The sequence below is a fragment of the Candidatus Eisenbacteria bacterium genome, from assembly GCA_013140805.1.
Taxonomy (GTDB): domain Bacteria; phylum Eisenbacteria; class RBG-16-71-46; order RBG-16-71-46; family RBG-16-71-46; genus JABFRW01.
Genome location: JABFRW010000029.1, coordinates 1 through 54,479, shown reverse-complemented (window position 1 = coordinate 54,479; position 54,479 = coordinate 1). Strand labels below are relative to the sequence as shown.

44 protein-coding genes and 1 pseudogene are annotated in these 54,479 nt (G+C 65.4%); 26 read left to right on the top strand and 19 right to left on the bottom strand.

Going from position 1 to position 54,479, the window contains the following annotated elements; all coding sequences use genetic code 11:
- Together HOP12_03075 and HOP12_03070 are read right to left on the bottom strand one after the other, a co-directional pair.
- Positions 1–1,654 (bottom strand): PKD domain-containing protein (locus tag HOP12_03075; GenBank protein ID NOT33132.1); only part of this gene is annotated, 1,654 nt, incomplete at its 3' end.
- Positions 1,655–1,852: 198 nt separating this feature from the next.
- On the bottom strand, positions 1,853–2,464 hold the full coding sequence (locus tag HOP12_03070) for a T9SS type A sorting domain-containing protein (protein ID NOT33131.1): 612 nt from the start codon (positions 2,462–2,464) through the stop codon (positions 1,853–1,855).
- Positions 2,465–2,689: 225 nt separating this feature from the next.
- Between HOP12_03070 and HOP12_03065 the strand changes: the two genes are divergently transcribed.
- Positions 2,690–5,131 carry a PQQ-binding-like beta-propeller repeat protein gene (locus tag HOP12_03065; GenBank protein ID NOT33130.1) on the top strand — a complete coding sequence of 814 codons (2,442 nt, stop codon included), beginning with the start codon at positions 2,690–2,692 and terminating at the stop codon, positions 5,129–5,131.
- 81 nt (positions 5,132–5,212) lie between these two features.
- Complete coding sequence (locus HOP12_03060; protein NOT33129.1) at positions 5,213–7,876, top strand: serine/threonine-protein kinase; 2,664 nt, start codon at positions 5,213–5,215, stop codon at positions 7,874–7,876.
- Positions 7,877–7,889: 13 nt separating this feature from the next.
- On the opposite strand, the gene HOP12_03055 is transcribed toward HOP12_03060, so the two are convergent.
- The gene (locus tag HOP12_03055) at positions 7,890–9,092 is read right to left on the bottom strand and encodes an MFS transporter (GenBank protein NOT33128.1); all 1,203 of its coding nucleotides are present in this window, start codon (positions 9,090–9,092) and stop codon (positions 7,890–7,892) included.
- 296 nt (positions 9,093–9,388) lie between these two features.
- Here HOP12_03055 and HOP12_03050 point away from each other — a divergent pair, with 296 nt between their 5' ends.
- The 3 genes from HOP12_03050 to HOP12_03040 all read left to right on the top strand — a co-directional run bounded on the left by HOP12_03050 (position 9,389) and on the right by HOP12_03040 (position 11,959).
- The gene (locus tag HOP12_03050; protein NOT33127.1) at positions 9,389–10,555 is read left to right on the top strand and encodes a hypothetical protein; all 1,167 of its coding nucleotides are present in this window, start codon (positions 9,389–9,391) and stop codon (positions 10,553–10,555) included.
- A 118-nt stretch (positions 10,556–10,673) separates the two neighbouring features.
- Positions 10,674–11,543: a hypothetical protein gene (locus tag HOP12_03045; protein ID NOT33126.1), complete on the top strand. Its 870-nt coding sequence runs from the start codon at positions 10,674–10,676 to the stop codon at positions 11,541–11,543.
- 113 nt (positions 11,544–11,656) lie between these two features.
- Complete coding sequence (locus tag HOP12_03040) at positions 11,657–11,959, top strand: transposase (GenBank protein NOT33125.1); 303 nt, start codon at positions 11,657–11,659, stop codon at positions 11,957–11,959.
- Here the strand turns inward: HOP12_03040 and HOP12_03035 are convergent.
- Together HOP12_03035 and HOP12_03030 are read right to left on the bottom strand one after the other, a co-directional pair.
- On the bottom strand, positions 11,941–13,089 hold the full coding sequence (locus tag HOP12_03035) for an IS30 family transposase (GenBank protein ID NOT33124.1): 1,149 nt from the start codon (positions 13,087–13,089) through the stop codon (positions 11,941–11,943). The two genes, HOP12_03040 and HOP12_03035, sit on opposite strands and share 19 nt — an antisense overlap.
- Entirely contained in the window at positions 13,046–13,420 is a 375-nt protein-coding gene (locus HOP12_03030; protein NOT33123.1) for a transposase, read from the bottom strand. The genes HOP12_03035 and HOP12_03030 overlap by 44 nt, the downstream gene beginning before the upstream one ends.
- A gap of 118 nt (positions 13,421–13,538) precedes the next feature.
- Here HOP12_03030 and HOP12_03025 point away from each other — a divergent pair, with 118 nt between their 5' ends.
- On the top strand, positions 13,539–13,817 hold the full coding sequence (locus tag HOP12_03025) for a T9SS type A sorting domain-containing protein (GenBank protein ID NOT33122.1): 279 nt from the start codon (positions 13,539–13,541) through the stop codon (positions 13,815–13,817).
- A 31-nt stretch (positions 13,818–13,848) separates the two neighbouring features.
- Here the strand turns inward: HOP12_03025 and HOP12_03020 are convergent, their stop codons facing one another.
- On the bottom strand, positions 13,849–14,313 hold the full coding sequence (locus HOP12_03020; protein ID NOT33121.1) for a hypothetical protein: 465 nt from the start codon (positions 14,311–14,313) through the stop codon (positions 13,849–13,851).
- A 156-nt stretch (positions 14,314–14,469) separates the two neighbouring features.
- Between HOP12_03020 and HOP12_03015 the strand changes: the two genes are divergently transcribed.
- Positions 14,470–16,263, top strand: a complete 1,794-nt coding sequence (locus tag HOP12_03015; GenBank protein ID NOT33120.1) for a S8 family serine peptidase — start codon at positions 14,470–14,472, stop codon at positions 16,261–16,263.
- Positions 16,264–16,270: 7 nt separating this feature from the next.
- Here the strand turns inward: HOP12_03015 and HOP12_03010 are convergent.
- Together HOP12_03010 and HOP12_03005 are read right to left on the bottom strand one after the other, a co-directional pair.
- Positions 16,271–17,074, bottom strand: a pseudogene (locus tag HOP12_03010) (hypothetical protein).
- A gap of 21 nt (positions 17,075–17,095) precedes the next feature.
- Entirely contained in the window at positions 17,096–17,512 is a 417-nt protein-coding gene (locus tag HOP12_03005; protein ID NOT33119.1) for a hypothetical protein, read from the bottom strand.
- Positions 17,513–17,790: 278 nt separating this feature from the next.
- Between HOP12_03005 and HOP12_03000 the strand changes: the two genes are divergently transcribed.
- The 8 genes from HOP12_03000 (at position 17,791) to HOP12_02965 (ending at position 26,632) form a co-directional block, all read left to right on the top strand.
- Positions 17,791–19,035, top strand: coding sequence for an HlyD family efflux transporter periplasmic adaptor subunit (locus HOP12_03000; GenBank protein ID NOT33118.1), 1,245 nt, complete (start codon positions 17,791–17,793; stop codon positions 19,033–19,035).
- Positions 19,032–19,760 (top strand): ABC transporter ATP-binding protein, encoded by a 729-nt coding sequence (locus HOP12_02995; GenBank protein NOT33117.1) that lies wholly within the window; start codon positions 19,032–19,034, stop codon positions 19,758–19,760. The genes HOP12_03000 and HOP12_02995 overlap by 4 nt, the downstream gene beginning before the upstream one ends.
- Before the next feature lie 7 nt (positions 19,761–19,767).
- Entirely contained in the window at positions 19,768–21,009 is a 1,242-nt protein-coding gene (locus HOP12_02990) for an FtsX-like permease family protein (protein NOT33116.1), read from the top strand.
- The gene (locus tag HOP12_02985) at positions 21,006–22,238 is read left to right on the top strand and encodes an FtsX-like permease family protein (protein NOT33115.1); all 1,233 of its coding nucleotides are present in this window, start codon (positions 21,006–21,008) and stop codon (positions 22,236–22,238) included. The genes HOP12_02990 and HOP12_02985 overlap by 4 nt, the downstream gene beginning before the upstream one ends.
- A 3-nt stretch (positions 22,239–22,241) precedes the next feature.
- On the top strand, positions 22,242–23,606 hold the full coding sequence (locus HOP12_02980; protein NOT33114.1) for a sigma-54-dependent Fis family transcriptional regulator: 1,365 nt from the start codon (positions 22,242–22,244) through the stop codon (positions 23,604–23,606).
- On the top strand, positions 23,603–24,925 hold the full coding sequence (locus HOP12_02975; protein NOT33113.1) for a PAS domain-containing protein: 1,323 nt from the start codon (positions 23,603–23,605) through the stop codon (positions 24,923–24,925). The genes HOP12_02980 and HOP12_02975 overlap by 4 nt, the downstream gene beginning before the upstream one ends.
- Positions 24,926–25,376: 451 nt before the next feature.
- Positions 25,377–26,392, top strand: a protein-coding gene (locus HOP12_02970; protein ID NOT33112.1) for an IS3 family transposase whose coding sequence is annotated in 2 segments (ribosomal slippage) — positions 25,377–25,638 and positions 25,638–26,392 — 1,017 coding nt in all. Because the reading frame shifts where the segments join, the coding sequence is not laid out codon by codon here.
- A gap of 30 nt (positions 26,393–26,422) precedes the next feature.
- Entirely contained in the window at positions 26,423–26,632 is a 210-nt protein-coding gene (locus HOP12_02965; protein NOT33111.1) for a hypothetical protein, read from the top strand.
- A gap of 294 nt (positions 26,633–26,926) precedes the next feature.
- Here HOP12_02965 and HOP12_02960 read toward each other — a convergent pair whose 3' ends face one another.
- Positions 26,927–27,601, bottom strand: coding sequence for a hypothetical protein (locus HOP12_02960; protein ID NOT33110.1), 675 nt, complete (start codon positions 27,599–27,601; stop codon positions 26,927–26,929).
- A 407-nt stretch (positions 27,602–28,008) separates the two neighbouring features.
- Here HOP12_02960 and HOP12_02955 point away from each other — a divergent pair, with 407 nt between their 5' ends.
- The 7 genes from HOP12_02955 to HOP12_02925 are packed head-to-tail and all read left to right on the top strand — an operon-like array spanning position 28,009 to position 36,063.
- Positions 28,009–29,385: a hypothetical protein gene (locus HOP12_02955; protein NOT33109.1), complete on the top strand. Its 1,377-nt coding sequence runs from the start codon at positions 28,009–28,011 to the stop codon at positions 29,383–29,385.
- Positions 29,386–29,427: 42 nt separating this feature from the next.
- Positions 29,428–30,681 carry an ROK family transcriptional regulator gene (locus HOP12_02950; protein NOT33108.1) on the top strand — a complete coding sequence of 418 codons (1,254 nt, stop codon included), beginning with the start codon at positions 29,428–29,430 and terminating at the stop codon, positions 30,679–30,681.
- Complete coding sequence (locus HOP12_02945; protein NOT33107.1) at positions 30,678–31,508, top strand: glycoside hydrolase family 16 protein; 831 nt, start codon at positions 30,678–30,680, stop codon at positions 31,506–31,508. Before HOP12_02950 ends, HOP12_02945 begins: the two co-directional genes overlap by 4 nt.
- Complete coding sequence (locus tag HOP12_02940) at positions 31,508–33,193, top strand: ABC transporter substrate-binding protein (GenBank protein NOT33106.1); 1,686 nt, start codon at positions 31,508–31,510, stop codon at positions 33,191–33,193. The genes HOP12_02945 and HOP12_02940 overlap by 1 nt, the downstream gene beginning before the upstream one ends.
- Positions 33,190–34,173, top strand: a complete 984-nt coding sequence (locus tag HOP12_02935; GenBank protein NOT33105.1) for an ABC transporter permease — start codon at positions 33,190–33,192, stop codon at positions 34,171–34,173. The genes HOP12_02940 and HOP12_02935 overlap by 4 nt, the downstream gene beginning before the upstream one ends.
- Complete coding sequence (locus HOP12_02930; GenBank protein ID NOT33104.1) at positions 34,170–35,111, top strand: ABC transporter permease; 942 nt, start codon at positions 34,170–34,172, stop codon at positions 35,109–35,111. Before HOP12_02935 ends, HOP12_02930 begins: the two co-directional genes overlap by 4 nt.
- Positions 35,104–36,063 (top strand): ABC transporter ATP-binding protein, encoded by a 960-nt coding sequence (locus tag HOP12_02925; protein NOT33103.1) that lies wholly within the window; start codon positions 35,104–35,106, stop codon positions 36,061–36,063. Before HOP12_02930 ends, HOP12_02925 begins: the two co-directional genes overlap by 8 nt.
- 6 nt (positions 36,064–36,069) lie before the next feature.
- Here HOP12_02925 and HOP12_02920 read toward each other — a convergent pair whose 3' ends face one another.
- From HOP12_02920 to HOP12_02910, 3 genes are read right to left on the bottom strand one after another with little or no spacing between them, the layout of a single operon-like run.
- Positions 36,070–39,156, bottom strand: a complete 3,087-nt coding sequence (locus HOP12_02920; GenBank protein NOT33102.1) for a glycosidase — start codon at positions 39,154–39,156, stop codon at positions 36,070–36,072.
- The gene (locus tag HOP12_02915) at positions 39,153–40,514 is read right to left on the bottom strand and encodes a beta-glucosidase (GenBank protein NOT33101.1); all 1,362 of its coding nucleotides are present in this window, start codon (positions 40,512–40,514) and stop codon (positions 39,153–39,155) included. Before HOP12_02915 ends, HOP12_02920 begins: the two co-directional genes overlap by 4 nt.
- A gap of 33 nt (positions 40,515–40,547) precedes the next feature.
- Entirely contained in the window at positions 40,548–41,582 is a 1,035-nt protein-coding gene (locus HOP12_02910; GenBank protein NOT33100.1) for an ABC transporter ATP-binding protein, read from the bottom strand.
- A gap of 172 nt (positions 41,583–41,754) precedes the next feature.
- On the opposite strand from HOP12_02910, the gene HOP12_02905 reads away from it, so the two are divergent.
- The 3 genes from HOP12_02905 (at position 41,755) to HOP12_02895 (ending at position 47,953) form a co-directional block, all read left to right on the top strand.
- Positions 41,755–42,729, top strand: coding sequence for a T9SS type A sorting domain-containing protein (locus HOP12_02905; protein ID NOT33099.1), 975 nt, complete (start codon positions 41,755–41,757; stop codon positions 42,727–42,729).
- Positions 42,672–44,456, top strand: a complete 1,785-nt coding sequence (locus tag HOP12_02900) for a T9SS type A sorting domain-containing protein (protein NOT33098.1) — start codon at positions 42,672–42,674, stop codon at positions 44,454–44,456. Before HOP12_02905 ends, HOP12_02900 begins: the two co-directional genes overlap by 58 nt.
- 83 nt (positions 44,457–44,539) lie before the next feature.
- Positions 44,540–47,953 carry a hypothetical protein gene (locus tag HOP12_02895; protein ID NOT33097.1) on the top strand — a complete coding sequence of 1,138 codons (3,414 nt, stop codon included), beginning with the start codon at positions 44,540–44,542 and terminating at the stop codon, positions 47,951–47,953.
- Between the two features lie 27 nt (positions 47,954–47,980).
- Here the strand turns inward: HOP12_02895 and HOP12_02890 are convergent, their stop codons facing one another.
- The 7 genes from HOP12_02890 to HOP12_02860 all read right to left on the bottom strand — a co-directional run bounded on the left by HOP12_02890 (position 47,981) and on the right by HOP12_02860 (position 53,844).
- Complete coding sequence (locus HOP12_02890; protein NOT33096.1) at positions 47,981–48,832, bottom strand: glycosyl hydrolase family 17; 852 nt, start codon at positions 48,830–48,832, stop codon at positions 47,981–47,983.
- A 340-nt stretch (positions 48,833–49,172) separates the two neighbouring features.
- Entirely contained in the window at positions 49,173–50,516 is a 1,344-nt protein-coding gene (locus tag HOP12_02885) for a T9SS type A sorting domain-containing protein (protein ID NOT33095.1), read from the bottom strand.
- On the bottom strand, positions 50,513–51,283 hold the full coding sequence (locus HOP12_02880; GenBank protein NOT33094.1) for an MOSC domain-containing protein: 771 nt from the start codon (positions 51,281–51,283) through the stop codon (positions 50,513–50,515). Before HOP12_02880 ends, HOP12_02885 begins: the two co-directional genes overlap by 4 nt.
- Positions 51,274–51,771, bottom strand: a complete 498-nt coding sequence (locus tag HOP12_02875; GenBank protein ID NOT33093.1) for a DinB family protein — start codon at positions 51,769–51,771, stop codon at positions 51,274–51,276. Before HOP12_02875 ends, HOP12_02880 begins: the two co-directional genes overlap by 10 nt.
- A 97-nt stretch (positions 51,772–51,868) precedes the next feature.
- On the bottom strand, positions 51,869–52,981 hold the full coding sequence (locus tag HOP12_02870; protein ID NOT33092.1) for an exo-alpha-sialidase: 1,113 nt from the start codon (positions 52,979–52,981) through the stop codon (positions 51,869–51,871).
- Positions 52,982–52,983: 2 nt separating this feature from the next.
- Complete coding sequence (locus HOP12_02865; GenBank protein NOT33091.1) at positions 52,984–53,271, bottom strand: molybdopterin synthase sulfur carrier subunit; 288 nt, start codon at positions 53,269–53,271, stop codon at positions 52,984–52,986.
- Between the two features lie 78 nt (positions 53,272–53,349).
- Positions 53,350–53,844 carry a damage-inducible protein DinB gene (locus HOP12_02860; GenBank protein ID NOT33090.1) on the bottom strand — a complete coding sequence of 165 codons (495 nt, stop codon included), beginning with the start codon at positions 53,842–53,844 and terminating at the stop codon, positions 53,350–53,352.
- A gap of 74 nt (positions 53,845–53,918) precedes the next feature.
- On the opposite strand from HOP12_02860, the gene HOP12_02855 reads away from it, so the two are divergent.
- A partial coding sequence (locus HOP12_02855) for a serine/threonine protein kinase (GenBank protein ID NOT33089.1) occupies positions 53,919–54,479 on the top strand: 561 nt, incomplete at its 3' end.

The following is a 54,479-nucleotide window of genomic DNA, read 5'->3' as shown; positions in this document are numbered from 1 at the left end:
GGGAGAACGTGGGCAGCGCGTTGTAGAGGTACACCGCGAACGAGCCGCCACCGCCCGCGCCACCGGTGCCGTTGACGCCGTTGTTGCCGGCCGCAGGATTCCAGACCCCAGCGACGGTCTGGCCGCCGTTCGCCAGGGTCGCGCCGTTCGCTCCGTCACCCGGCGTGCAGGAGTTGAAGCCGTTTTGGCCGATGCCGCCGGGCGAGCAGGAGAAGGTAAAGCCGCCGAAACCGCCACCGTTGCAGCCCAGGCTGGGGCCACCCGGGTTGCCATTACCGCCACCACCGAGGCCGCCCGTGCCGCCGTTGCCGCCGCCGGGAATGCCTCCAAGTCCGCCGGACAGGCCGGACGCACCGCTCGCGTTACCGCCGTTGGCGCCCGGCGACTTCGACAGACCGACCGCGCCGTTTCCGGCCGTGAACTTGCAGTCCGTGAGGAGCAGCGCCGAGGAGCTGTTGGAGATGTGAAGCGCGATCGACGTACCGCCCGCCGTCACCTGGTTGCTCGCGCGGATGTCGACGCCGCTCACCAGCGTCGGCATGTTCGCGCCCGAGATCGTCGCGGGCGAGGTGCCGACGTTGACGATGCTGTAGTTGCCCAGCGTCTGCGTCCACGTGGTGCCCGTCGTCATCCCGCCGCGCACTTCCTTGCCGGCCGGGAACGACGGCGTCTCCGTGTACGTGCCCGTGGCGATGAAGATGTAGTTGCGGTCGGAGAACTGCGCGAGGTTGAGACCGGTGTTGATCGTCAACACCGGCTGGTCGTAGGTACCGGGGTCGCTATCGTTGCCGGTGGGCGACACGAACACGCCGTCGACCACGTTCAGGGTCACGACTGCGAGTCCGATCGCTCCGTCGTTGTCGGTCACGCGCAGCTTCGCCGTGTAGGTGCCGGACGTGCCGTAGTCGTGCGTGGTGCTGGCCGTGGTCGTGCTCGAGTAGTCGAACGTGCCGTCGTTCGTGAAGTCCCACTCGTAGCGCGCGATCGTGCCGTCGGCGTCGCTGCCCGAGCCCGACAGCCCCGTGAGCGTGTGCGCGACCGGCGACGTTGGATCGTTCGGGCTGGCCGTCGGCGCGATGTTCGAGTTGAGCGGGAGCTCGAATGAGGTCAGCGGGATGCTGTCGCCCGCGGCCGCGATCGAGCCGTTCACCGAGCGATCGAGATAGCCGGCGTGAGTGCCGCGCACCGTCCAGGTGCCGACCGGCACGCCCTCGATGCGGTAGCCGCCAGCGGCGTTCGTAACCGCGACGTACGAGCTGCCGTCCACGTAGACGACCGTGCTCTGGTGGTTCGCCGCGTTCTCGAGCGTCACGGTGCCGTAGAACTTGCCGGTCGGCATCATCGCGATGTCCACGAACGTGGTGTCCAGTGTCGTGGTCTCGAGCGGCTTGACCGTCGTGCGCACGACACCCCCGATGTGGTTCTCCGCGATCCCGGTCAGGAGATAGGCACCAGGCGACACGTCGGCAAATGCGAAGCGGCCACGGGCGTCCGTCACCGCCGAGCGGCTCGGCCCCGCGAGAGCCGAACTACCGAGCGTCGTCCCTCCGACCTTCGCGCTCAGCGCCGACGATTCCTGCTCGCGAAGCGTGCGGTAGACACTCGCAGACACACCGTCGTCGATCGCTTCGAGCGTGACGACAACGCCCTGCATCCCCGGGCCGCCCTGTGCGTGCGCCGATCCCGCGATGGTCGCACTCGGCGACGGCGGCAGTGGCGCCAAGGAGTTCTGGCTGACGTTCCCGCATCCAGCCTGGAGCACGAGCAGCACGCACATCGACACAGTTGCAAGGGCCGCGAGCGGGCCGGCGAGGGTTCGTCGAAGGAATGAGTGCATCGCTGGGTGGCCCTCTTATGGAATACGCGCGAACGCGCGGGAGATCGACCGATCGCCGGCGCTCAGTCTCACGAAATAACGGCCCGCCGGCACGCGGCGCCCGGCCGTGTCACGGAAGTCCCACGTCACGACTCTCTCCTCGCCGACTCCTGCGAGTCCCGTCCAGCCCGTCATCAGGCGTCCGTTCACATCGAGGATGGTGAGGTCGATGGCCCCGGAGTCCCGGATGCGCATGCGGAAGCGGACACTTTCGCGGCTGGGATTCGGCCACGCCGGCGACAGCGTGCTCGCCATGAACCGGGCGTCGACGTCGACGCTCACCGGCACATCGTTCACAACGACGCCGCGGCGATACGCCACCTGGTAGTCGTCGAGGCGCACCTCGAGATCGTAGGTGCCCGCCGGGATGCCGTTGATGCAGTAGTGCCCGGTCGCATCGGTGGCGCCGTTCAACCCCGTGTACTGGCCCGTGGTCTGCCGGAGGAAGATCCCAGCGCCGGCGATGGGGTTGCTCGTGACCGCGTCGCGCACGGTGCCGCACAGGATGCCCGCGGCGTACGCGGGCGCGCACAGGGCAACGCACAGCACGAGAGCGAGCAGAACGACGCGGGGGCGGCAGGCGGCCATGGGGGGTGCTCCCGGTGGAGGAATTACGGCAACGCATTGTCGCGCGGTAAAGCGAGAGGCACAAGGACGAACTGTCCGTCGAGTCCGGCTCCCTTGTTCCGGCGCCGTGACGGTTTCGGCCCCGCTTCCGCGCAATGGTCTGGCAGAGGGAGGACCCGGCGGTCCGTCACCGTCTTGCGCCTGCTCTTCACCACGATCCGGACCCCACCGGCTTGGAGACCCACCATGAACCGTCCTTCGATTCGCCACTCACGCGGTGGCTCGCTTCTCGGCCTGCTCCTCTCATTCGTCTTCGTGCTGACTCACGCCCCCGCGTTCGCCCAGGCCGTGGATCTGGACCTGTGGGTCCCGAACGGTGAGATCAACGCGCTCATCCGCTCCGGAGATACGCTCTACGCCGCCGGGCTGTTCAAGAACGTGGGGCCGTGGATGGGCGGCGCCCTGCGCTTCACGGCCGGCACCAACACGCCACTCGCGAGTGCGCCGGTGCGCGGCAGCGTGCACTCCATCATTCCCGACGGCTCGGGCGGCTGGTTCATCGCGGGCTCCTTCGACTCGGTCGGCGGACTGAGGCGGCAAAACCTCGCGCGCATCAACGCGGACGGAACGGTGGCCGCCTGGACAGCGGGGACCACCGGTCGGGTCGAGTCCATCGCACTCGTGAACGGTATTCTCTACGTTGGGGGGACATTTACGTTCGTGGGCGCTGTCCCGCGGAATCGGCTCGCGGCGTTCGACGCCACGACCGGGTCGCTCAAGAGCTGGAATCCCGACGCGGGCGCGACGGTCAACGCGATCGCCTTCGCAGGCGGGGCCATTTACGCGGGCGGGGTGTTCTCGACCGTCGGCGGCCAGTCACGCTCGTGCCTCGCCGCGATCGACACGGCGGGCGTCGGAGCCGTGACCGCCTGGAATCCGACCATCGCCGACACGGTCAGCATGTTCCCCGAGGTGATGGAGCTGCGCTTCGACGGCGGGACGCTCTACCTCGGCGGCCGCTTCAACAAGGTTCTCGGTGTCACGCGCAACGCGATCGCCGCCGTCACCACCGCGACCGGCGCGCTGAACGCCTGGAATCCCAACATCTCCGGCGACGTCAACACGATCGTGCCGAACGGGGCCAACCTCTACGTCGCTGGCAACTTCTTCATGGTCAACGGCACGGTATCGCGCTTCGCACTCGCCGAGTTCTCGGCGACGACCGGACTCGCCACGGCCTGGAATCCCAACCTCGGTGGCTCGGTCAACGCACTGGCGGTGGTCGGCGGAGTTCCCTACATCGGCGGCGGCTTCCCGACGATCGCCGGCCAGTCGCGCAACTTTCTCGCGGCGCTCGATCCGGTGACGGCGGCGCCGCTGGCGTGGAACCCGATGGCGAGTTCGAGCGCCGACGTGATCACCGCCCAGGGCACCACGCTCTACGTCGGCGGCTACTTCGCGGCGATGAACGTGATCCTGCGGAACAACCTCGCTTCGTTCGACGTGAACACCGGCGTCGCCACCTCGTGGAATCCGAACTCGAGCAACGAGGTCAACGCCATGATCAAGGTCGGCGACAAGATCTACATCGGCGGCCCGATCACCAACGTCGGAGGCGTCGCGCGCAGTCGCCTTGCCGCGGTCCACGCCGTCACCGGCGCTCTGCTGCCGTGGAATCCCAACGCCAGCAGCACCGTCAACGCGCTCGTCGCTCGCGACTCGACCATCTACGTGGGCGGTCAGTTCACCACCGTCGGCGGACAGACGCGCAACCGTCTTGCCGCCGTCGATACTGCGAGCGGCGCGGTGCGGGCGTGGAACCCGAACTCCGGTGGAGTCGTCAACGCGCTCGCGGTCGGGCACGGGCGCGTGTACGCCGCCGGCGCGTTCACCACGGTCGGCGGCTTCACGCGCAATCGCCTGGTCGCGCTCCACCCGGACTCCGGAACGGTGGCCGCCTGGAATCCGGGAGCGGACGGAACCGTGGACGGGCTCACGGTGACGCCGAGCCGCGTCTACGCGGCTGGCCACTTCTTCAACATCGGTGGTTTCCACCGTCCGCGCGTCGCAGCGATCGACCCAGTCACGGGCCTCGCGCTGGCGTGGAACTGCGATCCGAGCGCACCCGTCAACGAGGTGCTCCCGATTGGCTCGCGCGTGTACCTCGGCGGCACCTTCACGATGGTGAGCGCCGTGTCCCGGTCCAAGTTCGCGGTGGTCGACTCCGCCACGGCCGCGGCGCTCCCGTGGATCGCGAACCTGGACTTCGGCCAGGTCAACGCGCTCGCGAGTGGCGGCCAGATGGTCTACGTCGGCGGCCTCTACAACAGTCTCGCCGGCATCGCGCGCACGAACATGGCGGCGATCCAGGACCAGTCGATCATCACGGTGTCGGTGCCGATGCCGCGGAGCATTCAGTCCCGAGTGCACCTGTCGACGCCGGCCCCTCATCCGCTCCGCGGTCGCGGCACGCTCGCGTTCGACTTGCCGACGTCGACGCGGGTGACGATTGCGCTGTACGACGTGCAGGGGCGGTTGGTGAGGACCCTGATGGCGGGCGAGCTGCGAGCGGCCGGGCACCACATCGTTCCGATCGACGCGGCATGGTTGCCGGCGGGCGTCCACTACGCACGGCTTCGCACCGACGACGGAGAATCGACGACGCCGCTCGTGGTGGTCTCAAGGTGAGCGCGCGGCTTGCCCGCCGCGTCTGACTTGGTCGACCTGGCCTCATAGCGATCCGCCCCGGTTCTGCGATAGCTTGCGCGAATGTCGCTGACCTCAGGCACCCGTCTCGGTCCCTACGAGATCCTCGGTCCGCTCGGTGCCGGCGGAATGGGCGAAGTCTATCGGGCTCGCGACACGCGGCTCGATCGCGACGTGGCAATCAAGGCGCTGCCCGACGCGTTCGCGCGCGATCGCGAGCACGTCTCCCGGTTCCTGCGCGAGGGCCGCGCGCTGGCTTCGCTCAACCACCCCAACATCGGCGCCATTCACGGTCTCGAAGAGTCGGGCGACCGCTCGTACCTGATTCTCGAGCTCGTCGAAGGCCTCACGCTCGCTGATCGGCTGAGCCGGGGACCGCTGCCGCTGGCCGAAGCGATCCGGATCGGTCGCCAGATCGCAACGGGTCTCGAAGCGGCGCACGAGAGCGGAATCGTTCACCGAGACTTGAAGCCGGGCAATGTCATGCTCACCCGCACCGACCAGGCCAAGGTGTTGGACTTCGGGCTCGCGATGGACTTTGGCGGGGCGCGGGATGCCGCGATGTCCGCGGCGGCCACCCTTCACAAGACGATCGAAGGGACGGTGCTGGGCACGCCCGCCTACATGAGCCCCGAACAGGCGAGCGGCAAGCCGACGGATCGGCGCACCGACATCTGGGCGTTCGGTTGCGTGCTGTACGAGTGCCTGGTCGGCCGACCGGCATTCGCCGGAGACAACTACGCGGAGATCATTGCCCGAGTGCTCCACGCGGACCCCGACTGGGCGGAACTCCCCGGCGAGACTCCGGATCGCTTGCGAGCGCTGCTCGAGCGCTGTCTCGTGCGGGATCCCACGCAACGATTGCGCGACATCGGAGAAGCACGCATCGCGCTGCAAGACGCCGCACCGGCGGCTCGCTCGGTCCGGACTCAGGCGCCACGCGGTGTCTCCGCGCGATCGCTCGGCGCCCTGGCTGCACTCGTCGCGGTGCTCGCGACCGCGGTCGGCATCGGCATCAGCCGGCTTCCGTGGCCCGCTCGTTCGCAACCGCTCACGCTCGTGGATCTGGCTCTTCCGGACACGCTGGCTCTCTATGGCTGGGGCTCGCCGGTGCTCGCGTTCGCCCCCGATGGGCGCACGCTGGCCTATGCCGCCGTCGGCCCGTCTGGAATGTCGAGGATCTACGTGCATCAGTTGGCCGATGGTGTCGTCCGCGAAATTCCGGGAAGCGAGACCGGAGAGGGCCCTTTCTTCTCCCCCGATGGATCGTGGGTCGCCTTCGCGGTGGGCACCAGCAGGAGCTCCTTCCAGATCCCGAGCGAACTGCGAAAGTTCTCGTTGAGCGCTGGTCTCACCCAGACCGTGTGCGCCATCCATGACTACTTCGGCGGCTGCTGGGATGGCGACCAGATCGTCTTGCAGGAGATGGTGCCGGGACCACTCATGCGAGTGCCGGCCGCGGGTGGAGCTCTCTCGAAATTGATCGCCAGGCCAACCACGCCCGACAGCACTTCCAAACAGGCGTGGCCGCAGCTGCTGCCCGGTGGGCCCTACATCCTGGTCTCGGACTGGAGTCAGGCCCGAACCAAGCTCGGAGTCATCGATCGGCGATCGGGCGCGCTGCGCCGGCTCGAGGTGGATGGAGTCTACGCTCGCTACCTCGGAGACCACCGTCTGCTCTGCGTCACCCGCGAAGGTCAGGCGATGGTGGTGCCGTTCGATCCCAAGCGTGGTGCCGTGACGGGAGCTCCGGTCGCCGTCCTGAAGGACGTCTCCCGGACCGGAAACGAAGCCGCCATCGTCGCCTACTCGGGCGCAGGACACCTCGCCTGGTCCTCCGGCCTGATACGCAACAGCGGCATCGAAGAAATGCAGCTCGTGCGCGTCGATGCTGCGGGCCACATCACGCCGCTTCCCGTGCCGCGCGATCTCTATGGCCGCGGGGTTCGCGTCTCTCCCGACGGAGGCCGCCTGGTGGTGTCCGACGAATGGACCGGACCGTGGCTCGTGGAACTCGGTCTCGGGCGTCGCAGCCGAATTGTTCAAGAGGAGGGTTACGAGTTCCCCGCGTGGATGCCGGACGGGCGTTCTGTAGTCTTCATGAAGCTCGGAGCCCCCTTCGGCATCATGCTCATGGAGGCGCGAAGCGGGGCGACTCCTCGCCTCGTCGGCAGCAGCGTCGAGGAGATCAACGTGTACGACGTCACCCGAGACGGACGCGAGGTGACCTTCGTCGGCTCTCACTCCGGAGACGTGCGCTCCGTTCCGCTCGACGGGACGGGATCCGAAAAAGTCCTTCTCCGGGGCGCCGCAGCCAGGAGCAGCGCCCTGTCACCAGATGGGCGCTGGCTCGCTTTCAGCAGTGGCCTCGGTGGTCAGGTCGAAGTGTTCGTCGAGCGCCTGGGGGGCGGCGAGCGCACGCAGGTCTCGACTGCCGGTGGCGAATCTCCCCGCTGGGCGCGGGACGGCCGTGAGCTCTACTTCGTGAGTGGGAGTCGGCTGGTGGCCGCGCGATTCACGCCGAGCGAACCACCTCAGGTCGGGCAACCGGAAGCGCTCGGAGCGGTGCCGGACCTGCGGGGATACGACGTGCTACCCGGCCATCGTCAGTTCGTGGCTCTCCAGCGGCCGCCCGACGCCGGCTACGTCCGCCGGCTGCGGCTCGCGCTCCATTGGACACCCGAGTCGGGGCGATTGCTCGGGGGGTCGAGCCAGTCGAAGCGCTGAACGGAGTCGCGATTCAACCGCTGGTGGCTCGCTGAGCGATCCGTTCCTCGCGCAGGCGCGTGAGCGCCGGGGCGAGGAGCAGGTGTCCGACCGCCGCGATCACTCCGACCGCGAGACAGCTCCACCACAGCGTGTGGCCACCGAAGTGTTGCAGCACGAACGTGCCGACCAGCGGAGCGCACAGGCCCGAGAATCCGAACGAGAGGCCGTAGGCCCCCTGGTAGCGGCCCCGCATGTGCGACGGCGCGATGTCGCCGACCACCGCATTGGAGATCGGCAGCACGCAGATCTCCCCCAGCGTCCAGATCAGCACGCCAACCCCGTAGCCGACCGGCGTGCGCGCGAGCGCGTAGAGCCCGAATCCGAGTCCGATCAGTGACGCGCCCACCGCGAGCACGTACGAACGATTCCAGCGCTGAAGGTACGGCGCCAGGAACGGCTGCAGGAGGACGATCACGATGCCGTTGATGGCGAGCACCGCTCCCAGCGAGGTGCGCTGCACGCCGTGAGCGCTCATGTCGATCGGCAGCGTCGAGACGTGCTGCAGGAAGACGAGCATGGTCAGCACCGCGAGCAGTACGAAGGCACCGAACGGCCCATCGAGGTAAGGCGCGAGCAAGTCGTGGAGCACGCCGCGTCGAGCGGAGCCGGCCGCGTGCGAGGCCGGCGTGGGACGCGTCTCGGGCACGGCGCGAGCGATGAGAAACGCGAACAGCAGGGTTGTTACGCCGTCGCCGATGAACAGCCACAAGAACGAGGACTGGGCGAGCGCACCGCCCAGGATGGCCCCGATCGAGAACCCCACGTTGATCGCCCAGTAGAGGATGCCGAACGCGCGCACTCGATTCTCGGCCGGGACGAGGTCGGAGACCGCGGCCTGCATGGCCGGGCGGTAGGCTTCGCCGAAGAACGCCACCGCGAACACCATCGGAGCGATCACACGGAGGTCCCGGGCGAAGCCGAGGCCGATGATTCCGAGCCCGCCGAGCGTCAACGCGCCGAGCATGGTGGCGCGACGTCCGATGTGATCCGCGAAGAATCCGCCCGCGAGGCTCGCGAGCATCCCTCCCGCTCCGTAGAGAGCGACGATCATTCCCGCGGTCGTGATCGAGAAGCCGCGCGACTGCGTGAGGTAGACCGAGAGGAAGATGAGGACGAAGCTGCCTGCGCGGTTGACGAGCATGCCACCGCACAGGATCCAGAACGTGCGGGGCAAGCCGCCTAACGACGCTTGAGCGTTCCATCTCATGCGGCCACACTGTGCCACCGGCTTCGACTTGCGCAACTCGACGCGCCTGCAAGTGATCATCCGCTCCCGCTCGCCCGGGAGGGACTTGAAACCTCAGCGCTCGATTGGACCGTCCGACATCGATGATGCGACCTCAGGGAAACAGAATCGGGCTCGGGTTCGTGATTCTTCTCCTCGCTCTCGGTGCGGGGTGCGGCTCGACTCGCACGACCGCTCCGCAAGCCAGTGCCCCCGAGTCCCTGGCAGCGCTCGCTGGAAGCGAAGTGCGCTACCTGGCATTTCAGGTGTTCGAAGGCGGGCCGGATCCGGCGATCCCCTTCGACCGGGAGTTGATCTACACGCCGAAGGACGAAGTCGCCGCGATGGTTCACGACATCGTCGCGAAGATCGGCACGAGAGGCGGCTCGAAGGCGCGACTCGCATTCATCCTTGGACCGATCTCGTTCGACCACACCGACGCCGAGGTCCGTCAGATCATCGACGACGGATTCAGCATCGCTGCAGCGGAGAGCGTTGCGGTCGGATTCCACATCGACGATGCCATGTTCTGGAGTCGACGGACCGATCTGACCGACGCCGGGAACCTCGAGTGGACGGATGGCGATGGAACGCTCGCCACCGGCCTGCTTCTGGACTGGGCACACCCGCCTGCGAGGATGTGCTTCAACGCCCCTGACATCCGCGCCGAGGTTTCGCGCCGGGCGCGCGACGTGATCGGCGCCGAGATCGCAGCGCGCGTGGCGATCCTCGAGGCCCAGGGCATGGGCGATCGGTTCGCGGGTGTCATCGCGGGCTGGGAGTCGCACATGGGACAGGACACCACCTCGAGAGACCGCGTGGGCTTTCATGCGCTCGCGAATCGCGGCTTTGGTCCCGGCCAGCCGCCCGCGGACGTGGGAGCCGAGGTGGCTTCGATCGTCGCCGAGTTCATCGAACTCTGGACCGACGGCCTTGCGCAGGCCGGGGTGAATCGCGACCGCATCTACACCCACGTGGCATTCCTGTCGCGCGCTCGCTTCGCCGAGCTCGAGGCGACTGGACAGGTGCCGTCGGGCGTCAGCTACGAGCAAGTCCTGGATGCCGCGTCCAGTTCCCAGCGCCCTTCGGTGGCGTTCGCGGCAGGCGTTCGACCGGGGTTCACCACCTATCCCGGGAGCGGGACGTTCGATCAGATCCAGGAGGAGCGCGCGAAGCACGGCGATCCGTGGTGGGCGTCAGCAGAGGGGACGAACGTTCTTCCGGGGGATCCCCCCGCGAACTCCGGAATGACGATGGAGACGTACCTCGCGCGCTGCTTCAATCACGGAGCGGCACTCGTCACGCTGTTCGGGTGGGGGATCGGCGGCGCATCGAATCCCGACAACCCGTACCGCCTCGCGACCGAGGGCCCCGACGCGCTGGCGGCGTATCGGAAGTTCCTCTCGCAGTAGCGCTCCCGAGGTGCGACTCGCGAGCCTCAGCGCTGCCAACCTTCCCCCGGCATGCTTGGTCCAAGGGGTTGAACGCCACCCCTGTGGCTTGATCCGACCTAACTTTGCGAGGTCCCGCATGCGCTCTGCTCTGCTACTCACCGTCGCCACGGCGCTCATGATTGCCGCGGGTCCCTCCGCCTCGCGCGCCGGAAACGGCTCGTCCACGAATCGACTCGATGATGCCTGGGTCGAGCGTGCGCTCGCCCACCCCGAACGCGATCAGGGATGGAGTCAGTCCTCCGACAGTTGGAACGACGGCCGAGTCGTTGCCTGCGTCGTGCGGGAGTTCGACTATCCGCGCGCGAAGGGGCCGATCGCGATCGACGGCGGACAGAACAGCGGCATGACGGTGATGGGCTCGGATCGCGACGACGTGCGCATCCTCTATCGAGTGATGGCCCGTGCGCGCACCGAGGAGCAGGCGCGTGGGCTGGCGGCCAGGATCCAGCTCGAACTGAACGACGGCGTGCTGGAGCCAGTCGGACCCGACGAGTCGCCGAAGAACGAGTGGTGGACGGTCGACGTCAAGGTGTGGGTGCCGCGTGCCACCGATCTCGAACTGCGCACGCTCAACGGCCCAATTGGCGTGCGCGACGTCCACGGCACCATGAAGCTGAAGACGAGCAATGGCCCGATGTCGCTCGAGGATCTCGGCGGAGACGTTCAGGCACGTTTGCAGAACGGTCCGCTTCACGTGGTGCTCTCGGGCCCGCGTTGGAAGGGTGACGGCCTCGATGCCGAAGCGCTGAACGGCCCGCTCAGTCTGATGCTGCCGGCCGACTACTCGGCCCGTCTGACGACGGGAACCCTCAGCGGTCCGCGCACATTCGACTACGCGATCGACTCCCACCGGCGACGCGGGTGGATCACGACCGCGCTCGGCCGGGGCGGACCGCCCGTGCGTGTGGTCACGAACAACGGGCCGTTCAGCATCAGCGAGCGCTGAGCGACTCGTCGATAGAAATCACCCTCGGCCGTGAGCTCCACCGATGCGGTCTCTGAGCTCGCCCCGATTTCGTGGACAGCCCAACAGGCGCAAGAATGCGCCGGGAGGTCCCGATGGCCAAGCGGCAACGACGCACGTTCACGAAGGAGTTCAAGGCGGATGCGGTCCGGCTGGTGCGTGAGGGCGGACACGGAATGTCGAAGGTGGCGCGCGAACTCGATCTGACGGAGACCGCACTGCGAGAGTGGGTGAAGCGGGCCGAGATCGACGCCGGCCAGAGCCCGACCGATGCCCTGACCACGGCGGAGCGAGTCGAGCTTTCGCAGCTGCGACGCGATGTGAAGCGCCTGGAGATGGAGCGGGAGATCCTAAAAAAAGCGACGGTGGGCTCAACCGGTCAACGCAACGCAGCTTGAAGGGCATTGGCGGGGGTGCGGAAGGCCAACGTCCTCCGCGGACGTTCATTCAGTTGGTGAGCGACCTTGTTCAACGATGCCTGAGAGAACGTCGATAGCTCAGTTCCCTTCGGGAAGTACTGCCTGAGCAGGCCGTTGGTGTTCTCGTTTGTGCCGCGCTGCCACGGACTCTGCGGGTCGCAGAAGTAGACTTTCACGTTCGTCGCGACGCTGAACGCCTTGTGCTGCGCCATCTCGGTGCCGCGATCCCAGGTCAGCGTCTTGCGCAGCTCGGCAGGCAGCTTCGTGATCTGCTTCTTGACCGCGGCGACGACACTCTCGGTGTCCTTCGCCTTCACCTTTACCAGCATCGTGTAGCGCGAGTGGCGCTCCACCAGCGTGGCAATGTGGCTGTTCTTCGAGCCGGTAATCAGGTCCCCTTCCCAGTGGCCGGGGATGGCCCGGTCCGCGATCTCCGCGGGACGCGCGCTGATAGGGACGGCATCGATGATCTGGCCGCGTTGTTGGCCCGCAGTGCTGGCGGTCTTCGCCCGTCGCATCTTTCGCCGGGATCGCAGATGTGCCTGCAACTCCCGCTTCAGCACTCCTCGCGCTTGGATGAAGAGGCTGCGGTAGATCGTTTCGTGGGAGATGTGCATGTGTTCGTTGTCCCAGTATCGGAGCTTCAACCAGCCCGAGATCTGCGCCGGCGACCAGTTCTGGCTGAGCCTGAACGCCACGCATCTCTGAAGCCGTCGATGCAATGCGAGTTTGCACGGCTTTGGCCGTCGTGCCTGCCTCCAGGCGTTCGTGTCGGCATCGGTGGCTCGGTACTTCTCCGGTCCATTGTTGCGCCCGATCTCGCGCGAAATCGTCGAAGGGGGCCGACACAGCCTGGCCGCGATACTTCGGATCGACTCGTTCTTCGACAGGCCACGCGAGATCTCCTCACGGTCAGCGACTGTCAGCGCTCGAGCGCTTCGACGACGTGTCGACGGCGAGATGCCGCCGTTCGCGGTGACGAATCCGAAGACCGAGCCCGGGGGCTTGTGCAGTGCGCGAGCTATATCACTGAGCGACTGTCCTTCTCGCCAGCGCCGCCAGAGATCAGCTCTCTCGACCGCATCCAATCCTCTCTTCCGAGGCGGCATACTCCTCCGAGTTCAACAGTCTGGAGTCGGTGGCGGTGTTGCATCGACCAGTTGAACCTACCGTCGCTTTTTTTAGGATCTCCCGCTCCATCTCCAGGCGCTTCACATCGCGTCGCAGCTGCGAAAGCTCGACTCGCTCCGCCGTGGTCAGGGCATCGGTCGGGCTCTGGCCGGCGTCGATCTCGGCCCGCTTCACCCACTCTCGCAGTGCGGTCTCCGTCAGATCGAGTTCGCGCGCCACCTTCGACATTCCGTGTCCGCCCTCACGCACCAGCCGGACCGCATCCGCCTTGAACTCCTTCGTGAACGTGCGTCGTTGCCGCTTGGCCATCGGGACCTCCCGGCGCATTCTTGCGCCTGTTGGGCTGTCCACGAAATCGGGGCGAGCTCATCGCCTCACGGTGACCGGTGGAACGATCGCGATTGTTGGCGTACCGCAGCGCACGGACTTGGCCCTGAGCGCGCCGGCGCCAAACCCATTCGGTTCGCGCACGCTGCTGCGGTTCACGCTTCCCAGAGAGTCCGAAGTGACGCTCGATGTGCTGGACGTGAGCGGCCGGCGAGTGAAGTCGCTGGTTCTCGGAGAGCCGCGTTCCGCGGGCACGCACCTGGTCGAGTGGGACGGTCGCGGCGATCGCGGCGAGCGTGAGCCTCCCGGCATGTACTTCGTGAGGCTGGTCGCGGGTCCGGAGCGGCGAGTTCAGCGCGTGGTGCGGATCGCGCCGTAGGCGAAGCGCATCTCTCCCGACCCGACCTGCGTCAAGAACCTCCAAGGATGCGTTCGAGCTGAATGCGGTGGCGCATCGGATGCACGACTGCGTGTTCCAACATTTGCTCGATCGTGTGCGGCTCTCCCCAACGACTGAGGTACGGCTTCGGCGAGATCTGTTCGTTCTCGAGCGGTGCCAGGTGCCGTCGCCAGCCCTCGAGCGTCTCCTCCATGAAGGCATCGAGCCGCGGGACGATCACGCCGGCGTCACGGATGAGTGGCAGGCCCTCGACCGGCTTCTCGAGCATCTCCCAGACCCACAGCAAGTAGCTGCGCGCGGAACCCTGCACGTGCGCGACGAGCCGCTCCGGGCTCTCGTAGTCCGGGTCGCCGAGCGCTTCGGGCATCGGTTTGCCCGAGGCGACGAATCTTCGCCAGGTCGCGACGAAGCTGCGAAGCTCCGGTTCGTGCAACTCGACCAGACTGCGCACCGCGCGACTGCGAAACTCGATCATCGCCTTCACCCCTGCGGTTCGTCGCTGCCCGGAGTCCACCCACCCACCGATTTTCGGGCGCGAATCGTAGCATGATCGCTTGCAACCCGTCCCTGGAATCCGCGTGTTCGCGGCATTCCCCAGGACGACGCACGGATCGAGGCCTAAACTGGCCGGATGAAGATCCTTCCCATGCTGTTCGCCTTCTCTCTACTAATAGTGGGAAGCTCGACGCTGGCGGCCCTGAACGTTCCAAACGTTCATCCGCACCGGCTGGTGCTGGAACTCGCCCCTGGCTCGCCCCGACCAGGTTTCGGACAGGCACTACGGCCCGGCGCCGCACCCGATCGCCTCGCCTCGAGCGGACTCGCGGAACTCGACGCGGTTCACGCGCGCTACGAGCCGCTCGTCTATGAGCCGATGTTCCCAACGGCGCGGCCGCCCGCGGCTGGTTCCAGCGGCGAGGACCTGACGCGCTTCTACCTCGTCGAGCTGCCGGCGAGCGCAAACCTCTCCCAGGCGCTCGCGGACTACGGCGCGGTGCAGGGCGTTGTCGGCGCTGAGCCGGTGCCGCTCGCCTCGGTCGACTATTCGCCCAATGACCCCCTGCTCGGCGATCAGTGGCAGCTCGGTCAGCAGAGCGATCACGACAGCGACGTGATTGAGGCGTGGGACCTGACGCAGGGTGACTCGACCATCGTGATCGCGATCCTCGATACCGGCGTGCTGTACAGCCACGAGGACCTGGGCGGCACCACGGCGCCCTACACGGCCGGGAACATCGCGCACAACTGGGTCGAGATGGGCGGGCTGCCCGGCGTGGATGACGACGGCAACGGGTTCATCGACGACTTCCGGGGCTGGGATTTCGTCAGCGCTGGCTTCGGGGTTGCGGGCGAGGACGTCAGCGTCGCCGACAACGACCCGATCGACTTCGCGGGTCACGGCACTTTCGTCGCAGGCATGGCGAGTGCTCGCACTGACAATGGCGTCGGCATCGCCGGCACCGGTTTTCGCGCCAGGCTGCTCCCGCTTCGGATCGGCTACAAGGACTCGCCGACGAGCCCCGGGCAGATCGACATCGGCTACGCGGCGCAGGCGATCGTCTACGCGACGAACAACGGGGCGCACGTGATCAATTGCTCGTGGGAGAGCTTCTTCCTGAGCGCACTCGCCTCGGCTGCGAACTATGCGATCGAGCACGGTGTCACGCTGTGCGTCGCCGCGGGAAATGCCGGTAGCGAATCGACCGGCGAGAATTATCTGGCCTCGCGCGGCGACTGCATCGACGTCGCCGCGATCGATCGCAACGATGTGCGCGTCAGCTTCTCGAATTACGGCGCCTGGATCGACGTGTCGGCCGCGGGGCTCTCGGTGACCAGCACGATGGGGCGCATGTCGGTGCCGAGCTATCTCGTCAGCTCCGGCACTTCGGTCGCGGCACCGTTCGTCGCGGGTGCGGTGAGCCTCTACCAGGCGTACCGCCGCAGCCTCGGACTGCCGCTCGCAACACCCGCAGAAACGCGGCTGCGCGTTCACGACACGGGCGACAACGTCGACGCGTTGAATCCGAGCTACGCGGGCAAGATCGGCACACGCATCAACGTGCGGCGCATGCTCTCGGATCCGCTGGTCGACGTGCCCGCGGCGCCGGTGACGCGTGGGCCTGCGCTCGCGATCCGCGCGATGCCGAACCCCTCGGTGTCGGCGATGCGACTCGTGCTCTCGCGCGCAAGTGCAAGGACCACTCACGCGGTGCGCGACAAGGACGAGGTGCGCATCTACTCGGTCACGGGGCAGCTCGTGCGCGCGCTCGAGATCCCGCCGAGCGCGGACCGCGTTGCGACGCTGAGCTGGGACGGGACCAACGATCAGGGTCGTCGCGTCGGCACCGGTCTCTACTTCGCGCGCGCGCGCTGGTCGGGGCAGCAGGCGGAATTGAAGCTCGTGCGCATGGGGAGCGGGCGGTAGTCCCGCGTCACTTGCCGTACCACTCGAGCACGCGCATCGCCCTCAGCGTGTTCCACCGGCTGGGACGACCATCGCCGTCCTCGAGCGCACGCAGTACGTCGTAGTGCCAGCGGACCGGAAACGAAAACTGCGTCCAGGCTGGCCTGACCAATTCGCCGGTGCTCATGCGCCGCAAAAGGCTTCAATCGAGGAGGTACTCCTCGGCCCGCCGCCGCGCCGCGATCGACTCCGCAGAGCCACCGGTTGCGCGCTCGTACGCGAGGAGCCCATCGAGCACTTTGATCGTGCTCGCGAACGACGAGCGGACGGAGCCGTTCTCGGCTTCGCAGTTCCACCCGCCGTCCTCGAGCTGCTCTCCGAGTAGTCGGGCGACGACGGCATCCACGCCCTGATCGAAGTAGGTGCCCAGGGTGACGGTCCTGCCATTGATGCATGGCTCGACCTCGCCGCTGAAGAACGGTTGGCCGGCGTGCTCCCAACGGCACTGGTCCCCCACCCGCGCCACCGCCTGACGCACCCGGTCGGCGCGCGGATCGACACCGAAGTCATACAGCAGCTGCAGTGTCGGCAGCGTGGAAGTCCAAGGTTGGCCCTTGCCCTCGGCGCGCCGCCACCCCGCGGCCGGGAAGCATGCGCCTCCGTCCCACTGACCGTCGTCGCCTTACAGTGCGAGAAGTCTGGCGCCCCAGCCCTCGGTGGCGACCCGAGCGCGCTCCGACGCGACGACCGCGGCCGGCGCATGCACGAGATCGCGCAACACTTGCCAGCGTATGGAGGGGTCCGAGTCGAGCAGCCAGTCGAGCGCGGTCATGCGGCCGATTTTAGCTGACGCTCAAGTCGTTGCGCGCCGCCAATGATCGCCGGATTTCTTCACGTAGTGCCTCCAGAGGTACCCCCACGGCAGCGCGATCGGCACGATGACGACGCCCAGGAGGCACTCGAACACTGACTCCATCGTGCGCGGGTCCATCTGGTGGCTCAGCCACAGCGGCAGCGCGAAGGCGAGCAGCCAGAGCGTTTTCCAAACCAGCTCGAACAACAGCACCGGAATCATCTGCAGCGGGTAACGCACCCCGAGCAGCGCCAGCAGCGACACCGCACCCAGCATGGCATGGACGACACCGCGCATCAGCGTCATCGAAGCGTCGTGGTCGAGGATGCCGGGCCAGATCGCGAACGCGAGCCCCACGGCAATCAACAGATACGTGGCGCGGAGCAGGTACAGGCGAAACGTCGAGACTTCGTGCATGGACACTGTTCCTCACGTTGACTGGGTGACCGTCACCTCGGCACTTTAGATTGTCTCGAAGTGAGGCCCCAGCGAATTGCGACGAAGCGCGGCTGCGTGAGAGCGAGCCACGATCGGACCCGACGAGCGACCCCCTTCGGCTCGAAACGTGCGCGCGGGCGTTCTGTCCGCTTCCGAACAGTGGCTCACGGGAGCGGACGATTTCGTTCTGCCTCGCCGGCATAAACGCTTTGTGCACAAGACCAGGGTGTGGCACCAAGCTTGCGCTGATCGTAGGCATGGACCGCCCGATCCCAGCTCGTGAGCTGCTGCTGCAGGCGCGTCGCCGCTTGCTCGGATGGATCCTGGGGGCAGGCGCTCTGATCGCACTCGTCGTGATTCTCCCTGGCTGGGTGACGCCCTCGATCCCGCGCGCTCAGCTCCGCACCGCCAAAGTCGAGCGCGGGGCGATCGACGCAACGCTCACCGCGTCCGGGCTGGTCCTCCCCGAGCACGAGTTCGTGGTGACGAGCCCGAATGCGTCGCGCGTTCTGCAGACGCTGCACCAGCCGGGCGACACGGTGGCCGCCGGCGAACCGATCCTGAGCCTCGATCAGGGCGAAGCGCGCCTGCTGGTCGAACGGCTCGAGCGTCAGGCTGCGCTCAAGGACAACGAGCGCGCCCAGGCTCGTATCGATCTCGAGAACCGGCTGAGCGAGCTGACCGGGCAGGCGGCGATCAAGCAGCTGGAGCTCGAGTCGCTGAGCTTCGAGGCGGAGCGCAATACAAAACTGGTGGAGTCGGGCGTGATCAGCGGCGACCAGGCGAGGAAGGGTGCCACCGACCTCCAACGATGCCGGATCGAGGTCGAGCAGCTGGGCGCGGCGACCCGGAACGCGAAGCGCGGGCTCGAAGTGCGCTTGCGATCCCTTGCGCTCGAACACGACATCCTCGTCCGCGAACGCCGCGACGCCGAGCGAGAATTGAAGCAGGGCTCCGCGGCGAGCGTGCGGGGCGGCGTGCTCACCTGGGTGCTCTCGGGCGAAGGCGTCTCGGTGGCGCGAGGCGACGAGCTCGCGCGAGTCGCGGACCTCTCGACCTTCAAAGTGGAAGCCACCCTTTCCGACGTCCATGCCGGGCGGATTCGCGCCGGTCAACCGGTCGTGGTCCGCGCCGGCGAGCTCTCCCTCCCGGGCACGCTGACCAAGGTTCATCCCAAGGTCGAGAACGGCATCGTCCGCATCGAAGTCGCTCTCGAGCGGCCCGACCATCCGCTGCTGCGGCCGAATCTTCGCGTCGACGTCTACATCATCAGCGAGCGCCGCGAAGGAACGCTGTCGGTGCGCCGCGGGAGTGTGATTTCGGCCGAGGGCGGCCACGCGCTGTTCCGGATCCACAGCAAGGTGGCGGATCGGCGCGACGTCACGCTCGGCATCACCAACTTCGAACGCACCGAAATCCTGAAAGGCCTCGAGGAAGGCGACGAGGTCATCTTGTCCGACATGAGCGACTACGCCAACCGGAAGGAGATCCGTATCCGATGAGCACCATCACCCAGAGCGCGAGCGCGGTCCTCGATGCTCCACCCGCCCCTGCAGGAATCGCCGCCATCCGTCTGACCGGCGTGGAGAAGATCCACCGCACCGATCGCATCGAGACAGTCGCACTGAACCAGATCAATCTCGAGGTCGGACGCCGTGAGTTCCTGAGCGTCATGGGGCCATCGGGCTCGGGCAAGAGCACGCTTCTCAACGTGATCGGCCTGCTCGACCGGCCGAGCAAGGGCACGGTGGAAATCGGAGGACAGTCCGTCGGCGCACTCTCGGATCGTGAGCTTGCGATCACGCGCAATCGCGACATCGGCTTCGTGTTCCAGAGCTTCCACCTGATTCAGGACCTCAATGTGCTCGACAACGTCGAGATCCCGCTCCTCTATCGACAGCTTCCCGCCGGAGAGCGCAGCCGCATGGCGAAGGAAGCACTGGAGCGCGTCGGCCTGTCGGCGCGGATGTCGCACTTTCCGTCACAGCTCTCCGGGGGCCAGCGGCAGCGTGTCGCGATCGCGCGAGCGATCGTCGGCCGCCCGAGCATTGTGCTCGCCGATGAGCCCACCGGAAATCTCGACAGCCAGATGGGCGAGGAGATCATCGCCATCCTCGAAGACTTGAACCGAGCCGGGACCGCCATCGTCATGGTGACCCACGACCAACGCCTGGCCTCGCGAACCGCGCGCATCGTGCGCCTCTTCGACGGCCGTCAGGTCGAGTGAGACCACCATGCTGACCAACTATCTCAAGCTCGCGTTCAAAGTCCTGATGCGCCGGAAGTTCTTCACGTTCGTCAGCCTGTTCGGAACCAGCGTGACGCTGCTGGTGCTCATGATCGCTTCGGCAATGCTCGACCACTCGATTTCGCCCATAGCACCCGAAGTGCGATTGGATCGCACGCTGCATGTGGGCTACATGGCGATGCGCGGACCCGAGAACGAGTGGAGCGGCGGCCCGGGCTACGGGTTCCTCGACCGCTACTGCCGGAACATCCCGCATGTCGAGCGCATGTCGCTCTTCACGGGGGTGCATGCCCTTACGAGCTTCGTGGGTGGTGAAAAGGTCGTGTCACAGATGCGCCGCACGGATGCGGAATACTGGTCGATTCTCGACTTCGCATTCGTCGCCGGGCAGGCCTACGGCGAGAGCGAGGTTGCCGACGGCAGCCGGGTGGCGGTGGTCAGCCAGTCCGCCGCTCGGAACCTGTTCGGGTCCCGTGCCGCACTGGGGCAGACCTTTGAGGCGCAGGGCGAGCGCTTTCGGGTGATCGGTGTGGTGCGTGATGTCTCGCACATTCGCGAGTGTGCTTACGCCGACATCTGGGCACCCGTAACGACGCTGCCGAGTGACGTTTGGAAGACGGCCCTCATGGGAGACTTCAAGGCCATGCTGCTCGCCGACTCGCCGCGCAACTTTCGCGCGATCCGAGCCGAGTTCGCCGCGCGGCTTCCGCACGTCGTGATGACCGAACCCGCCCGGTACCAGACCATGGCGGGCGCACCACGCACGCGACTCGAAGAACTCGCCGCCAATGCGGTGGGCACTGCAGGCGACACGCCCCGGACCGGCCTGTTCATCGGGTTGCTGCTCCTCTTGACCCTGCTGTTCATGCTGCTGCCGGCGATCAACCTGGTGAACTTGAACATCAGCCGAATCTTCGAGCGCGTCTCCGAGATTGGCGTGCGCAAGGCGTTCGGCGCCTCGACCGGCCACCTGGTGGGTCAATTCATCGTCGAGAACATCGTCCTGTCGCTGCTCGGGGGCGCGATTGGATTCGTGCTGTCGCTATGGGCACTGCAGCTGATCAATGGCAGCGGCACGATCCCGAACGCGGACTTCCACATCAATCTACGGATCTTCCTGTACGGGCTGGGACTCGCGTTGTTCTTCGGCGTGCTGTCGGGTGTCTATCCCGCGTGGCGAATGGCGAGACTCGATCCGGTCGAGGCTCTTCGAGGAGGTACCCGATGATCGCGCACTACCTCAAACTGGTGTGGAACCGGAGACGGGCGAATACGCTGATCCTGGTGGAGATCCTGGCCAGCTTCCTGGTCCTGTGCGCGATCTTCGGCGTCGTCGCGTATTACGCCACCAACTGGCGCCGCCCGCTCGGCTTCGAGTATCGAGACCTGTGGACGGTCGACGTCGACATTCCACAGGCGACGTTGGACGACCGCGAAGCGAACGCGCGCGCCCTCGCCACCTCCCAGCGCCTGCTGGCGATCATGAACGGCACCCCGCAAGTCACGACCGCGGCGCCGATGCCCAATATGCCGTACTCGGGAAGCATTTCCAGCACCGGGGTCACGCTCGCCGATGGGAGCCTGATGCAATTTCTCTCGAATCCGACGACGCCCGCCGGGTTCGATGCTCTCAAGCTCGAACTGGTCGCGGGCCGGTGGATCGAGCCCGGCGACGATGCGCTGGAGTTCACGCCGCAAGTCATCACTCTGAACATGGCCCGTCGGTTGTTCGGGCGCGAGAACCCGATTGGCCGCACGATCGACAACTACAAGGATGGACAACTCGAAGCGCCGGACAAGGGCTGGCAGGAGCGAAGAGTGGTCGGCGTGATCCGTACCTACCGCAATGGAGGCGAGTTCAACGACGTGCCCTACGCTGCATTTCGCCCGCAGTCGATGACGGACATCGATCGCGGATGGGTGCCGTGGAGCTACGTGATTCGCGCGAGCCCCGGTGCCCGTGCAACATTCGAGGAGACGCTGCTCAAGTCGCTGCATGCGGAAGCCCCCGAATGGACGTTCACGCTCCACTCGGCGGAGCTCGAGCGTCAGCGCTACATCCGCGGCCGTCTCCTGCCGCTGGCGTTCGGCGGAACGTTGGCCGGGTTCCTCATCCTGATGGTCGGCATGGGCCTCATGGGCGTACTCTGGCAGAACGTGACCAGCCGAACTCAGGAACTGGGCCTGCGCCGAGCACTCGGCGCCACCGCGAGTGCGGTCCGCAACCAGATCATCGGAGAGATCGTCGTGCTCACGACCATCGCCCTGTTCATCGGTTCGGCGCTGTTCCTCCAACTGTTGCTGATCGGCGCCCTCGCCTCCGCCGGCGTCGGAGTCTTCGTTTCAGCCATCGTGGCGTCGATCCTGGTGATCGTTCCGTTCGTGATCGTGTGCGCGCTCTATCCGGGCTGGCTCGCGACCCAGATGGAGCCATCGCGAGCGCTCCAATACGAGTAACGGATGATCTTGATCGTCGACGACGACTATTCGGTGACCGCGTCGCTCGGTCTGTTGCTCAAGCAGAAGGGGTTTGCCTCGGTGACCGCCACCACGCCGGAATCGGCGCTGGCCGAGGTGGTGCGCGGCGATGTCGACCTGGTGCTGCAGGACATGAACTTTTCCCGGGAGACCTCCGGCGCCGAGGGACTCGAGCTGCTACGCCGTATCCGAGCGGCGCGGCCCGGCCTGCCGGTGATCCTGATCACCGCATGGGGTTCGATCCAGCTTGCGGTCGAGGGCATGAAAGCGGGCGCCGCCGACTTCATCACCAAGCCGTGGAGTAACGAGCAGGTCCACCAGGCGGTCCGAACCACCCTCGGGCTGGCGGCGACCCGGAGCCCCGATGCGCCGACCGACCGGTCGGCGCTCGATGCCGCGTTCGACCTCGAGGGTGTGATCGGTCGACACCCGCGATTCGTCGAGACCCTCGAACTGCTGACGCGCGTTGCGTCGACCGATGCCTCGATTCTCATCTCCGGCGACACCGGCACTGGCAAGGAGGTGCTGGCCGCCGCCGTGCACCGCAACGGGCCGCGACGGCGCAAACCCTTCATCCGCGTCAACCTCGCCGCCCTCCCGGTCGGCCTGTTCGACAGCGAGCTGTTCGGGCACGTGCGCGGCGCGTTCACCGATGCTCAGGCGGATCGCCCGGGCCGCCTCGCGGCTGCGCAGGGCGGCACCATCCTGCTCGACGAAATCGGAGACCTGGACCTGACCTGCCAGGTCAAACTGTTGCGCGTGCTTCAGGATCGTAGCTATGAGGTGCTCGGCGCGAACCGTCCCCAACCCTTCGATGTACGCGTGATCGCGGCAACCAACATCGACCTGGAGCAGGCGATCCGCGACGGCGCCTTCCGCGAGGACCTCTACTACCGCATCAACCTGATTCGGGTGCGTGTGCCGTCGCTGGCCGAGCGCGCGAGTGACGTGCCACTGCTGGCCGTCCACTTCCTTCAACGCGCGACCGCGTCCCATGAGCGGCGCGACGCGGCATTCGAGCCGGGGGCCCTCGAGTGGCTCGAGGATCAGCCATGGCCCGGCAACATCCGCCAGCTACAGCACCTGATCGAGCGCGCGCTGCTCACCGGCGCGTCGAGCCGCATCGGCGTCGACGATCTTCGCCGCACGCTCGCCATGGACTTCGGACCTGGACGCGACACGCTGCTCCCCTCGGTCGGCAGCATGACGCTGCCCGAGATCGAGCGCGCCATGATCCTCAAAGCCCTGAAGCATCACGAGGGCAACGTGAGCCGGACCGCGGATTCGCTCGGCATGAGCCGCCCCGCCCTCTACCGGCGACTGGAGAAGTACGGAATCGAAGCGTGAGCCTGAAAGCCCGATTCCTCTTCTATCTCGCACTTGTGCATCTGGTCTTCGGGGTCGTCGCGTGGATCCTGCTGCGCGACCAGCGTCTGTGGCTGTTGCCGTTGGAACTGTTCTTCATCGTCTCGTTCGTCTTTGCGTGGCAGCTGACACGGCGTCTCAGCGAACCGGCGGACATGCTCCGAACCGCGGTCGAGCTGCTCGACTCCGGCGACCTGATGTCGCGCTTTCGAGAGACTCCGCAACCCGAGGTCAATCGGCTCATCAGGCTCTACAACCGGATGGTCGATCACCTCCGCGACGAGCGGGTCGCCAACCAGGAGCAGGACTCGCTGCTTCGTCGGATCATCGCCCTGTCGCCATCGGGGATCGTTCAGCTCGACTACGATGGTCGGATCCAGTCCATGAACCCCGGCGCCTGCGAGATCCTCGGCGTCTCCGAGGACGCCGCACGCGGACAGGGGCTGGAGTCGCTCGGGGGCGCGCTGGCCCGCGAGTTGAACGGCCTGGGCGAAGGCGAGGCACGAATGGTGACCATTCGCGGGCGTCGCAAGGTGCGCTGCCGGCGGCTGTCGTTCATGGATCGCGGCTTCCTCCGCACCTGCCTGATGTTCGAGGAGTTGACGAAGGAGCTGCACGCGAGCGAGAGAGGCGCCTACGAGAAACTGATTCGCACCATGTCCCACGAGGTCAACAACACCAGCGGTGCGGTGATCTCGCTGCTCGAGAGCTGCCTCGCGTACGGTGAACAGATCGGCGAGCGCGACCGTGCGGACTTCGAGAGCGGCGTCGGAGTGGCGGTGGCACGCACGCGCCACATGAACGAATTCATGAGGAGCTTCGCGGACGTGGTGCGCTTGCCCGCTCCCGATCGCAAGCCGGGCTCGCTCGAGGCACTGCTGAGAGATGTGGCTCGCCTGTTCGAACCCGAATGCGAGCGGCTCGGGATCCGATGGCGCTGGCAAATCGAAGACGGCGTACGAACGGTGCTGCTGGATCGGGGCCAGATGGAGCAGGCGCTCGTCAACATCGTGCGCAACGCGATCGACGCGATCGGCGAGGATGGCGACATCGCGGTGACGCTCGCGATGGAGCACGACGTGCCGACTCTACTGATCGACGACAGCGGGGGTGGCATTCCTCCCGAAGTGGCGCCCCGGCTCTTCACATCGTTTTTCACTTCCAAGCCAAACGGCCAGGGGATCGGGCTGACGCTCGTGCAGGAGATCCTGATCGCCCACGGCTTCGACTACAGTCTCGAAACGGTGGCGCCAGGCCGCGCGGGATTTCGAATCCGCTTCTTCGACCAAGCGCCGCGCTAGACCATATGGAACGACCGGCTTGCGATCGTAAGGTCGTGCTTCTCGCGAGAGAAGACGACGGTGGCGGGGCTGCCGCCACGCTCGATCGCGGGTTAGCGCTTGCGGCGCCAGAGCCACATACGAAAGGAGCCGATCGTGAGCTCGAACGCTATCACCTGAGTGGGGCTGGACGCACACAAGAACTCGATTCACGTCGCGATGCTCGTCCCGGGCCATGTGGAGCCCGTGTGTTGGAAGGAAGCCAATGAGGCGACGGCCGTTCGGCGTCTGGCACGACGGCTAACCCGTGAGGCCCCGGCGAGGTGCGCGCCTGCTACGAGGCCGGCCCGCTGGGCTATGCCCTCCAGCGCGAGCTCGAGGCCCAGCAGGTGATCTGCGAGGTGGTGGCATAAGCTCCCCCATTCGGTAGACAGTTGAAGCTAGACTCTCCCGCGTCACGAGGGAGGGTTGCATGCGCAAGTCTCGTTTCAGCGAACCGCAGATCGTCGCCGTGCTGAAGGAAGGCGAGGCCGGGGTTCCGGTCACCGAGATCCTCCGCAAGCACGGGATCAGCCGCAACACGTACTTCAACTGGAAGTCGCGCTACAGCGGGGCCGAGGTGTCGGACCTCAAACGCCTGCGCGATCTGGAGACCGAGAACGCGCGGTTGAAGAAGCTGTACAGCGATCTCGCACTCGAGAACGCGGCGATCAAGGAGCTCCTGCACCGAAAACGGTGACGCCGTCCGCGAAGCGAGAGGCCATCGCGATCCTGGTCGTTGAGCTCGGGTTGTCGATCAGCCGGGGATGCCGGATCGTTCGGTTCTCGCGGGCGGCGCACTACCGGGTACCTCAATCAGCGGTCGAACGCGACGGCGAAGTGATCGCCGCCCTGCGGGAGATCGTCGAGAAGTCGCCGCGAGCCGGGTTCTGGAAGTGCTTCGATCGACTGCGGCAACCGCTGACGGCGCCGTCTCAGCTGAATCAGATCTGGGCGCTCGACTTCATGTCGGACGCGCTGTACGGCGGGCGGAAGTTCCGCACGCTGAACGTGATCGACGAGGGCAATCGCGAAGCGCTGGCGATCGAAGCATCGACTTCGATCCCGAGCGTGCGCGTGGTGCGAGTGCTGGAGGAACTGGTGGCAACTTACGGCAAGCCGGAGGCGCTGCGGATGGACAACGGGCCCGAGTTCACCGCCGAGGTCCTCCGGGACTGGTGTCGGAAACACGCGGTGGATCCGCGGCACATCCAGCGAGGGAAGCCGGATCAGAACGCCTATGTCGAGCGCTTCAATCGGAGCTATCGCGAGGAAGTGCTCGATGCCTATCTGTTCGCATCGATCGAGGAGGTGCGAGGCCTGACCGAAGAATGGATCGACGACGACAACGGCGAGCGGCCGCACGACAGCCTCAACGGGTTACCGCCGCAGGTGTTCATGTCGAGGCTCCAACCGACCGGTGAGTCCAGTTCTGAACTGGCTGCTTGACGGGGACGCCTACGCTTCGGCGACGACGAGATGGTGATCGCGATCGGCGTGACCATGGCCGGGACGAAGGTGGTGTTGGGGATGGTGCAGACGGCGGGCGAGAACACGCAGGTGTGCCGGCAGTTCCTGAAGTCGCTGGTCGATCGCGGCCTGAAGTACGAGCAGGGACTGTTGTGCGTGCTCGAGGGGGGAAGGGATTCCACGGCGCGGCGAGCGAGGAGTTCGGATCCGCCGCGGTGATCCAGCGCAGTCGCTGGCACAAGCGCGAAAACGTGCTCGCCTACCTGTCCGAGTCGCGCCGGCCCGCGCTGCGTAGGAAGCTGCAGGCGGCGCGCGTGCGGGTTTCGCAACCGCGAGCGCTTCCGCACCTCGATCTACTTCCACTGCCGTTGGCTCGATCTCTACCCGACATGCTTCGCCGCGGGCTCATGATGCCAGCCACACCAAAGTCGGAAGAGCCAGATAAGGAAGCGGCGCCGAAGAAACTTCCTCGGCGCCGCCCGACAATAACCCTCGACTCAGAGTCGATACTTACTAACGGTAAATGCTCTTGACCTTGCCCCAGGTCGAAGCCCTGGTAGGCGTCGGGCCTGACACCTCGAGGAACGCATCGTCATAGAACGGCGCGCCTGCGGGACCGCCCGGGAGGAAGTCGCCCGTGATCACCACCAGGCGGGCAAATGCCGCATCAGCCGGCGCAACACCGGTGATGGTCTGCAGAGTCCACACATTGCGAGTGGAAGCCGCCGTGAAGGTCCCATTGCTGATGAAGGGAATGATGGTCGACTGCGACGTACCGTCCGCTTGGATCCACTCGATGTTGACTGCAGCCACCTGGCCCCCGCCCATGGGATCCAGGCCGGAGTTCAGCATCCAAACGCCGCCGTTCCACAGCTGACCCGGAAGCGCAGGAAACTGCTGGAAGGCGCCACTGCAGCAACCACCGAACATCTTGAGTGACTGGTTGCCCGTATGGGGCGCGACAACCGCGGAGCTGACGGTGAAAATGCCTCCGCCGAAACTCGTCCAAGAAGCACCGGCTCCGAAGTACTCCGGAGGCGCCGCCGGGGTCGCAGGAATTTCAAAGCCGGGGTTGCCGAGCACGTTGGCTGCGGAAGCGACAGAAGCCGAGACCGCGAGCGCCATGGTGGTCACCAGGAGGAACGCACGGACAACCGTCGCACGTTGAAGCAGAGTCTTAAGGGGCATTCTCACTCCTCCATCAAGAATGTGGGGGCACCGTCAACTGCGGCGGTGTGACTGCGTGAACCCAGGGGACACCTGTCGAGAAGGCCGCAGCCGCATAGCTTCCTCATCAGGCGAACACGAGGCTACACTATGTTCGGAGGTCGAACAAAGTATTTTATGCCAGACTTCAAAGGATTCTGGCAGCCCGGACCCGGGGGCGGATCGCAGTCGCCTGGGGGCTCCCGACCTAGCCTGGGCGAGGCTATCCTCACTCCGCCACCCGAGCCTGGATTCCTCGGGGGCGAACTTCGATCCAGCAATGGGACTTTGTACGAGTCGCGAACATAGCCTATGCTTGGACGCAGATAGCGATCGGTCCACGTGGTGACCCATCGGGCTTCGACTCGATCGCAGCTCGGAGACTTCGAATGACCCGCAAATCATTGTCCCGCTTCGCCCTCTCGCTCGGCGCTTCGTGGTTCGCAGTCACGGGATGCTCGCGAGATATGCCGACCGAGCCGTGGCCCCCGAACATCGACCCGATCGTGTTCACGGACACCTTTGGCGCTCAGGTCGGATTTCAGGCATTCGGGGGCTCGAAGCTCGACGCGCTCTCGATCGACCTCACGGAACGGCACTCGGGAACTTCGTCGCTCAAGTTCACGGTTCCGGCGCCTGGGGATCCGACCGGCGGCTACGCCGGTGGCGCGTTCGTAACGAGTCGCGGGCGAAGCCTCGCCCCTTACAACGCGTTGAGTTTCTGGGTGAAGGCGAGCAGGCCGGTCTCGCTTGAAACGGTGGGCATCGGTAACGACAACACCGGTACTTCCAAGTTCGAAGCCAAGCGGACTGGAATTCCGGTCACCACCGCCTGGTCGCAGGTGCTCATTCCGATTCCATTGTCCTCCAAGCTGACCGCCGAGAAGGGTCTGTTCTTCCTCGCCGAAGGACCGCAGGCGGGGTCAGGATTGACGCTCTGGGTCGACGACGTGCAGTTCGTCAACAGCGCGACGATTACGAATCCGCGACCCACGCTGACCTCGCAGACGGTCACGGCATTGGTGGGCTCGACTGTCGACTTGCAAGGCGCGACACGGACCACCTTCGCCGTGGGCGGTCTCGACCAGACGGTCCAGCACATGTCCGGCTATTTCACGTTCGCCTCATCCGACCCTGCGGTTGCGTCCATTAGCAGCAACACGGTTCGCGTCCTTGGAGCGGGCAGCGCGACGATTTCGGCAAAGCTCGGCACGCTCGAAGCAGCGGGTAGCGTGACGGTGAATTCCGCGTCGCCGCCGCCCACCCCCGCGCCGACCCCGACTCTCTCAGCGGCGGACGTGATCTCGCTCTTCAGCGATGCCTACCCGAGTATTGCCGTGGACTCGTGGCAGAAGTTCGGGACCACTGGAATCACGGTCGAGAACTACGCGTTCGGTAGCAATGCGGCCAAGCTCTACAAGCGACTCAACCTCGGGTTCGTCGGCGTCGAGTTCACGACGAATCAGGTGAACGCGACCTTGATGACTCATTTTCACCTCGACGTCTGGGCTCCCACTGGGTCGGTGTTCCGCGTCAAGCTCGTGGACTTTGGCGCCGACGGCGTGTTCGGCGGAGGCAACGACACGCAACACGAAATCGCGTTCGATGCGACGTCGAGCCCGCCGTTCGCTCCCGGCGGGTGGATGAGCCTCGACATCCCACTGACCAACTTCACCGGACTCACCGGCCGGGCGCACGTCGCCCAACTGATTCTGTCGGGCGACACCCCGATCGTGCTCGTGGACAACGTCTACTTTCATAAATAGGGTAGGCGTGAACCGTCGAGCAGCGCACCGGGGAGGTCACCGATGAAGCCAACAAACGGCGAGGGGCATTCCGGAGCGCGTTCCACGGGCACGCAGGTCGGAACGCTCACGCAGGCGACCCTGCGGATCATCTGGCAAGAACACCGTATCTCCCGCGCGGAGATCGCGCGGCGCGCCGGGCTCTCCCGCTCCACGGTCACGGAAATCGTGGATGAACTTCTCACGACGGGGCTGGTCTCCGAAGTCGGCGTCGGACCCTCACGCGGCGGCCGACCGCCGATCGTGCTCGAGTTCAACTATCAAGCGGGTTGCATTCTGGGCGTCGACATGGGCGCCACGCACGTCGCGGTGGCGCTCACCGACCTGCGCGGGGAAGTGCTCGGCTGGCAGCACCGCTTCCACTCGGTTCGCACTGATCCGGTCGGCACGCGGGCGCTCATCGCGGAATTGTGCACGAAGTGCCTCGACTCGGAGCCGGGAAGTCGCAAGAGGCTGCTTGGGGTCGGCGTCGCCGTTCCGTGCCCGGTGGATCCGAAGCACCCCGATCATTTCTCCACACTGGTACTCCCCGACTGGCGCGGCCGCGGCGAACTCAAGTCACTCGCGACACGCTTTCGCGTGCCGCTGTTCGTGGACAACGACGCCAACCTCGGCGCACTCGCGGAACGCTGGTGGGGCGCGGGCCGCGGCGTGGATGATTTCGCGTACGTCAAGGTGGCGACCGGCGTGGGCTCCGGGCACTTCCTCCAGGGCGATGTCTATCGTGGTGCGACCGGGGTGGCGGGCGAGATTGGCCACCTGGCGATCGATCCGAACGGCAGGCCGTGCGTTTGCGGGCTGCGCGGATGCCTGGCGACGCTGGTCGGGGCGCCGGCACTGGTCGAACGCGCTGCGGAACTGCGCGCCCGCTTTCCGAACAGCATCCTCTCCCAGACCTCGCCCACGATCGAGACCATCGAGGATGCCGCTCTCTTGGGCGATCCGCTCGCGATGCAGATCGTGACCGAGGCGGCAGGCCACCTCGGCATCGCAATCGCGGGCCTGCTCAATCTCATGAATCCGCGTCTGGTGATCGTCGGCGGCGGCATCGCACGGCTGGGCGACCGATTGTTGGAGCCGCTGCGTGAGGTGATTCGCAGCCGGACGCTCGTGAGTTCCCTTGCAGTCGCCGAAGTGCGAACCAGCGAGCTGGGTCCTCGGTCGATTGCGGTCGGTGCGGCGACTTACGTGCTGGTGGCGGCGCTCGACGACATGCGCCTCTTTCCTTGCGCGCGAGAGCACTCGAGGAGCGCATGACACGAGTCCGCAAGCGGATCGGCCACGTTGGGGTGTTCGTCGTGTGCGTGTTCACGATCATCGCCGGAAGCGTCGCCTGCACCAAACACCCCACGAAGACGCAGTGGGAGCTCGTGTGGCAGGACGAATTCGACGGCGCCGTCGGCCAACTACCTGATCCATCCCGCTGGACGTTTGACGTCGGCACCGACTGGGGCAACGGGCAACTCGAATACGACACGGCGCGACCGGAGAACGTTTCACTCGACGGCTCCGGGAATCTGGCCATCATCGCGCGTGAAGAGCCCTACCAAAGCCGCAACTACACGTCGGGCCGGATCAACACGCGCAATCGTTTCGACCAGGCGGGCGGACGATTTGAAGCACGGATGCGCCTGCCGCGCGGGCGCGGCCTGTGGCCCGCGTTCTGGCTGCTGGGATCCAACCTGGACACGGTCCCGTGGCCGGGGTGCGGCGAGATCGACATCATGGAATTCAGGGGCCAGGAACCGAGCCTGCTTCACGGCAGCCTGCACGGCCCGGGCTATTCCGGCGGCAACGCGATCACGAATTCCTATTCGGTTCCGGGAGTTCCGCTCGACTCCACGTTTCATCTCTACGCCGTGGAATGGACTTCTTCCTCCATCGCGTGGTCCATCGATGATCACGTCTACTTCACCGTCGTTCCCTCCCAGATCCCGAGTGGCGCGTGGTGGGTGTTCAATCACCCGTTCTTCGTGGTTCTCGACCTCGCCGTCGGCGGCAGCTTCGTCGGGCCTCCAGACGCCTCGACTGTATTTCCCCAGCGGCTGCTGGTTGACTATGTCCGCGTCTATAGGCGCGACTGATGGCGCCACGGGCCGTTCGCGTCGTCGTGGTGCTCGCCACCGCCGCGGCACTTGCATTCGCGATCGCAGGATGCGCTCGGCGGCGCGAGGCACCGCCGAGTGGCGTGCTGGTTGTTTCGCAGGAACAGCAGGGCTCGTGGGTACGCAACTTCAATCCCCTCACCACCGCAACCGCCGCACGCTGGCCGACGATGGCTGGTATCTACGAGCCTCTGTTCGTGTTCAACAGCGTGAAGGGCACGTCGGTCCCCTGGCTGGCGACGGCGAGGGAATGGCGCGAAGGCAATCGCGTGTTTCGCGTCACGATGCGTGCCGGCGTGCGGTGGTCCGATGGGCAGGCGTTCACGGCCCGCGACGTCGCGTTCACCTTCGGACTCCTCAAGCGATTCCCCGCGCTCGACCGGCGCGGCGTCTGGGGATTCCTCGAGAGCGTGAAAGCGGTCGATGAGCACACGGTCGACTTCCGATTCAAGCGCATCTTCATTCCCGGTGCAGACGAGATCGTGGCCCAGCAGATCGTCCCGGAGCATGATTGGTCGAGCGTGAAGGACCCGGTGTCATTTGCGAACGAGCATCCCGTAGCGACCGGGCCATTTACCGTAGTGAAGACGTTCGAGAACCAGGTCTACGAACTCGGGCGCAACCCCGACTACTGGCAGGCCGGGCTTCCGAAGCTGGAAACCCTCCGATTTCCGGCCTACCCCGGGAACGATCGCGCCAACCTCGCGCTCGTGTTCGACGAGGTAGACTGGGCCGGCAACTTCGTGCCCGCGATCGATCGCGTGTTCGTGAATCGTCGGCCCGACGCGCACGGATACTGGTTTCCGCTGACCGGAAGCAGCATCTTTCTCTATGCCAACACGACCCGCGCGCCATTCGATGACGTGCGAGTGCGCAAGGCACTCAGCATGGCGATCGATCGCGAACTGCTGGTAGACGTCGCGCTCTATCGCTACTCCAAGCCGGCCGACGCTACGGGCCTCAGCGATGCGTATTCGACCTGGCGCGATTCCATCGCGGTGGCAAGTGGCGACTGGGTGCATCACGATGCGACTCGCGCAGCAGCGCTGCTCGACGAAGCCGGAATCAAGCGGGGCGCTGACGGCAAGCGACGCCTCCCGGACGGCAAGGCGCTGAACTACGAAATCTACGCGGTCTCCGGCTGGTCGGATTGGGTGCGCGCCGCACAGGTCATCGCGCGCGGATTGCGTGAGGTGGGCATCGACGCCACCGTGCGCACCTATGACTTCAGCGCGTGGTTCCAACGGGTCCAGGAAGGCAACTTCGACCTGACACTTGGCTGGTCGTTCGAGGGGCCGACGCCCTATACCTTCTATCAGTGGCTCATGGCCGCTGCCACGGTGAAGCCGACGGGCGAGGCATCGATGGGAAACTGGCATCGTTATGGGAGCGCCGCTGCGACGCGCGCTCTCGCGGCATTCGAAGTGGAAGCAGATTCCCTCGCGCAGCATCGGTTGTGCGCCGAGCTGCAGCGCGTGTTCGTGGCGGAAGCACCTGCGATTCCGCTCTACCCGAATCCTTCATGGGCCGAGTACAACACGGCTCGCACCGAGGGATTTCCGTCACGTGAGGACCCTTACGCGGACGCATCGCCGAATAAGTACGATCGCGGCGAAGTGCTGCTCGTGCTGACGCGACTCGCCCCGAGACAGGTGGGGCGATGAGATTCCTGCTCCGGCGCCTCGGATTTTACGCGGTGGCGGCATGGGTGGCGCTGACGCTCAATTTCTTTCTGCCACGGCTCATGCCGGGTGACCCCGCGACCGCGTTGTTCGCGCGTTTCCGCGGGCGGCTCGCGCCGGAAGCGCTGGAGGCCTTGCGGGAGACATTCGGCCTGACGCAGGCGCCGCTGTGGAAGCAATACCTCACCTACATTAGCCACGCGCTCCGCGGGGACTTCGGCATCTCGGTGGCCTACTTCCCGGCGCCCGTTGCCCACGTCATCGGTACGGGGCTCTTGTGGACGATTTTTCTCGCCGGCACCGCGGTGCTGGTGAGTTTCGTCATCGGCACAATGTTGGGGGTCGCCGCCGCGTGGTGGCGGCGCGGGTGGGTCGACACCTGGATGCCCTCGGCGCTGGTGTTCCTCGGCGCCCTGCCCTACTTCTGGCTGGCAATGGTTGCGCTCTACGTGCTCGGCTTCACGCTCGGTTGGTTCCCGCTCGGGCATGCGTACTCCGACGACTTGAAACCCAGCTTCACGCTCACGTTTCTCGCCGATGTCGCCGCCCATGCGGTGTTGCCGGTCGGTTCGATCGTGATCGCGAGCCTCGGCGGTTGGCTGCTCTCGATGCGCAACACCATGATCACGGTGCTCGGCTCCGACTACGTGAACCTCGCCCGCGCGAAAGGGCTGCCTCCCGCGCGCGTCGTGCTGCGCTATGCCGCGCGCAACGCGCTGCTTCCAAGCGTCACCAGTTTTGGCATGGCGATCGGCTTCGTGCTGGGTGGCGCGCTTCTCACCGAGATCGTATTCTCATATCCGGGCCAGGGTTACGTACTGGTGCAAGCGGTTCGCAACCAGGATTACCCGCTCATGCAGGGCATCTTCCTGGTAATCACGTTCGCGGTGCTCGGCGCCAACTGGCTGGTGGATCTCGTGTGTCTGTGGCTCGATCCACGCATCCGGGATTCAGCATCATGAGCGCGACCTCGAGCCGCCGGAACTTTGGGATCGCGCAGTGGTGGGATGCGATCCGGCGCGACCGCAAGGCGGGCATGGGCGCTGCGGTGCTTGCGGTGTTCGCCTTCATCGCCGTGCTCGGCCCGCTGCTCGTCGGCGACCCGCAGGCGCTCGTGGGCATCCCGTTGCAGGCGCCTTCGCTTCATCACCTGCTCGGCACCACGGGGCAGGGCCAGGATGTTCTGGCGCAGCTCATCGTGGGCACTCGCGTGTCGTTGCTGATCGGGTTTGGGGTGGGCCTCGCCGTGGTGCTGATCGGAGCCATGGTGGGCGTGACGGCGGGGTTCTATGGCGGTCGCATCGATGCACTGCTCTCCCTCCTCTTCAACGTCTTCCTGGTGATTCCGGGATTGCCGCTCGCGATCGTGATCGCCGCCTATCTACCGACCGGCTCGTTTACGCTCGCGCTCGTACTGATCATCGCGGGCTGGGCGTGGAACGCGAGGGTGATTCGGGCGCAAACGCTGAGCCTGCGCCGGCGCGATTTCGTCGCCGCGGCGATCGTCACCGGCGAGTCGGATTTCCGCATCATCTTGAGTGAGATCCTGCCCACTATGACCTCGTTGCTCGTCGCCCAGGTGATCGGCAGCACGATCTACGCGATCGGAGCGCAGGTCGGGCTCGAATTCCTCGGGCTCGGCGACGTGTCGGCCGTGACCTGGGGAACGAATCTCTATTGGGCGCAGAACGACTCCGCGCTCTTGACCGGCGCCTGGTGGACGTTTGCACCCACCGGGTTTTGCGTGGCGCTCGTGGGTTTCGGCCTCAGTATGTTGAACTCCGGATTCGACGAAATCTCCAACCCACGGCTCCAACTGGAGCGCGCCTGGCGTGAACATCTCAATCGCCGCGGACTGAAGACTGCGCGATCCACCCCGGTGGTGCGATCCCATGACTGAGCCCGTGCTCACCGTCCGCGACCTGTGCGTGGACTACATCACCGAGCGCGGCCCGGTGCGCGCGATCGATCGAGTATCGCTGACGGTCCAGGCCGGCGAAATTCTCGGTGTCGCGGGCGAATCCGGCAGCGGCAAGTCGACTCTGGCGCAGGCGCTGCTTCGCATCCTTCCGCCTCCCGCAGTCATCTCGGGCGGTGAGATTCGGCTCGGTGACACGGACGTGCTCGCCCTGACCGAATCGGAGCTGCAGGCGTTGCGATGGAAACGCTGTTCGATGGTGTTCCAGAGTGCCATGGACGCGCTGAACCCGGTCATCACGATCGGGGAACAGCTGGTCGACACCCTGCAGGCGCACACAGAAATGCGCTTCGGGCAAGCGCGTGAGCGCGCGGCGAGCCTGCTCACCATGGTGGGCATGACGGCGTCGCAGCTCGATGCCTACGCGCACCAGCTCTCGGGCGGAATGCGTCAGCGGGTTGGAATTGCTCTCGCGCTCGCGCTGGAACCGTCACTGGTGATCCTCGATGAGCCGACCACGGCGCTGGACGTGATCGTCGAACGCGAAATCCTCGAGCAGCTCCGCGAACTTCAACGGCGCCTTGGATTCTCAGTGATCTTCGTGACTCATGATCTCGGCCGCATGCTGCAGTTCTCGGATCGCGTCGCCGTGTTTTACGCCGCGCGCCTCGTCGAAATCGGGCCGACGGCGATCTTGAGTGAGGCGCCGCGACACCCGTACACCCAGGGGTTGTTGCGCGCGTTTCCGTCTTTGCACGGGGACTCAGCCGACCGGGAAGGCATCGGCGGAGCACCGCCGAGCCTCCAGAATCCTCCAGCGGGCTGCCGATTCCACCCGCGTTGCCCGCTTGCCATGGATCGCTGCCGCGTCGAGCGGCCCGAGTTGCTCGCGATCGCGCCGGGGCATTCCGTGGCCTGCTTCGCCGCTCAGTAGCAGCGACTAGATCGCGAGTCGCACGTAGGTCCGCACTTCCCACTCGTTTCCGTTCGGGTCTCCCGTGATTCCGATGTAACGCAGGGAGTACGAGTCGAGCGATCGCCACGTTCCACGCACTCCGATGCGCGTTTGTGGATTCGTCTCGAACCACAGCGGGGAGCCGAGCGTGTGTGAGAGATCGCCCATCAGCTGAACCGGATACGTGAGGTTGAAGTCTCTGAAGAAGTCGTAGGGGCCGAAGTCGTCGAACTTGGCGTACGCGGTCAACGAGGTGCTGCCCCCCGTGAGTCGAATGTCCGCACCGCGACGCCGGACAAGCCTTGGATCCGGCGAAAGGGTCGGCTCCGCGACACCCACGTAGGCGTGCACCACGACTCGCAGGTTGGTACCGAGACGCGAGACGCCGCGGCCGTTCACTTCCCACAGGTCGCGCGGTGGCGTCGAGCCGTCGAAGACGAACGGGGTGACTCCATCCGAGAGAAAGCCGATCGCGGCGTCCATGGAAGTCGGCATGTGCTTGTAGACGAACCCCACGCTGCCGGCGAACCGGGAATCCTCGCGAACGTCGTTGTCCCACGCGAACAGCCAGGTGGCGGGCGTCGGGTCGTAGGCGACGATGATTTCGCCCGCCGTCATCTCGCGATTGCCGCGCACGGCGAAAGGACTGTCCAGCAGGCTGCGCTGGACGCCCTGATTGCGGTCGTCCTTCGCGAGCGGTGCGACGATGGGTTTCTGCCACAGGAAATTCGGGCCGAATTGAAAGTGCCCAACGCCGTAGGCGAAACCGCCGATGACATTGCGTTGGTTGCCGAGCCCCGAATCCTTCAAGGTCCATCCGACATAGTTGTTGGTTCCGGTCGGCCCACCCTCTGCCACCGGGCCCATCGAGGCCCCCTGCACGTACCACTGCAGCCGGCCCTGCGCAGCGGAAACGCGGAACTTGCCGCCGAACTCGTCGGCCGTATGCACGCGGTCTTGGAGCAGCCGGTAGGAGTCGCCGCTGCCGTCGGAAACGGGGAACGGGTCGTTGAAGTAGTTTGCGCCTGCCCAGATGCCACCCGCTTCGAGGGTGAAGGGACCGTGAGCCGTCTTGAGATGCAGCGCTCCCTTCTGCGTTGGCTTCAGAGCCACGAATGATGAACCGACGATCGTAAATGCGCCCTGGGTATCGATATCCTTCTCGTAGACTGCGGTCGCGTCGAAGCGTCCCACCTGGCGCCGGTACTTGAGCAATGCGGCGGGCGGGGCGCCCCACCAGAGTTGAGGGCCGAACGCGAGCTTGAGCCCCGACAGCGAACGCTTGGCCGCCATCTCGACGCCCACCGGGGCTTCTGCGTCGTAGGTGTCGACGTTCGGTCCGTAGTTGGCTTCACGGTAGAGGCCGAAGAAGTCACCTTCGTAGCCCCAGTGGAAGTGGCCGGTGCGGTAGAACCCATCGAGCCCGAACCAACGGTCGTCCCAGCTGAGGCTCGACTGGTAGACCTTCACGCGATCGGTACTCCGATTTTCGTAAAAGATCTGATCGATCGTGTTGGTCGGCACGTTTCCGCGCACGTTGAGCGACAGCTTTCCGGTCACGGCCGGTGATGGGTTGGCCTGGAGATCGGTGTAGAAAGATTGGAACTTGTCGAACCCTCGGAACGAGGGATCACCGAATTGCGGAGGTCGGGTGAGATTCGCGCCGGTGCTGATGGTCTCGAACTGCAGTCGAACGCCGGATACGCGCACGCGTTCGAGCGCATTCGTGGCCAGAGCCGCGCGGTCCGCGCGCGCCTGGAGCGCAGCAACGCTCGGAGTGATCGCGTCGAAGTGCGCGCGAATGACCTCGTTCGTGGTGGTCGGAGCATAGGGATCGAGCTCAAACACTTTGCGGAGCGCGTAGTACCCCGCGCGCGGATAGAGTTCGTAGAGGCCGCGACTGTCGGGGTATCCCCTGGCGCAGATCCCCCACCACTCCTCGTTCATGTTGTTCTCGCCTTGCACGTAGTCCTCGGTGTAACCGGAGTTCGGCCACGAGGCGTTCGTGTCGTGCACGTCGAGTCGTTCTTCCTGTTTGTACTTCCACCAGCCATCCGACCACTGAAACACGCAACCACCGATGGCGTTGCCTTCCTGGCCGTGACCCGCGCTCTTCTCGTAGATCTCGCGCCAGAGTCCGATCAGGTAGCGCGCCTGCATGGTCTGGTCCTCCCGCATGTCGCGGGCATTGAAGGCATCCGAGCCGAACTCGGTGTACAGGAGAGGAACGTGGAGTTTGTCGCGCACGACCTGGAACAAGTCTCGAGACGAGATGCCGCGATAGACGTTGGTGCCGAATACGTCGATGCCCTTGCACTCCGCCGCGATCACGTCGATGTATTGGAGGTCACCATTCGCGATGGCCACCGGGACTCCCGGGTCCCTTGCCTTGGTGGCGCGAGCGATCTCACCGAATAACGAGTACAAGAACCGCGCGCGTGCCGTATCGCGGTCGCCCTTGGGCAGCGCCTCGATTTCGAACGAACTCCACGACAGGCCGTAGTTGTTCTCATTGCCGAGCAGGTACATCAGCACTCCGGGCGTGCCACGATACGTCTCGACCATGGCGGCGACATCGGCGGCCAGCGCGGCCCGCATGCGCAGTTCTGAATAGTCAACCGAAGTCCGCCAGACCCCGTCCAGCGTGTAGCCGTAGCGCCCAACCGGGTGATTGATGATGCAGTAGATCCCGTAGCGGTCGTAGATGTAACGCACCCAGCGCGGCGGGATTCCGGTGTAGATGCGAAGGGTGTTGACTCCCATGCCCGCGAGCAAGGACATCTCGTGGTCGAGCGCCGCGGTGATGACTTCGTCGGCCTGCTGCCACAGATCGAAGGCGTAGTTCTGACCGATGGGCGTGTAATCCCAGTTCATCCCGCGCACGAAGAAGTCGTGCCCACCCACCTGGAGGCGCTTTCCCGTGTCGTCGCTGAACACGCGAACCGATGGGCGCCGCAGAGCGGAGTCGGTCTGCGCCATGGCACTTGCCGGCGCCCGGGTCGCCAGCACGGTGGCCAGGAGGCAGAGGATCGTTGCCACGCAATGCGACCGGATGCATGCAGGCAGCTTCACGGGCTTCTCCTTGTTTGGACGTGCCGGGAGGCCGAATCAACGGCCCCGGACGAAATCAGGTCGCGATACCAGAATGCGCTCTCGCGCGGAGTTCTGCGTTGAGTCTCGAAGTCCACGTGAAAGAGCCCGAAACGTTTCGAGAGTCCTTGAGCCCATTCGAAATTGTCCATGAGCGACCACACGAAATAGCCGTGCAGCGGCACTCCCTCTGCGGCCGACTGCTGTGCGGCAGCGACGTGGGTTCGCAGGTAATCCACTCGGCGAGGGTCGGACAGCGAATCCGACGGCGAGGGCCCGTCGTCGTAGGCCGCGCCGTTCTCCGTGAGGTAGATGCGGGCTGGGCGGTAGTCCGCGTGAATGCGCGTGAGCACTTCGTGGAGGCCTTGCGGATAGACCTCCCAACCCATCGCCGTGAGTTCGTGGTCGGGCACGACCTGGATCGCGAGCGGAGCGCCGGTGGGGCCGCGCTTCACCACGCTGCGGCTGTAGTAGTTGACCCCCAGAAAATCGGTCGGCGTCCGAATGATCTCGAAGTCGCCCGACTGCACGAACGGGAGATCCGAGTTCGCCAGGTGGCCCAGCCCGACGTGATCCGCGATCGCGTCCTCTGGATAGCCATCGCGGTAGAGGGGATCGAGGTACCAGCGATTGAACGCACCATCGAGTTGGCGCGCGGCGTCTCGATCTGCGTCCGAATCGGACACAGGATGCACAGACGTAGCGAGGTGGACGATCCCGAGCTGTGCTCCCGGCGAATAGCCACGCAGGATTTCGATCGCTCGCCCGTGCGAGAGCAGCAAATGGTGAACCACCTTCAACGAGGCACCGGGATCGCGCAATCCGGGCGCATGCACACCTTCCTGATACCCCAGGTGAGCGATGCACCAGGGTTCGTTGTGGGTGACCCAATGCCCGACGCGGTCGCCGAGCCGGCGGCTGACAATGGCAACGTAGTCGGCGAACGCATTCACCATGGAACGCGAGGTCCACCCGCCTTGATCCTGAAGCGCTTGCGGCAGATCCCAGTGGTTCAGCGTTACGAACGGCTGGATGCCGCAGGCGAGCAGCCGATCGATCAGTGCGTCGTAGAAGTCGAGTCCCGCCGCGTTCGCGTTTCCGCTTCCCGTTGGGAGAATCCGCGGCCACGAGATCGACAGGCGGTACGCTCCCACGCCGAGCCACTCGAGCAGCTCAATATCGTTCTGCCAGCGATGAAAATGATCGCATGCCGATCGGGAATCCGAGCCGTCAAGGATGTGGTTCGGTGTCGACGCGTATCGATCCCAGATCGACTGGCCCCGTCCGCCTTCAGCGAACGCGCCTTCGATCTGTTGCGCGGAGGTCGCAACGCCCCACATGAAGTCGTCGGTCTTGCGATGCGCGCTCACGATTCAGCTCCGCACCGGCAGCGGGGTGGGCGGATAGAGGTGGCATCGCACCGCGCGATCTCCTAGAGTGCGCGGCTCAGGATCGGATGTCGAGCACACTTCCATTCGATCCGGGCACCGCGCAGCGAACGGACAGCCGAGACCCGAGGGCCCGGCCGGTGCCGGTTGCGCGGCCCCGGTGGCGACCAACTTCGGGGAGGTCTCCGCGATCGACGCCAGGAGTGCGCGCGTGTACGGGTGCGCGGGCGAGTCCACGAGCTGCTCGCTGGGGCCATTCTCGACGAGTCGGCCGCGATAGAGGACCAGGATACGGTCGGCCAGGTACCGCGCGGACGCGAGATCATGCGTGATAAGCAGAATCGCGAGGCCACGCGCTTGTTTGAGCCGAGCGAGAAGATTGAGGATGCCCATCCGTATCGACACATCGAGCATGGAAGTCGGCTCGTCGGCGACCAAGATGTCGGGCTCGACTGCGAGCGCTCTTGCGATTGCGACGCGCTGGCGCTGTCCGCCAGACAATTCGTGCGGATATCGGTTGACGAATTCTTCCGGGGGGTCGAGGCCGACCGTCTTCAATAGCTCGAGGACCTTCGAGTGGAGCGAGGAACCTCGGAGCCGCTCGCCATGCCGCACCAGCGGCCGTTCAAGGTGGTGCGCGACGCTGTGAAGAGGGTTGAGCGAGCCGTGGCGAACCAGGGGTCGTTCGAGGTGGTGCCCGACGCTGTGAACGGGGTTGAGCGAGCCGAACGGATCCTGGAACACCATCTGAACGCGGCCGCGATACGCGAGAGTCGCGCGGTGCGGCTCCGCCGCCAGCACGTCCTCTCCCAAGATTCGAATCTCGCCCCGATCGGCCGTTTCGAGCCGAAGCAGAATGCGCGCGATGGTGCTCTTTCCGCTCCCCGACTCTCCGACGAGCGCAACCGCTTCGCCCCGATCGATGCGGAACGAGACGTCCCGGGCCGCGCAGACCTGTGTGGCCGCGGCGAATATCCGTTTGGAGGTAAACGTCTTCCCCAGTCCCACGACCTCGAGCATGGGTGGCGGCGGAACAGAGGGCGCGTGGTCCCTCATGACGCGGTGAACACTCCACGAAAGTACTTTGTTCGCATGTCGAACATAGTCTAGGATCATGCTGTGAGTGTCAAGGAACTCGGAGCGCAGGGAGCTTCGTCGAGCCGAGATTCACTTCCACCTGGAGGTCACCGCGATGTCGCTTCGAACGATGGCAGTCTTTGCAGTCGCCCTTGTGTCGCTCGCACCGGCGGCGAGCCACGCGAGCCTCGCCTCCTACTCTCAAGACTTCGAGAGTCTGGTGCAAACGGACCCGGCTGCGCTTCAGAACGATGGCTGGTTGGTCTACGGGAACGTATACACGCCTGCGCACGTGTTCATCTACGGGTACGGCGCGTTCCCGGCCCCGAATCCCGGCGGCGGTTTTTGCGCGATCGACGCCGGACAAGGTGGCGTACCTCAGGGGGCGCAGCAGCTGAGCGTCTACAACGACTACAACAACCTCGACCACGCGAACAACCGATTGATCGAGGCGAATGTATTCCGCGAACAGACGATCAGCGCCGCGGATGTCGGCAAGACCTGGGTATTCACGTTCGACGCGAAGCTCGGAAATCTCGTCAGCCCATCCACGGCGTTCGCATTCGTCAAGACCCTCGATCCGAACGCTGGATTCGCGACCACTCACTTCGTCACCTCAGACATGACCACGATTCCGACGTCCTGGGGGACGTTTCCAATCCAGCTCAGTATCTTCCCCAGTATGGTGGGACAGATCGCTCAGTTCGGCTTCTCCAACACGGCGACTGCCTATGCAGGGTCGGGAGTCTTCTACGACAACCTGTCCTGGCTCCCGTTGGTTCCGACGGGCGTGACGGATGCTCCAGGCCGCGAGCGTCTCGAGCTTCGTACGGCCGCTCCCAATCCGTTCCTGACCTCGACTCGCATCGAGTATTCGATTGCGCGCGCAAGCGTCGCGGACTTGAGCGTGTTCGATATCACGGGACGCCGTGTGGCGACCTTATTCCATGGGCCGGCGGAACCTGGTTCCCACTCAGTGGTCTGGCGCGGCCGATCCGATAATGGGCAGAGCGCTCCGAGTGGTGTCTACCAGTGCGTCCTCCAGACGGTGGACGGACGGCAGGTACGGAAACTGGTGCTCGGCCGCTGACTCAAAATAGAGGGCGGATGCCTCGCGCGCAGCCGCCCTTCGCCCGGTGCGCCCAGGAACGGGTTCGGCACTGGATCACTTGCGCGTCGCAGCATCGGCGGGAGCTTCAAATGCAAAAGGACAGGAGGCTGCTGACGGGAGCGATGTGCGCATGGCTCCTGTTTTTGATCGCCCCTCCGCTCGCGGCGCAGTGCATGCTGGCGAACCCCAGTTTCGAAGTGTTGGGCTCCGCGGGCTCCGTGTTTGCCGGGTGGAATCAGTTCGGTCCGGTCGGTTCGTCGACGAGCGCGTTGCATGGCGGCCGCGCGGCCCGGGTCACCGGTCCGAACTCCGGAACTTGGAATGTCTCGGGCTATTGGCAGGCGATGGCTTGCGCTCCTGGCAAACGCTGGTCGACTTCCGTGAACGTGTTTCACTCGTCCACCACTCCGCTCACCGGCGGATCGCAGGCGATTCTGAACATCGAGTGGCGCGGCACGAGCGGAAACCTGATCTCGTACGAGTCCCACGCCGCCGCCGCCGCCTCGACGCCCACCGATGTGTGGCGCGTGTACTCCGTGGAGAGTCAGGCGGCGCCCACTGGCACGGCGTCGATTCACTTCGTGCTCGGAGTGCTTCAGGGGCCAACGGATCCGACGCCCCAGGTGCTGTTCGACGCCCCAACGTGCGTGAGCATGGGGCCGCCCACGCTCGAGAGCTTGCAGTGGAGCGACTTCCCGGGCGGTCGCACGGTGGATTTCAGCGGCCGTGTCTGGCGCGTGAAGGGGCCGGGCTTCTACGGACCCGGCCCGAATCTCTTCGACAATGGCAGCAACGCAGTGTGGGTCGATGCCGTTGGTCGGCTCCACATGACGATTCACAAGATCGGTGCGTCCTGGCACAGCAGCGAGGTCGTGCTGAACGACGCTCTGGGGTACGGCGACTACGTGTTCACGACGCGCGGGCGCCTCGACCAGTTCGACGTCAACACGGTATTGGGACTGTTTCTCTGGGAATACGGTGCCTGCTACGACGTGAACTACTTGTGGTGGAACCCGTACAACGAAATCGACGTCGAGTTCAGTCGCTGGGGCAACCCGGGCAACGCGAACATGCAGTTCGTGGCGCAGCCCTTCAACGGGGCCGGAAATCTAGTGCGCTTCAATGTGACTTTCGCGGACAGCGAGCTCACCAGCCACGCCATGCGCTGGCTGCCGGGGCGAGTCGAGTACCGCAGCTGGCGTGGTGGACCGGACGCCGAATCCACGGCGAACATGATCGCGTCCTGGACCTACACAGGCGCGCACATCCCGCGCCCCGAGGCGCCGCGAGTTCACCTGAACATGTGGCAACTGGCGGCTCCAACCGCGACGCAAGAAACGGTTTTCGACGCATTCACCTTCCGGCCTGCATGCCCCTCCGGAACGTGCCAGATCGTTGCGGTGCCGCCACTCGCCCCGCCGTCTGGCCCGCTCGCGATCCTGACGGCGGCGATGCCAAACCCATTCGCGTCGGCTGCGACTATCCGCTATTCGACGGCCGTCTCCGGGCACGTTGAGCTCGTCATCTACGATATCTCTGGCCGACGCGTTCGCAGCCTCGTCAGTGGGGTGCTGGGGGCCGGAGCGCATGAGGTTGGGTGGAATCGACTGAGCGATGACGGCGCGCGTGCGCGTCCCGGCCTCTACCTGGCTCGACTTCGCGCCCTGGGCACCGTGAGTACGAGGCGCTTGATCGTCACCGAATGACCACGGTTCCCGGCAAGTCCCTCGACTCGGTGTGGCCGACCGCGCCCGCTCCTGATCGGCTCGCACCGTCGGGGGAGCATTTCGTGCGCGACGACGAAGACTATTTCCGCATTCATACCGTCGACGCGCTCCCACCGTTCTTGATGAACCTGCCGACCGACACGGACCTGTGGATGTTCGTGGCTTCAAACGGTGGCCTTACGGCCGGTCGTCGGGACCCCGAGGGTGCGGTCTTTCCCTACGAGACTGTCGATCGGTTGTACGACTCACCCCACCATACCGGTCCCGTGACCGTGGTGAAGTGTCAGCGCGGCACGCGCGCGCCGTTCTCCTGGGAGCCGCTCGCACCCTTCGAGCGAAGCGCGCGAGCACTCCAGCGATCGCTCAGCAAGAGCGCGCTTGGGAATCGACTCGTGTTCGAGGAAGTCCACGAAGAAGCGCAGCTCGCTTTCCGCTATCGGTGGAGTGGCAGCGACGCGACGGGGTGGGTGCGCACCGCGAGCCTCACGAATCTCGGACGAGAACCGGTGGTCGTCGCGCTGCTCGATGGCCTCCGAAACGTGTTGCCGAGCGGCGCCCCCCTTCCGCTCTACCAGCATTCCAGTTGCCTCGTGGATGCCTACAAGCGTGTGGACCTGGACCTCGCGTCTCGACTTGCCACGGTCTCGCTGACGTCACGGATCAGCGATCGACCGGAACCCGGTGAGGAGCTGCGCGCGAGCACCGTGTGGTGCCACGGGCTGCCGGAGTTCAGGGTTGCCCTCTCACTCGATGCGCTCAAGGCCTTTCGCCGCGGCGAGTGGGTGGGTGAGCAGACGGTCCTCGCGGGACAACGCGGCAACTATCTTGCCATGTCCGAGTTCACGCTGGCACCGGGCGCCACGCTCGAGTGGCACGTTGCGGTCGACGCGAATCGCAGCCATGTCGAAGTGGCGCGACTGCGCGCGCGGTTGCTGCAACGCTCGGATTTGGGCGACTGGGTCGTCCGCTCGCTCGATGTCGCGAGCGCGAACCTGCTCGGCATCGTGGGTAGTGCGGACGGCCTTCAGCTCACCGGGCGTTCGAACGCCGCGGCGCATCATCTCGCCAATGTGATGTTCAACAACTTGCGGGGCGGCGTGTTCGTTGAGAACGATACCTGCCCGCGCGCGGACTTCGTCGCTTTTGTGCGGGCCCGCAATCGCGGCGTCGCCGCTCGACATCGCGGGCTCCTCGGTGGCCTGAGCGAGCGGCCGCATGTCGGGGAGCTTCTCGACGCGGTCGAGTCCTCCGGCAATTCCGATCTGAGGCGACTGGGTCTCGAGTACCTGCCACTCTATTTCGGCCGCCGGCACGGCGACCCGAGCCGGCCATGGAATCGATTTGAAATCTCGGTCCGGAATCCGGACGGCAGCCGGGCGCTACGTTACGAGGGCAATTGGCGTGACGTGTTCCAGAACTGGGAAGCGCTCTCGCTGAGCTTCCCGACGTTCATTCCCAGCTTCGTGGCAAAGTTTCTGAACGCCTCCACCGTGGACGGTTTCAACCCGTATCGCATCACTCGTGACGGGGTGGATTGGGAGCTGCTCGATTCGCGAGACCCGTGGGGCGGTATCGGATACTGGGGCGATCACCAGATCATCTACCTGCTCAAGTTCCTTGAATCGATGCGCCGCCACACTCCGGGTGCCCTGGAGGACTGGCTCGGGCAGGAGATCTTCAGTTACGCGGATGTGCCCTACCGGCTCAAGCCGTATGCCGAATTGCTCGCGAACCCTCGGGCGACGATTCAGTTCGACGCGGTTCGGAACGCCCGCATCGCGGATCGAGTGGCGGCGATCGGCGATGACGGGAAACTTCTCCAGGCTGGCGACGGAACGGTCCATCACGCCAGCCTGATGGAGAAACTCCTGGTTCCCGCGCTGTCGAAGATGTCGTGCCTGGTCCCGGACGGCGGCATCTGGATGAACACCCAAAGACCGGAATGGAACGACGCGAACAACGCGCTCGTCGGCAGTGGACTCTCCGTGGTCACGCTGTGCTACCTGCGGCGATACCTGAGTTTCCTCGAAGCGCTGCTCAGCGAACGTCCACAGGCGCAGGCACAGGTGGCGGTCGAGGTGGTCGAATGGATGCGCGAAGTCGCCGCGATCCTGCATCAACACGAGCCGACGCTCGAGGCCGGTGATCTGAACGATGTGACGCGCAAGCAAATCATGGACGCGCTCGGCCATTCGTTCTCCAACTACCGCCAACGCCTCTACGCGCATGGATTCGGTGCCAAGTCGACGCTCGACGCGCGCGAGGTGTTCGCATGGTGTCGAGTCGCGCGCAGCCATGTGGAGCATGCGATCGCATCCAACCTCCGGGGTGACGGCCTCTACCACTCGTACAACCTACTCACGATCGCCGAAGACGGCACCCGCGCGACCGTGCGGCGGCTCGGATTGATGCTCGAAGGGCAGGTGGCCGCCATGAGTTCAGGGCTCGTCGACGCGGGGGATGCCACGCGTTTGGTGACGAGTCTGTTCGCGAGTCCTCTGTACCGCACGGATCTGAACAGCTTCTTGTTGTCACCAACGCGAACGCTGCCGACATTTCTCGAACGCAACGTGATCTCGGAAGCGCAGAGTCGCGCCGTGCCACTTGTGAACGAGCTGCTCACCGCGAGAGACACGTCGATCGTCGAACGAGATGCCGACGGAGCGCTGCGATTCCATGCGAGCTTCGGCAACGCTGGTGATGTGGCGAGCGCTCTCGATCGGCTGGAACCGCGCGAACGCTGGGCCGGTGCGGTCGCGCGCAACCGAGCAGCTCTCCTCGACCTATTCGCGGAGGTGTTTGCCCACAAGACGTTCATGGGACGCTCCGAGAGGATCTACTCGTACGAGGGAATCGGCTGCGTCTACTGGCACATGATAGCCAAACTGTTGTTGGCCGTTCAGGAAGTCGCGTTGGCGGCGCATGAGCCCGGTGTCGATTCAACTCTCGGCGACTCGCTCATGCGCGACTACTACCGAATTCGGGGCGGGCTGGGCTTCGAAAAATCGGTGATTGAATACGGTGCGTTTCCGACCGACCCCTACTCACACACCCCGTCTCATGCGGGGGCACAACAACCGGGCATGACGGGGCAGGTCAAAGAAGAGATCCTCACCCGCTTTGGCGAGCTGGGTGTGCAGGTCCGCGATGGCGCCGTGGGATTCGATCCGTGGATGCTCCAACCCGATGATTTCTTGAAGGAGCCGGGAACCTACAGCTACTTCGACCTGGCCGGCACCAGGCGATCGCTGTCGGTGCCCTCGGAAGCGCTCGCGTTTTCCTATTGCCAGGTTCCGATCGTGTATGCGCGCGTGGCTGGCGAAGGTTGGGTCCGAGTCGTGAGGGAGGCTGGGCTGGTCAGCGAAAAGCCGGGGTGCTGGCTCGATCGCGCGGAGAGCCGTGACTTGTGGTCACGGCGCGGCCAAATCGAGCGCATCGAGGTCGGCATTCCAGAGGACCGATTGTTTCGGGATTGAGCGGCGGTGAGCGCGAACCGCAAGTCTTCAGTGGCCGACGGCACGCCCTGCCATCGCGGCCTTCGGAGTGCGATCAGCACGATACAAGCCCCAGTGCTTTTCGACCTCGTCCGGACGGTCGCCGCCCTTCCAGTTCTCGTCGAACGCCTCGAAGAAGTACGTTGAGACTCCTTCGCCCCGCATCCACTCGCCGAACGCGATGTAGAAGCGCGCCTGCTCCGCCTCGCCCACTCGCCCCTTCATGAGCATCGCTTGCTCACCCGACTCGCTGCGTTGCGTCGCCCACCCGGTTTCGCCGAGCACGACGGTTCGGTCGGGATGCCTGGTGCGAACGTTCGTGAGCACCCCTCGAATCCACTCGATGGATTCCTCGAGCTGCAGTCCATTCCATAGCGGGTGCGCGTGCAGCACGATGAAATCACACTCGCGCGCCACGCGCTCACTCTCGGGTTTGTTCCAGAAGTTGAAATCGTCCGCGGTGGTGACGGGGGCGCGCGTACGTCGACGCACTTCTCGCAGGTAGCCAAGCAGCACTTCCGGCGGGCAACGGTGGTCGGACCAGGTCACCTGGGTTTCATTGCCGACGCAGACTGAGGACACGATGTCCGGGTAGTCGTGCGCGAGGCGAACGGCTGCTTCGATTTCGCGGCGGTTCTCCGCGCGGCGATCGGGATACCGCTTGGCAGCGCCGCTGCTGTCAGGAACGGTCTCTTCCATGGCGATCCACGCACCGAGCATCACATGAAGATCGAGCCGCTCGTCCCGAATCGTGCGCAGAATGGTCTCCCCCAGCTCTGCGGATCCGTAGACTCGGATCGCTCGCCAATGACGAGCGAGGAGGCGAAGATCCTCCGCGATCTGGGTCGGGCTCGGTTTCACGCCCCCCGGCCGCTGACCATCACGGTGGGGACCGTAGGCGATGCCATGGTCACGATCGTGATCGATTGGCCTCGGTTCCAATCGCCTAGCCGCGATCGCGGTGCAGCTTGAGAGCGCAGCGGCAGCGATCATGACAGCGACCACGAGGGCGGACGGTAAGGGAATCCGTGTAGGCAGCCTATTCACCGGTTCGGCACTCGCCTTTCGAACACCATCGTGAACTCGTTGCGGGAGTACCGTCGTCGCGGCCATAGCCGACTGACGGTTGTGGAACGCCTGCCCGAAGTGGTCAACCTACTCCGGCTTCAAACTGGCGTCCACTTCGAGGGAAACTTCAGCTTTAGTCGAGCACCACCACTCGCGCAACGCGCACGCTCGAACCCGCCCGCAGGCGCGCCATGTAAACCCCCGGTGCCAGCTGGAGCCCCGCGCCCAGCGCCACTGTGTGCCGCCCCGCGCCCAGCGAACCCACTTCGCGCTCCGCCACGCGTCGGCCGCTCACGTCCAGCAGTTCGAGCTGCGCCGGCGCCGTACCTGGCAGCGCAAGGCGAAAGGTCAGCGTGCTGGCGCGAGAAGGATTCGGGCGCACGGGATCGAGTGCAAACGAGAGCGCTGCTTCGGAGGGCACATCGGACGTCGCGCCGATCGCCATCTTGGTTGCGATCAAGAGCTCGGTGGTCCCCGGGCTCGTGGTGGCCCAAATGTCGGTTCCAACGAGCACGGTCTTGCCCGCATCGAGCGCACCACGGATCGTGCTCGATCCCGCGCGCGTGACGACGCCCTGGGGCGTGATGCTGTAAGTGCCGCTGATCGGGCCGCTCTCGCCGTTGCTCGCCGTGCTCGAGCCGACGTAGCTGCCGTTGGCGGCAATGGTCATCTGGCCTCGCCCCCAGCGCGGTGCGCCGGGGCCGGTCGCAAGGCTGTTCAGTTCCCACGTGCCGACGAGGTCCGCGAGGGCGTAGCTGCTCGCCATCTTCACGCCCACGGTCAGGTCGGCGGTGCCAGCGGCAAAACCGTCCCAGGTGCTGGTCATCACCATCACGGTTCTGCCGACGTCCATGGCTCCGCGGCCGGTGTTCGATCCCGCGAGGGTCAGGATCCCGCCCGATGTCAGGCCGAGTGAGCCGCTACTGGCATCCGGCTGGCCCAGATGGTCCGTCAACGTGCCCGAGAAGTTGCCATCGGCCGCCACCGTGATTCGCCCGCGTTCCCACCATGGCGCGCCCGGACCGGAGGCAATGATGTTGAGTTCCCATGGGCCACTCAGGTTCGAGAGTGCGTAACCCACACCCATTTTGAGGCCCACTCTGAGCTCGGTCGTGCCCGGGCTGCCGCTCGACCAGGTGTCCGTTCCCACCAGGACCGTGGTGCCCGCGTCCAGAACGCCTCGAAACGCTGGCGACCCGGCGAACGTGACGACGCCGGAGGGCGAGAGCGCGAGTGAGGCCTGCAGCGTGTCGGCACCGCCGCTGATGTCGTTCGTGTGGGCGATGAAGCTTCCGTTGCTCGCGATCGTAGCGCGCGAACGTTCCCACCACGGGGCACCCGGGCCCGACGCGAGGCTCTGGAATTCCCAGACGCCTTGAAGATCCGCCTGCTGGTATGCACCCGCGGTACCGGGCAACGCGATTGCGAGGCACAGGCACACGGCGAACAGGATGTGGTGCAGGCGCTGTCGATTCATGTGCGACCTCCGGGACTCTCGGACGCAGGATGGAGAAAGATCGGCTGTCCGACCGCCAGTCGCCCGATGCGAGTGACCGTGCCGTAGATTCCCGCGGTGTTCTCGTGCACGCGCACGACCGCCTTCAGCATTTCCGGAGCGGGACTCGCTGAGTCCGGATCGAAGTTTACCATCGAGCAGCGAACGTCACGCATCGTGACGGCGACGGCTGGCGCATCGACCCCCTCGCCCAAGCGGAGCACGCCGCCCACCCACGCGTCCTCCTGGAACGGACCCGAGCGCAGCAGGCGAACCAGAACGTTCGGGCGAAAACGTCGTACGTCCGGGCTCTGTCCCGCGAGTCGTGTGATTTCCGCCACCGTATCGGACGCAATCACGGAGACGCTCGCTTCGTCGAAGATGCCGTGCTTCATGTGCATCATCTGCACGGGAGCCCCGAGCCGATGTTCGATCTCCGTGGCGAGCTCCTCCCCGTATACCGGAAGCGTTTCACCATTCGGCGTGCGTATGTGCGTCGGAAGCGCTCCCTGATCGCCGTTTCCATCGCGGTGTGGTGCAAACCGGAGCAGGTCGGGAAGCTTGCTTGCGGTGAGCCACGGAAACCCACCGCGATCATCGAGCTTTCGCAGCGCCAGGCGCCGGTCTCCCTCGAGGCCGTGCCAGTCCATTGTGCCCGCTTCGAGTCGCTCGCCGGCCATGGACTTCACGGGATAGCGGAAGAGCGCCTCGATGCGTCCGAGTTCGATGGGCGTGACGTCTACACCCACATTCGCTCCAATCCGGCTGATCGGCGTGAATCGGCCAACTGCCCGCGATGCATGTACCAATGGTCGGCGACATACTGCACGCACAGGCGATAGGTGCCGAACGTATCTTCGAAGCCTGCAGGGATTCGCACGCTCGCCTTGTCGAGATCGGCTTCGGAGAACGACTCGAGGAGCGCCAGAGTCGACGCGCGCACCTCACGACACCTGGCAAGCACCTCGTCAAACTGAGGGTATTGGCGGATCTCTCCGCTCACATCCGCGCCGTCGAAGACTTCCTCCCAGTGCGCGAGCGGGTTCGGTTCGCCAAGCATGAAGGTGCGGACCACCAGCAGCTCGATGTAAGCCAGGTGCCCGAGGACCCACAGCGTATGGCAGCCGCCGTTCGAGGTCGGGAACACGACGCACGCTTCTCGCATCTCTTCGACTCGAGCCAGAGTGCGATCTCTGCTCTGCCTCAAGTTGACGCGCAAGAGCTCGATGGATTGCATGGCCAACCCCTCTCGTCTCGAACATCAGCAAGACGGCGATCTCGCCGCGTGCGGCGTGTGCCTCATGGATCGAGTCGGCCCGCCGGGACGCGCCCCGCTACACGACCGCCACTTTCACGCAGTGGATCGGGGGCAGCGAATCGAACAGGCATTCCCACTGCTCTCCGCCTTCACGACCGATCCACAACTGGCCGGTCGTCGTACCGAAGTAGAGCGCAGGGGATTTCATGCGGTCGATGTCCATGCCGTCGCGCTGCACGGTGAAGTAGCTGGACTTGCGCGGCAGACCTTTGGCGAGCTTGCGCCACGAGTCGCCGCCGTTCTCGCTGCGCCAGACCGCCGGAGCGCTGTCCGGGCAGGTGCGCGTCATGGGATCCAGCGGCATCACGTACACGGTGTCTGCGTCCTGAGGGTGCACCACGATCGGGAAGCCGAAGTCCGATGGCAGGCCTCTGGCGATCGATCGCCAGGTCGAGCCGTAGTCGTCGCTCCGCAGCACGCCGATGTCGGGACGCGGGCCGCCGGGCCCATCCCACTTCGCCCAGCCACCATGGTTCTGCATGTAGAGCCGTCCGGGGGCGTCGTCATGGCGCGCCATCTTGTGCACGCACTGTCCGAACTCGGGGTACGGGTCCGGCGTGAATCCGGCGCCCACCCCGGTATTGGCCGCGCGAAACGTGGCGCCGCCGTCCTCACTCAGGTAGTGACCGCCGGTGGAAATGCCCAGGTGCATGCGCGGACCGTCGGTGAGAATCGTGTGCATGCACAGGCCGCCGTTGCCCGGGTGCCACTGCCGCGCATGCGCATGATCGCTGATGCTGGACACCATCTCCCAGGAGTCGCCGCCATCCTGGCTTCGGAACAGCGATGCGGGCTCGACGCCGCACCACAGGTCTTTCTTGCCGGGGCCGGGTTCGAGCGACCAGATGTTCGCGAGCGCGCGGCCGTCACTCTTCGCGAACGCAGGGGCCGACGCGGTCGGCTTGAACGACTTCCCGAGGTTGGTGGACCGCATCACCTTCATGCCGAAGAACGGGTTGCAGCTCGAGAAGTACAGGCGCGGTGTGCCGCGCGTGTCGATCAGTGCCGCGTACGCGGGCACGCCTGCCCCGAACGGACCGCTGAGCGAGAAACCGCGACGCGACCGGCCACTCTCGGCAACGAACAGTCCCTTCTTGGTTCCAATCGCAACGATCGCGCGGTCCGCCATGTTCAGCCCCCCGAGACCGCAGGAAGGATCGTGATGACGTCTCCGGAGGCCACGGCGGTCGCGAGGCCTTGCCGATCACGCACGTTGTCGGCGTTGACGAATACGTTGAGGTGGGGTCTCACTCGCCCGGTTTCATCACAGACATTGGAGTGGAGTGCAGGGTAGTGACGCTCGAGTTGCATGAGCAAGTTCGGCAGGCCCGTCACCGTGAGCGTGAGTTGCGCCTTGCCTTCGCAAAAGGTTCGCAACGTGCCGGGAACGAACAGGGTGACTTCCTGGGCGGCGTCCATGGGCGACTCCGGAACTAGGCTCGATGGCGACGCAACGACGTTAGCTCCGTCCGCGAGCGAGAGCAACCGATCTGCGCATCACGTCTTCCGCATCCACACGCCCCACGTCCCTCGTCCCGCCTGCTTGTCCGCGATCGGCTGACCCGTCAGCTTGAGCGCCAGCTTGATCTGGCCGTGGTGATAGCCCTCGTGCCAGATCATGTGCTGAAGGAACAGGATCGGGTGGTCGTAGTGCTGGTTCATCGGCAGGCCGGATTCCAATCGGCCGCTGACTGCTTCGCGCAGTGCCGCGGCACTCTCGTTCAACATGAGCGCCAGACGTTCAACATCGCGCTCGGCCACCCATTCGTCCGGCACCGGCTTCGCGAACTCGGGGGCGTTCTCCGAGATGAACGCGAGTCGCACGAAGTGCATGTGCGTGAACAGCTGCCCGACCGTCGGGCTGCCCTCGGCCGCGCTGGTCTCGAATCCGCCCTCCGGTACGAGTCGAAGCAGGTTCACGAGGATCGCGTTGTTCCGATCCCATGAGTCGAGCAGGGTTTCGAGCAGTGTCGAGTCGTGCATGCCTGGCATCGCGATGTCTGCGTGAGTTTCAGTTCGCCTGAGCTCGATGGCAAAGTCTACCGGATCGCGTATTGTGCGTCGCCATGCGCCTATCCAGCGGCACCCGTCTGGGCCCCTATGAAGTGATTTCGCCGCTCGGGGCCGGCGGCATGGGCGAGGTCTACCGCGCCCGTGATACGCGCCTCGGGCGCGACGTCGCCATCAAGGTGCTTCCGCAGCACCTGAACGAGAACCCCGAAGTCCACGCCCGCTTCGAACGCGAGGCGCGCACCATCTCGAGCCTCAATCACCCGCACATCTGCACGCTGCACGACGTGGGACGGGCGCCCGGCGAGGGCGGGTCGGGCGAAACCGACTACCTGGTGATGGAGCTGATCGAAGGCGAGACGCTGGCACAGCGACTCGAGAAGGGTCCGCTGCCGCTCGCCGAAACGCTGCGGCTCGGCATCCAGATCGCCGACGCACTCGACCGCGCGCATCGCGCCGGAATCGTCCATCGCGACTTCAAGCCCGGCAACGTCATGCTCACGCGCTCGGGCGCCAAGCTCATGGACTTTGGCCTCGCGCGACCGACGGGAATGGGTTCGGCGGGCGGAGGCAGCGGCGTCTCGTTCGCCAACCTCTCCCAGTCACCGACCCGCGCC

Bases quoted from the DNA above. Each gene is read 5' to 3' on its own strand.
- HOP12_02910 (NOT33100.1), bottom strand. From the start codon at position 41,582: ATGCTCGAGGTCGTGGGACTGGGGAAGACGTTTACCTCCAAACGGATA.
- HOP12_02930 (NOT33104.1), top strand. From the start codon at position 34,170: ATGAGCGCGACCTCGAGCCGCCGGAACTTTGGGATCGCGCAGTGGTGG.
- HOP12_02960 (NOT33110.1), bottom strand. From the start codon at position 27,601: ATGCCCCTTAAGACTCTGCTTCAACGTGCGACGGTTGTCCGTGCGTTC.
- HOP12_03030 (NOT33123.1), bottom strand. From the start codon at position 13,420: ATGGCCAAGCGGCAACGACGCACGTTCACGAAGGAGTTCAAGGCGGAT.
- HOP12_02950 (NOT33108.1), top strand. From the start codon at position 29,428: ATGAAGCCAACAAACGGCGAGGGGCATTCCGGAGCGCGTTCCACGGGC.
- HOP12_02905 (NOT33099.1), top strand. From the start codon at position 41,755: ATGTCGCTTCGAACGATGGCAGTCTTTGCAGTCGCCCTTGTGTCGCTC.
- HOP12_02990 (NOT33116.1), top strand. From the start codon at position 19,768: ATGCTGACCAACTATCTCAAGCTCGCGTTCAAAGTCCTGATGCGCCGG.
- HOP12_03000 (NOT33118.1), top strand. From the start codon at position 17,791: ATGGACCGCCCGATCCCAGCTCGTGAGCTGCTGCTGCAGGCGCGTCGC.
- HOP12_03020 (NOT33121.1), bottom strand. From the start codon at position 14,313: ATGATCGAGTTTCGCAGTCGCGCGGTGCGCAGTCTGGTCGAGTTGCAC.
- HOP12_03045 (NOT33126.1), top strand. From the start codon at position 10,674: ATGCGCTCTGCTCTGCTACTCACCGTCGCCACGGCGCTCATGATTGCC.
- HOP12_03065 (NOT33130.1), top strand. From the start codon at position 2,690: ATGAACCGTCCTTCGATTCGCCACTCACGCGGTGGCTCGCTTCTCGGC.
- HOP12_02870 (NOT33092.1), bottom strand. From the start codon at position 52,981: ATGGCGGACCGCGCGATCGTTGCGATTGGAACCAAGAAGGGACTGTTC.
- HOP12_03040 (NOT33125.1), top strand. From the start codon at position 11,657: ATGGCCAAGCGGCAACGACGCACGTTCACGAAGGAGTTCAAGGCGGAT.
- HOP12_02965 (NOT33111.1), top strand. From the start codon at position 26,423: ATGGTGATCGCGATCGGCGTGACCATGGCCGGGACGAAGGTGGTGTTG.
- HOP12_02980 (NOT33114.1), top strand. From the start codon at position 22,242: ATGATCTTGATCGTCGACGACGACTATTCGGTGACCGCGTCGCTCGGT.
- HOP12_02860 (NOT33090.1), bottom strand. From the start codon at position 53,844: ATGCCAGGCATGCACGACTCGACACTGCTCGAAACCCTGCTCGACTCA.
- HOP12_02935 (NOT33105.1), top strand. From the start codon at position 33,190: ATGAGATTCCTGCTCCGGCGCCTCGGATTTTACGCGGTGGCGGCATGG.
- HOP12_03035 (NOT33124.1), bottom strand. From the start codon at position 13,089: ATGCCGCCTCGGAAGAGAGGATTGGATGCGGTCGAGAGAGCTGATCTC.
- HOP12_02940 (NOT33106.1), top strand. From the start codon at position 31,508: ATGGCGCCACGGGCCGTTCGCGTCGTCGTGGTGCTCGCCACCGCCGCG.
- HOP12_03060 (NOT33129.1), top strand. From the start codon at position 5,213: ATGTCGCTGACCTCAGGCACCCGTCTCGGTCCCTACGAGATCCTCGGT.
- HOP12_02945 (NOT33107.1), top strand. From the start codon at position 30,678: ATGACACGAGTCCGCAAGCGGATCGGCCACGTTGGGGTGTTCGTCGTG.
- HOP12_02915 (NOT33101.1), bottom strand. From the start codon at position 40,514: ATGTGGGGCGTTGCGACCTCCGCGCAACAGATCGAAGGCGCGTTCGCT.
- HOP12_03015 (NOT33120.1), top strand. From the start codon at position 14,470: ATGAAGATCCTTCCCATGCTGTTCGCCTTCTCTCTACTAATAGTGGGA.
- HOP12_02885 (NOT33095.1), bottom strand. From the start codon at position 50,516: ATGAATCGACAGCGCCTGCACCACATCCTGTTCGCCGTGTGCCTGTGC.
- HOP12_03005 (NOT33119.1), bottom strand. From the start codon at position 17,512: ATGCACGAAGTCTCGACGTTTCGCCTGTACCTGCTCCGCGCCACGTAT.
- HOP12_02865 (NOT33091.1), bottom strand. From the start codon at position 53,271: ATGGACGCCGCCCAGGAAGTCACCCTGTTCGTTCCCGGCACGTTGCGA.
- HOP12_02955 (NOT33109.1), top strand. From the start codon at position 28,009: ATGACCCGCAAATCATTGTCCCGCTTCGCCCTCTCGCTCGGCGCTTCG.
- HOP12_02985 (NOT33115.1), top strand. From the start codon at position 21,006: ATGATCGCGCACTACCTCAAACTGGTGTGGAACCGGAGACGGGCGAAT.
- HOP12_02925 (NOT33103.1), top strand. From the start codon at position 35,104: ATGACTGAGCCCGTGCTCACCGTCCGCGACCTGTGCGTGGACTACATC.
- HOP12_02995 (NOT33117.1), top strand. From the start codon at position 19,032: ATGAGCACCATCACCCAGAGCGCGAGCGCGGTCCTCGATGCTCCACCC.
- HOP12_03070 (NOT33131.1), bottom strand. From the start codon at position 2,464: ATGGCCGCCTGCCGCCCCCGCGTCGTTCTGCTCGCTCTCGTGCTGTGC.
- HOP12_02875 (NOT33093.1), bottom strand. From the start codon at position 51,771: ATGCAATCCATCGAGCTCTTGCGCGTCAACTTGAGGCAGAGCAGAGAT.